At 72.8% G+C, this 55,227-nt stretch carries 57 protein-coding genes and 1 riboswitch (1 of these 58 cut by a window edge); of the genes, 23 read left to right on the top strand and 34 right to left on the bottom strand.

Annotation, left to right across the window (positions count from 1 at the left end):
- Positions 1–106 precede the first annotated feature (106 nt).
- Together AB0G20_RS31780 and AB0G20_RS31775 are read left to right on the top strand one after the other, a co-directional pair.
- On the top strand, positions 107–1,270 hold the full coding sequence (locus tag AB0G20_RS31780; protein WP_361308346.1) for an exonuclease SbcCD subunit D: 1,164 nt from the start codon (positions 107–109) through the stop codon (positions 1,268–1,270).
- Entirely contained in the window at positions 1,267–4,263 is a 2,997-nt protein-coding gene (locus tag AB0G20_RS31775) for an SMC family ATPase (RefSeq protein WP_361308344.1), read from the top strand. Before AB0G20_RS31780 ends, AB0G20_RS31775 begins: the two co-directional genes overlap by 4 nt.
- A gap of 2 nt (positions 4,264–4,265) precedes the next feature.
- Here the strand turns inward: AB0G20_RS31775 and AB0G20_RS31770 are convergent, their stop codons facing one another.
- Complete coding sequence (locus tag AB0G20_RS31770; protein ID WP_361308342.1) at positions 4,266–4,712, bottom strand: Lrp/AsnC family transcriptional regulator; 447 nt, start codon at positions 4,710–4,712, stop codon at positions 4,266–4,268.
- A gap of 93 nt (positions 4,713–4,805) precedes the next feature.
- Here AB0G20_RS31770 and AB0G20_RS31765 point away from each other — a divergent pair, with 93 nt between their 5' ends.
- Positions 4,806–5,279, top strand: coding sequence for a rhodanese-like domain-containing protein (locus tag AB0G20_RS31765; protein WP_361308340.1), 474 nt, complete (start codon positions 4,806–4,808; stop codon positions 5,277–5,279).
- A gap of 45 nt (positions 5,280–5,324) precedes the next feature.
- Positions 5,325–5,843: an immunity 21 family protein gene (locus AB0G20_RS31760; protein ID WP_361308338.1), complete on the top strand. Its 519-nt coding sequence runs from the start codon at positions 5,325–5,327 to the stop codon at positions 5,841–5,843.
- Between the two features lie 19 nt (positions 5,844–5,862).
- Here AB0G20_RS31760 and AB0G20_RS31755 read toward each other — a convergent pair whose 3' ends face one another.
- Together AB0G20_RS31755 and AB0G20_RS31750 are read right to left on the bottom strand one after the other, a co-directional pair.
- The gene (locus AB0G20_RS31755) at positions 5,863–7,554 is read right to left on the bottom strand and encodes a DUF885 domain-containing protein (RefSeq protein ID WP_361308336.1); all 1,692 of its coding nucleotides are present in this window, start codon (positions 7,552–7,554) and stop codon (positions 5,863–5,865) included.
- Positions 7,555–7,585: 31 nt separating this feature from the next.
- Positions 7,586–8,077, bottom strand: coding sequence for an Lrp/AsnC family transcriptional regulator (locus tag AB0G20_RS31750; RefSeq protein ID WP_358279760.1), 492 nt, complete (start codon positions 8,075–8,077; stop codon positions 7,586–7,588).
- A gap of 67 nt (positions 8,078–8,144) precedes the next feature.
- Here AB0G20_RS31750 and AB0G20_RS31745 point away from each other — a divergent pair, with 67 nt between their 5' ends.
- Entirely contained in the window at positions 8,145–9,362 is a 1,218-nt protein-coding gene (locus tag AB0G20_RS31745; RefSeq protein ID WP_361308334.1) for a PLP-dependent transferase, read from the top strand.
- Positions 9,363–9,371: 9 nt separating this feature from the next.
- Here the strand turns inward: AB0G20_RS31745 and AB0G20_RS31740 are convergent, their stop codons facing one another.
- From AB0G20_RS31740 to AB0G20_RS31720, 5 genes are all read right to left on the bottom strand, one after another.
- Positions 9,372–10,628, bottom strand: a complete 1,257-nt coding sequence (locus AB0G20_RS31740) for a GNAT family N-acetyltransferase (protein WP_361308332.1) — start codon at positions 10,626–10,628, stop codon at positions 9,372–9,374.
- A gap of 109 nt (positions 10,629–10,737) precedes the next feature.
- Complete coding sequence (locus AB0G20_RS31735; protein ID WP_361308330.1) at positions 10,738–12,300, bottom strand: alkaline phosphatase D family protein; 1,563 nt, start codon at positions 12,298–12,300, stop codon at positions 10,738–10,740.
- A 127-nt stretch (positions 12,301–12,427) separates the two neighbouring features.
- Positions 12,428–13,867, bottom strand: coding sequence for a PLP-dependent aminotransferase family protein (locus AB0G20_RS31730; RefSeq protein WP_361308328.1), 1,440 nt, complete (start codon positions 13,865–13,867; stop codon positions 12,428–12,430).
- A gap of 39 nt (positions 13,868–13,906) precedes the next feature.
- Positions 13,907–14,737 (bottom strand): alpha/beta fold hydrolase, encoded by an 831-nt coding sequence (locus AB0G20_RS31725; RefSeq protein WP_361308326.1) that lies wholly within the window; start codon positions 14,735–14,737, stop codon positions 13,907–13,909.
- A gap of 106 nt (positions 14,738–14,843) precedes the next feature.
- A complete protein-coding gene (locus AB0G20_RS31720) occupies positions 14,844–15,497 on the bottom strand; it encodes an NAD(P)-binding domain-containing protein (RefSeq protein WP_361308524.1) in 654 nt (217 codons plus the stop codon).
- 110 nt (positions 15,498–15,607) lie between these two features.
- Between AB0G20_RS31720 and AB0G20_RS31715 the strand changes: the two genes are divergently transcribed.
- On the top strand, positions 15,608–16,489 hold the full coding sequence (locus tag AB0G20_RS31715; RefSeq protein ID WP_361308324.1) for an RNA polymerase sigma-70 factor: 882 nt from the start codon (positions 15,608–15,610) through the stop codon (positions 16,487–16,489).
- 170 nt (positions 16,490–16,659) lie between these two features.
- Entirely contained in the window at positions 16,660–17,421 is a 762-nt protein-coding gene (locus tag AB0G20_RS31710; protein ID WP_361308322.1) for a GntR family transcriptional regulator, read from the top strand.
- A 93-nt stretch (positions 17,422–17,514) separates the two neighbouring features.
- Here AB0G20_RS31710 and AB0G20_RS31705 read toward each other — a convergent pair whose 3' ends face one another.
- The 3 genes from AB0G20_RS31705 to AB0G20_RS31695 form a co-directional block, all read right to left on the bottom strand.
- A complete protein-coding gene (locus AB0G20_RS31705; protein WP_361308320.1) occupies positions 17,515–18,657 on the bottom strand; it encodes an ROK family transcriptional regulator in 1,143 nt (380 codons plus the stop codon).
- An 89-nt stretch (positions 18,658–18,746) separates the two neighbouring features.
- A complete protein-coding gene (locus AB0G20_RS31700) occupies positions 18,747–19,409 on the bottom strand; it encodes a response regulator transcription factor (RefSeq protein WP_361308318.1) in 663 nt (220 codons plus the stop codon).
- 14 nt (positions 19,410–19,423) lie between these two features.
- Complete coding sequence (locus AB0G20_RS31695; RefSeq protein ID WP_361308316.1) at positions 19,424–20,596, bottom strand: histidine kinase; 1,173 nt, start codon at positions 20,594–20,596, stop codon at positions 19,424–19,426.
- 108 nt (positions 20,597–20,704) lie between these two features.
- On the opposite strand from AB0G20_RS31695, the gene AB0G20_RS31690 reads away from it, so the two are divergent.
- The 3 genes from AB0G20_RS31690 to AB0G20_RS31680 are packed head-to-tail and all read left to right on the top strand — an operon-like array spanning position 20,705 to position 22,840.
- Positions 20,705–21,625, top strand: coding sequence for an ABC transporter ATP-binding protein (locus tag AB0G20_RS31690; RefSeq protein WP_361308314.1), 921 nt, complete (start codon positions 20,705–20,707; stop codon positions 21,623–21,625).
- A 2-nt stretch (positions 21,626–21,627) separates the two neighbouring features.
- Positions 21,628–22,353: an ABC transporter permease gene (locus AB0G20_RS31685; RefSeq protein WP_361308312.1), complete on the top strand. Its 726-nt coding sequence runs from the start codon at positions 21,628–21,630 to the stop codon at positions 22,351–22,353.
- Between the two features lie 55 nt (positions 22,354–22,408).
- Positions 22,409–22,840 (top strand): hypothetical protein, encoded by a 432-nt coding sequence (locus AB0G20_RS31680; RefSeq protein WP_361308310.1) that lies wholly within the window; start codon positions 22,409–22,411, stop codon positions 22,838–22,840.
- Positions 22,841–22,844: 4 nt separating this feature from the next.
- Here the strand turns inward: AB0G20_RS31680 and mug are convergent, their stop codons facing one another.
- The 8 genes from mug to AB0G20_RS31640 form a co-directional block, all read right to left on the bottom strand.
- The gene (gene mug / locus AB0G20_RS31675) at positions 22,845–23,390 is read right to left on the bottom strand and encodes a G/U mismatch-specific DNA glycosylase (RefSeq protein WP_361308308.1); all 546 of its coding nucleotides are present in this window, start codon (positions 23,388–23,390) and stop codon (positions 22,845–22,847) included.
- A 22-nt stretch (positions 23,391–23,412) separates the two neighbouring features.
- A complete protein-coding gene (gene purB / locus AB0G20_RS31670) occupies positions 23,413–24,855 on the bottom strand; it encodes an adenylosuccinate lyase (protein WP_361308306.1) in 1,443 nt (480 codons plus the stop codon).
- A 92-nt stretch (positions 24,856–24,947) separates the two neighbouring features.
- The gene (locus tag AB0G20_RS31665) at positions 24,948–25,727 is read right to left on the bottom strand and encodes an SGNH/GDSL hydrolase family protein (RefSeq protein ID WP_361308304.1); all 780 of its coding nucleotides are present in this window, start codon (positions 25,725–25,727) and stop codon (positions 24,948–24,950) included.
- An 82-nt stretch (positions 25,728–25,809) separates the two neighbouring features.
- Positions 25,810–26,823: a hemolysin family protein gene (locus tag AB0G20_RS31660; protein WP_361308302.1), complete on the bottom strand. Its 1,014-nt coding sequence runs from the start codon at positions 26,821–26,823 to the stop codon at positions 25,810–25,812.
- Positions 26,820–28,160, bottom strand: coding sequence for a hemolysin family protein (locus tag AB0G20_RS31655; protein ID WP_361308300.1), 1,341 nt, complete (start codon positions 28,158–28,160; stop codon positions 26,820–26,822). The genes AB0G20_RS31660 and AB0G20_RS31655 overlap by 4 nt, the downstream gene beginning before the upstream one ends.
- Before the next feature lie 177 nt (positions 28,161–28,337).
- On the bottom strand, positions 28,338–28,763 hold the full coding sequence (locus AB0G20_RS31650) for a GNAT family N-acetyltransferase (protein WP_361308298.1): 426 nt from the start codon (positions 28,761–28,763) through the stop codon (positions 28,338–28,340).
- Positions 28,764–28,879: 116 nt separating this feature from the next.
- Positions 28,880–31,447 (bottom strand): ABC transporter permease, encoded by a 2,568-nt coding sequence (locus tag AB0G20_RS31645; RefSeq protein WP_361308296.1) that lies wholly within the window; start codon positions 31,445–31,447, stop codon positions 28,880–28,882.
- 4 nt (positions 31,448–31,451) lie between these two features.
- Positions 31,452–32,267 (bottom strand): ABC transporter ATP-binding protein, encoded by an 816-nt coding sequence (locus tag AB0G20_RS31640; RefSeq protein WP_361308294.1) that lies wholly within the window; start codon positions 32,265–32,267, stop codon positions 31,452–31,454.
- A gap of 135 nt (positions 32,268–32,402) precedes the next feature.
- Here AB0G20_RS31640 and AB0G20_RS31635 point away from each other — a divergent pair, with 135 nt between their 5' ends.
- A complete protein-coding gene (locus tag AB0G20_RS31635) occupies positions 32,403–32,642 on the top strand; it encodes a toxin-antitoxin system HicB family antitoxin (protein ID WP_161361704.1) in 240 nt (79 codons plus the stop codon).
- A gap of 4 nt (positions 32,643–32,646) precedes the next feature.
- Positions 32,647–33,021 carry a fic family toxin-antitoxin system, toxin component gene (locus AB0G20_RS31630; protein ID WP_361308522.1) on the top strand — a complete coding sequence of 125 codons (375 nt, stop codon included), beginning with the start codon at positions 32,647–32,649 and terminating at the stop codon, positions 33,019–33,021.
- 1 nt (position 33,022) lies between these two features.
- Here the strand turns inward: AB0G20_RS31630 and AB0G20_RS31625 are convergent, their stop codons facing one another.
- The 6 genes from AB0G20_RS31625 to bioB all read right to left on the bottom strand — a co-directional run bounded on the left by AB0G20_RS31625 (position 33,023) and on the right by bioB (position 38,886).
- Positions 33,023–33,697, bottom strand: coding sequence for a class I SAM-dependent methyltransferase (locus AB0G20_RS31625; RefSeq protein WP_361308291.1), 675 nt, complete (start codon positions 33,695–33,697; stop codon positions 33,023–33,025).
- Positions 33,698–33,766: 69 nt separating this feature from the next.
- A complete protein-coding gene (locus AB0G20_RS31620; RefSeq protein WP_361308289.1) occupies positions 33,767–34,663 on the bottom strand; it encodes an endonuclease/exonuclease/phosphatase family protein in 897 nt (298 codons plus the stop codon).
- A gap of 40 nt (positions 34,664–34,703) precedes the next feature.
- Complete coding sequence (gene bla, locus AB0G20_RS31615; protein WP_361308287.1) at positions 34,704–35,639, bottom strand: class A beta-lactamase; 936 nt, start codon at positions 35,637–35,639, stop codon at positions 34,704–34,706.
- A gap of 50 nt (positions 35,640–35,689) precedes the next feature.
- Positions 35,690–36,415, bottom strand: coding sequence for a dethiobiotin synthase (bioD, locus tag AB0G20_RS31610; RefSeq protein ID WP_361308285.1), 726 nt, complete (start codon positions 36,413–36,415; stop codon positions 35,690–35,692).
- 1 nt (position 36,416) lies between these two features.
- Positions 36,417–37,697, bottom strand: coding sequence for an adenosylmethionine--8-amino-7-oxononanoate transaminase (locus tag AB0G20_RS31605; RefSeq protein WP_361308283.1), 1,281 nt, complete (start codon positions 37,695–37,697; stop codon positions 36,417–36,419).
- On the bottom strand, positions 37,690–38,886 hold the full coding sequence (gene bioB / locus AB0G20_RS31600; RefSeq protein ID WP_361308281.1) for a biotin synthase BioB: 1,197 nt from the start codon (positions 38,884–38,886) through the stop codon (positions 37,690–37,692). The genes AB0G20_RS31605 and bioB overlap by 8 nt, the downstream gene beginning before the upstream one ends.
- Positions 38,887–39,036: 150 nt before the next feature.
- On the opposite strand from bioB, the gene AB0G20_RS31595 reads away from it, so the two are divergent.
- Complete coding sequence (locus AB0G20_RS31595) at positions 39,037–40,164, top strand: 8-amino-7-oxononanoate synthase (protein WP_361308279.1); 1,128 nt, start codon at positions 39,037–39,039, stop codon at positions 40,162–40,164.
- A 55-nt stretch (positions 40,165–40,219) separates the two neighbouring features.
- On the opposite strand, the gene AB0G20_RS31590 is transcribed toward AB0G20_RS31595, so the two are convergent.
- Both AB0G20_RS31590 and AB0G20_RS31585 read right to left on the bottom strand, forming a co-directional pair.
- Entirely contained in the window at positions 40,220–40,450 is a 231-nt protein-coding gene (locus AB0G20_RS31590; RefSeq protein ID WP_361308277.1) for a DUF397 domain-containing protein, read from the bottom strand.
- A 9-nt stretch (positions 40,451–40,459) separates the two neighbouring features.
- Positions 40,460–41,320: a helix-turn-helix transcriptional regulator gene (locus AB0G20_RS31585; RefSeq protein ID WP_361308275.1), complete on the bottom strand. Its 861-nt coding sequence runs from the start codon at positions 41,318–41,320 to the stop codon at positions 40,460–40,462.
- Between the two features lie 212 nt (positions 41,321–41,532).
- Between AB0G20_RS31585 and AB0G20_RS31580 the strand changes: the two genes are divergently transcribed.
- Entirely contained in the window at positions 41,533–41,991 is a 459-nt protein-coding gene (locus tag AB0G20_RS31580) for an ATP-binding protein (RefSeq protein ID WP_361308273.1), read from the top strand.
- Between the two features lie 197 nt (positions 41,992–42,188).
- Here the strand turns inward: AB0G20_RS31580 and AB0G20_RS31575 are convergent, their stop codons facing one another.
- From AB0G20_RS31575 to AB0G20_RS31560, 4 genes are all read right to left on the bottom strand, one after another.
- Positions 42,189–42,818 carry a DUF6328 family protein gene (locus AB0G20_RS31575; protein WP_361308271.1) on the bottom strand — a complete coding sequence of 210 codons (630 nt, stop codon included), beginning with the start codon at positions 42,816–42,818 and terminating at the stop codon, positions 42,189–42,191.
- A gap of 82 nt (positions 42,819–42,900) precedes the next feature.
- Complete coding sequence (locus AB0G20_RS31570; RefSeq protein WP_361308269.1) at positions 42,901–43,374, bottom strand: C40 family peptidase; 474 nt, start codon at positions 43,372–43,374, stop codon at positions 42,901–42,903.
- Between the two features lie 3 nt (positions 43,375–43,377).
- Positions 43,378–43,590: riboswitch (cyclic di-AMP (ydaO/yuaA leader) on the bottom strand.
- A 336-nt stretch (positions 43,591–43,926) separates the two neighbouring features.
- Positions 43,927–44,235, bottom strand: a complete 309-nt coding sequence (locus AB0G20_RS31565) for a hypothetical protein (protein WP_361308267.1) — start codon at positions 44,233–44,235, stop codon at positions 43,927–43,929.
- 7 nt (positions 44,236–44,242) lie between these two features.
- Positions 44,243–44,878 (bottom strand): ATP-dependent Clp protease proteolytic subunit, encoded by a 636-nt coding sequence (locus AB0G20_RS31560; RefSeq protein ID WP_361308265.1) that lies wholly within the window; start codon positions 44,876–44,878, stop codon positions 44,243–44,245.
- Positions 44,879–44,968: 90 nt separating this feature from the next.
- On the opposite strand from AB0G20_RS31560, the gene AB0G20_RS31555 reads away from it, so the two are divergent.
- Positions 44,969–45,256 carry a type II toxin-antitoxin system Phd/YefM family antitoxin gene (locus tag AB0G20_RS31555; protein ID WP_361308263.1) on the top strand — a complete coding sequence of 96 codons (288 nt, stop codon included), beginning with the start codon at positions 44,969–44,971 and terminating at the stop codon, positions 45,254–45,256.
- Positions 45,257–45,339: 83 nt separating this feature from the next.
- Here AB0G20_RS31555 and AB0G20_RS31550 read toward each other — a convergent pair whose 3' ends face one another.
- Positions 45,340–46,332, bottom strand: a complete 993-nt coding sequence (locus AB0G20_RS31550; protein ID WP_361308261.1) for an ABC transporter permease — start codon at positions 46,330–46,332, stop codon at positions 45,340–45,342.
- A 142-nt stretch (positions 46,333–46,474) separates the two neighbouring features.
- Between AB0G20_RS31550 and AB0G20_RS31545 the strand changes: the two genes are divergently transcribed.
- From AB0G20_RS31545 to AB0G20_RS31510, 8 genes are all read left to right on the top strand, one after another.
- Positions 46,475–47,122, top strand: coding sequence for a TetR/AcrR family transcriptional regulator (locus AB0G20_RS31545; protein WP_361308259.1), 648 nt, complete (start codon positions 46,475–46,477; stop codon positions 47,120–47,122).
- A 113-nt stretch (positions 47,123–47,235) separates the two neighbouring features.
- Entirely contained in the window at positions 47,236–47,538 is a 303-nt protein-coding gene (locus tag AB0G20_RS31540; protein WP_053674248.1) for an urease subunit gamma, read from the top strand.
- A 13-nt stretch (positions 47,539–47,551) separates the two neighbouring features.
- Positions 47,552–47,863 carry an urease subunit beta gene (locus AB0G20_RS31535; RefSeq protein WP_053674249.1) on the top strand — a complete coding sequence of 104 codons (312 nt, stop codon included), beginning with the start codon at positions 47,552–47,554 and terminating at the stop codon, positions 47,861–47,863.
- Positions 47,856–49,577, top strand: a complete 1,722-nt coding sequence (locus AB0G20_RS31530; RefSeq protein ID WP_361308257.1) for an urease subunit alpha — start codon at positions 47,856–47,858, stop codon at positions 49,575–49,577. The genes AB0G20_RS31535 and AB0G20_RS31530 overlap by 8 nt, the downstream gene beginning before the upstream one ends.
- Positions 49,578–49,586: 9 nt before the next feature.
- Positions 49,587–50,261, top strand: coding sequence for an urease accessory UreF family protein (locus AB0G20_RS31525; RefSeq protein WP_361308255.1), 675 nt, complete (start codon positions 49,587–49,589; stop codon positions 50,259–50,261).
- A 116-nt stretch (positions 50,262–50,377) separates the two neighbouring features.
- Positions 50,378–51,055 (top strand): urease accessory protein UreG, encoded by a 678-nt coding sequence (ureG, locus tag AB0G20_RS31520; RefSeq protein WP_361308253.1) that lies wholly within the window; start codon positions 50,378–50,380, stop codon positions 51,053–51,055.
- Positions 51,043–51,825, top strand: coding sequence for an urease accessory protein UreD (locus tag AB0G20_RS31515; RefSeq protein ID WP_361308251.1), 783 nt, complete (start codon positions 51,043–51,045; stop codon positions 51,823–51,825). The genes ureG and AB0G20_RS31515 overlap by 13 nt, the downstream gene beginning before the upstream one ends.
- A 130-nt stretch (positions 51,826–51,955) precedes the next feature.
- Complete coding sequence (locus tag AB0G20_RS31510; RefSeq protein WP_361308249.1) at positions 51,956–53,557, top strand: alpha/beta hydrolase; 1,602 nt, start codon at positions 51,956–51,958, stop codon at positions 53,555–53,557.
- Between the two features lie 44 nt (positions 53,558–53,601).
- Here AB0G20_RS31510 and AB0G20_RS31505 read toward each other — a convergent pair whose 3' ends face one another.
- Positions 53,602–54,633 carry an NAD-dependent epimerase/dehydratase family protein gene (locus AB0G20_RS31505; protein WP_361308247.1) on the bottom strand — a complete coding sequence of 344 codons (1,032 nt, stop codon included), beginning with the start codon at positions 54,631–54,633 and terminating at the stop codon, positions 53,602–53,604.
- A gap of 60 nt (positions 54,634–54,693) precedes the next feature.
- Positions 54,694–55,227, bottom strand: partial view of a lysophospholipid acyltransferase family protein gene (locus AB0G20_RS31500; RefSeq protein WP_361308245.1) — the 3' portion only. Its footprint extends 186 nt past the window's final position; the window shows 534 of its 720 coding nt (coding positions 187–720); the start codon falls outside the window, past its right edge — the gene reads right to left on this strand; its stop codon occupies positions 54,694–54,696.

The raw sequence follows: 55,227 nt of genomic DNA, 5'->3' as shown, positions 1-55,227 counted from the left end.
CAGGTGCCCACACGCGTTAGCGTGGTGGGTCTGACAGCGCGCCGGACCGGCTCGCGCCGGGCCGGAGAACGACAGTAGGGGGAGACATGCAGGCCGGAGCGGCGTCTTGAGGCTGCTGCACACCTCCGACTGGCACCTCGGCCGGGCCTTCCACCGGGTGAACATGCTCGGCGCCCAGGCCGAGTTCATCGGCCACCTCGTCACGACCGTGCGCGAGCGGGCCGTGGACGCGGTGGTCGTGTCGGGAGACGTCTACGACCGTGCGGTGCCGCCGCTCGCCGCGGTCGAGCTGTTCGACGACGCCCTGCACCGCCTCGCCGACCTCGGCGTGCCGACAGTGATGATCTCCGGGAACCACGACTCGGCCCGCCGGCTCGGCGTCGGCGCCGGGCTGATCGGGCGGGCCGGCATCCATCTGCGGACCGAACCGGCGGCGGCCGGCACCCCGGTGGTGCTGGCCGATGCCGCCGGCGAGGTCGCCTTCTACGGGCTGCCCTACCTCGAACCGGCCCTGGTCAAGGAAGAGTTCGCAGTGGAGAAGGCCGGGCACGAGGCCGTGCTCGCCGCCGCCATGGACCGGGTCCGCGCCGACCTCGCCACCCGCCCGCCCGGCACCCGCTCCGTCGTCCTCGCGCACGCCTTCGTCACCGGCGGCGAACCCAGCGACAGCGAGCGGGACATCACCGTCGGCGGCGTCGCCGCGGTACCGGCCGGGGTGTTCGACGGCGTCGACTACGTGGCGCTCGGGCATCTGCACGGCTGCCAGACCCTCACCGACCGCGTCCGCTACTCCGGCTCCCCGCTGCCCTACTCCTTCTCGGAGGCAGCCCACCGCAAGAGCATGTGGCTGGTCGACCTGGCCGCTGACGGCTCCGTCGACGCCGAGCGCGTCGACTGCCCGGTGCCCCGCGCCCTGGCCCGGATCCGGGGCACGTTGGAGGACCTGCTCGCCGACCCGGACCTGGCACGGCACGAGGAGGCGTGGGTCGAGGCGACCCTGACCGACCCCGTCCGCCCGGCCGACCCGATGGCCCGGCTCACCGAGCGCTTCCCGCACACGCTCAGCCTCGTCTTCGACCCCGACCGCGACGAGGACGAGTCCGAGGTGTCGTACGCCCGGCGCCTGGCCGGCCGCAGCGACCAGCAGATCGCCGAGGACTTCGTCGCCCATGTGCGCGGCGCCGGGCCCGACGCGCACGAACAGGGCGTGCTGCGGGACGCGTTCGACGTGGTGCGGGCCGACGAGACCGTACGGGAGGTGGCCCGGTGAGGCTCCACCGGCTCACGCTCACCGCCTTCGGACCCTTCGGAGGCACCCAGAGCGTCGACTTCGACGACCTGTCGACGGCCGGGCTGTTCCTGCTGCACGGACCCACCGGCGCGGGCAAGACCTCCGTCCTCGACGCCGTCTGCTACGCCCTCTACGGCTCGGTGCCGGGCGCCCGGCAGGGCGGCGGACAGGGCACGGCCCTGCGCAGCGACCACGCCGAGCCCGCGACCCGCACCGAGGTCACCCTCGACCTCACCGTCGCCGGACGCCGCCTGGAGGTCACCCGCCAGCCGCCCTGGGAGCGCCCCAAGAAGCGCGGCACCGGCACCACCCTGGACAAGGCCCAGACCTGGCTGCGCGAGTACGACGCGACGGCCGGTGCCTGGAAGGACCTCAGCCGCTCCCACCAGGAGATCGGCGAGGAGATCACCCAGCTGCTCGGCATGAGCCGGGAGCAGTTCTGCCAGGTCGTACTGCTGCCACAGGGCGACTTCGCCCGGTTCCTGCGCGCCGACGCCGAGGCCCGAGGCAAGCTGCTGGGCCGCCTGTTCGACACCCGCCGCTTCGCCGATGTCGAGAAGAGCCTCGCCGAGCGGCGCCGCGCCACCGAGGCGCAGGTGCGGGACGGGGACGCGGAGCTGCTGGCCGACGCCCACCGCATGCAGCAGGCCGCGGGCGAGGCCATGGAGCTGCCCGAACTGGCCCCCGGCGAACCGGGGCTCGCCGACGCCGTGCTCAGCGCGGCCGCTGTCGCCCGCAGCACCGCCCGCGAACAGCTCACCGTCGCCGCGGGCAGGCTCACCGCCGCCGAGTCCGCGCAGGCCGCCGCCGCCCGCGCCCTCGACAACGCACGCGAACTGGCCCGGCTCCAGCGGCGGTTCGCGGAGGCACGGGAACGGGCGGCGCGACTGGAGCAGGGGGCCGAGGCCTACCGCGAGGCACAGGCGCTCATGGAGCGGGCCCGCAAGGCCGAAGCGGTCGCGCCCGCCCTGGAGCTGCGGGAATCCTCCGAGGCCGAACACCGCCGGGCAGCCGCCGCCGAGGCACGCGCGCGTGCGCTGCTGCCGGACACCTTCGCCGACGCGGGCGCGGCCGGCCTCGCCGCCGCCGCACGCCGGGCCGCCGAGGAACTGGGCGGCCTCGACTCCGCCCGCCGCGCCGAGCGGCGACTGGCCGAACTCCTCGACGAACGCGCCGGCCTGGACCGCCAGGAGCGGGCCGACGCGGACCTCCTGCAAGAGGCGGAGGCCTGGCTCGACGGCTGGGAGGAGACACGCACCGCACTCCAGACCCGGGTCGACTCCGCTCAGCAGGCCGCTGCCCTCGCCGAGCAGCTCGCCGTACGGCGCGAGCCCGCACAGCAGCGGCTCCGGGCGGCCCGCATGCGCGACCAGCTCGCCCAGGACACGGACCGGGCGGTCGACCGGGTCCGCACCGCGCAGGACGAGACGCTCCGGGCCAAGCAGCACTGGCTCGACCTCAAGGAACAGCGCCTGAACGGCATCGCCGCCGAACTGGCCGCGAATCTCACCGACGGCGAACCTTGCACCGTCTGCGGCGCCACCGAACACCCCGCCCCCGCCCGCAAGGTCGCCGGTCACGTCGGCCGCGAGGCGGAGGAGCACGCCCTCACCGCCTACCAGCGCGCCGACGAGCAGCGCGCCGAGGACGAACGGCGCCTCGGCGTCGTACGAGAGGCACTGGCCGCCGCCACCGCGGAGGCCGGTGACACCCCCACCCGTCAACTCGCCCACGAAGTCGCCGAATTGGAGGAGCAGTACGCGCAGGCCCGCAGTGCCGCCGCCGAACTGCACGCCGCGCAGGAGCGGCTGCGCCAGGCCGGGCACGAGCACGAACAACGCCTCGCCGCCCGGCAGGAGACCGCCGTACGGGCCGCCTCCCGGGTCGGGCACCGGGAGCGGCTGGACCGTGAACGGGCCGCTCTGGAGGAGGAGTTGAACCGGGCGCGGGGATCCCTGGACAGTGTCGCCGCGCGGGCGGCACAGCTGGAGCGGCGGACCGCGCTGCTCACCGACGCCGCCGACACGGCCCGCGTCGCCGAGGACACCGCCAAGAGACTCAAGGACGCCGACGCCCGGCTCTCCGACGCCGCCTTCCGCGCCGGCTTCGAGACCCCGCAGGCCGCGGCCGCCGCCCTCCTCGACAACGCCGCCCACCGCGAACTGCAACGCCGCCTGGACGCCTGGCAGCACGAGGAGTCCGCCGTACGGGCCGTGCTCGCCGAGGCCGACACGGCCGCGGCGGCCCGCGAGCCGCAGGCCGACCTGGACGCGGCGCAGCAGACGGCCGACGAGGCGGCCCGGCGGCTGCGCGACGCCGCCTCCGCCCACGACGCGGCCGGCCGGCGCTGTACCGAACTCGACCGGCTGTCCGCCCGGGCGACCGCCTCCGTGCGGCGGCTGGCGCCGCTGCGCGAGGAGTACGACCGCGTCGCCCGGATGGCCGGCCTCGCCGCCGGCACCTCGGCGGACAACGAACGCCGGATGCGCCTGGAGTCGTACGTGCTGGCGGCCCGGCTGGAGCAGGTCGCCGCCGCCGCGACCGTCCGGCTGCGCCGCATGTCGTCCGGCCGCTACACCCTCGTCCACTCCGACGACCGCACCGGACGCGGCCGCAGCGGGCTCGGGCTGCACGTCGTCGACGCCTGGACCGGCCGTGAGCGGGACACGGCGACGCTGTCGGGCGGCGAGACGTTCTTCGCCTCGCTCGCGCTCGCCCTCGGCCTCGCCGACGTCGTCACGGACGAGGCGGGCGGGGTGCGGCTGGACACCCTGTTCATCGACGAAGGCTTCGGCAGCCTCGACGACCAGACGCTCGACGAGGTCCTCGACGTCCTCGACTCCCTGCGTGAACGCGACCGCAGCGTCGGCATCGTCAGCCATGTCGCCGACCTGCGGCGGCGGATCCACGCCCAGCTCGAAGTGGTCAAGGGCCGGACCGGGTCGGTCCTGCGACAGCGCGGCACCGGCTGAGGTCAGCGGCCCAGGGGACGCCGGGGGAGCGGGGAGGAGTACACCACGCTCGTGGTCACCGAGCCCAGCGCCCCGATCTTCCCCGACACCTCCTCCAGGTGCCGCATCGAGCGGGCCGTGACCTTGATGACGAAACAGTCGTCGCCCGTGACGTGGTGCGCCTCCAGGATCTCGGGCGTGACGGCGACCAGGTCGTGGAAGGGCTTGTAGTTGCCGTTCGGATACCGCAACCGGACGAACGCCAGGATCGGCAGGCCCAGCCGGTCCGGGTCCACCACCGCCGCGTAGCCCTGGATGACCCCGGCCTCCTCCATGCGGCGCACCCGGTCGGTCACCGCGCTCGCGGACATCGACACGGCACGGGCCAGCTCGGCGAAACTGGCCCGCCCCTCCCGCTGGAGGACGTCGAGGATGCGCCAGTCGGTGGCGTCCGGGGAATACTCGGTCATGCCCGAGGGATAGCAGGGGAATCCCCGGTGGATCAAGCGGAGTGCCGGGGATCGTCACTTCAGCGACGGGGTCGGCGACCGTAGTTTCTTCGCATGACCACCACCGTGAACCCCGTCCTGCGCGTCGCTCCCGCCGCTCCGGCCGAGGCCGCCGCCCACTTCCGCGCCGGTCTCGCCTTCCACACCGACGTGTCCGACGTCGCCGCCGCCCTCGACGCCGACGGTGACCCCGGCTTCGTCCTGGTCGACTCACGCTCCACCGAGGCGTGGGACCGGGGCCACATCCCCGGCGCGATCCACCTGCCGACCGCGCTCGTCCCCGAGCAGGCCGGGCAGCTCCTCGACCGGTCGGTGCCGGTCGTGACGTACTGCTGGGGCCCCGGCTGCAACGGTGCCGCCCGCGCCGCCCTGGCACTCGCCGAACTCGGCTACCGGGTCAAGGAGATGCTCGGCGGCTACGAGTACTGGGTGCGCGAGGGCCTCGCGTTCGAGGCCTGGCAGGGGCGCGAGCGCCGGGCCCCTGACCCCCTGACGGCGCCCGTGGACGCGGGCGGCTGCGGCTGCTGAACCCCTGATTCTTTGCCGCGAGTTGACCCTGTAGGTTCTTGCGCCATGGTGCGATACGCGGGGCCGGGCGCAGTGGAATGGGTGGAGTCGGGCGGCGGGCCGCTGATAGCGGTGCCGGAGACCGTCCTGCCGTTCTGGGCGGGTGCCGACGGCGAGGAGACGGCCTCGGACTACGACCGGGCCTGCGAGGTGGACGGCCACGTCGGCCTCCTCCCGGTCGGCGACTGCACCGCCCTGGTCCTGGGCGACGAGCCCGCCTCGACCGCCTATCTGCCCGGCCACGGCATGTTCGTCCGGTGGTGCGCCGGCAACTCCGAGGACGAACTGCTGGCGAGCGTCCCCCCGGCGGCCGCCGCGGCGGAGTGGGGGCCGGAGACGACCTGGAAGGTGCCCGGGCCCGTCCGTCTCTTCGACGCGGCCTGGCCCGGGACGGGCCTCGCGGACACCGACCAGGTCCGGGTGGCCCTGGAGCCCGGCAGATACGCGGTCCGCGCGGCGCGGGTCCAGCCGGGCCCGGAGACCTGGCTGGACCTGATCGAGCTGCGCCTCCTGGCGCCGCGCTAGCGACGCCCCGCAGGGGCGCCTACAACTGCGACAGTTCGTCCACCAGGTCGTCCAGACCGAGCGAGCCCTGGGACAGCGCGGCCATGTGCCAGGCCTTCGGGTCGAAGGCGTCACCGTGCCGCTTGCGGGCGTTCTCGCGGCCCAGCAGCCAGGCCCGCTCGCCGAGCTTGTAGCCGATGGCCTGGCCCGGCATGGACAGGTAGCGGGTCAGCTCGCTCTCCACGAAGTCCGCCGGCCGGCTGCTGTGCGAGCCGAAGAACTCCTGCGCCAGCTCGGCAGTCCAGCGCTCGCCGGGGTGGAAGGGCGAGTCGTCCGGGATCGTCAGCTCCAGGTGCATGCCGATGTCGATGATGACGCGCACGGCCCGCATCATCTGCGCGTCCAGGTAACCGAGCCGGCGCTCCGGGTGGGTCAGGAAGCCCAGTTCGTCCATCAGCCGCTCCGCGTAGAGCGCCCAGCCCTCGGCGTTGGCGCTCACCATGCCGACGCTCGCCTGGTAGCGGGAGAGGTTCTCCGCCACGTGCTTCCACTGCGCCAGCTGGAGGTGGTGGCCCGGCACGCCCTCGTGGTACCAGGTCGACACCAGGTCGTAGACCGGGAAGCGCGTCTCACCCATGGTGGGCAGCCAGGTGCAGCCCGGGCGGGAGAAGTCGTCCGACGGCGGCGTGTAGTAGGGGGCCGCGGCGCTGCCCGGAGGGGCGATGCGCGACTCCACCCGGCGTACCCGCTCGGCCAGGTCGAAGTGGGTGCCGTCGAGCGCGTCGATCGCCTCGTCCATGAGGCTCTGGAGCCAGTCGCGGACCTCGTCGACCCCCTCGATGTGCGTGCCCTGCTCGTCGAGGTGGGCCAGCGCCTCCCACGGCGTGCCGGCGCCCGGCAGGATCTTCTCGGCCTCGCTCTTCATCTCGCCGAGCAGACGGTGGTACTCGGACCAGCCGTAGGCGTACGCCTCGTCCAGGTCGAGGTCCGTGCCGTTGAAGTAGCGCACCCAGCGCGCGTACCGCTCGCGTCCCACCACGTCCGGCGCGCCCTCGATCGCCGGGGCGTACACGTCCCGCATCCAGTCGTGCAGCCGGACGACGGCCTCGGTGGCCGAGCGGGCGGCGGTGTCCAGCTCGGACCGCAGGGACTCGGGGCCCGCGGCCGCATACTGCTCGAACCAGCCGTGACCCTCGCCGTCCGAGTCGGCCCACTCGCCGAGCTGCTGCACGAAGGTGGCCGTGGCGCGGGGCCCGGCGTACAGCTTGCGCTCCAGGCCGAGCGCCAGGGACTCCCGGTAGCCCTCCAGTGCGGCCGGGACCGCGCGCAGCCGCTCGGCGATCGCTGCCCAGTCCTCCTCCGTCTGCGCCGGCGTCACGGTGAACACCTGCCGCACCGCATGGGCGATGGAGCTCAGGTTGCTGACGGACCGCAGGCTCTCGTCGGCCTCGTGCACCGCGAGTTCGGCGCCCAGCCGCTCGCGCAGCAGCCGCGCGCACCGGCGTTCGATGTCGCTGTCCGCGCCGGGCAGCCGCTCGGCCTCGTCCAGCCGGGCCAGCGTCCGGCGCGCCAGCTCCGCGAGTGCCTCCTGGCCCGCGGGCGAGGTGTCGGGCAGCCTGCTCGAACTCTCCTTGTCGCCGAGGAACGTGCCGGTGATCGGGTCGAGGGCGACGAGCTCGTCGACGTACGCGTCGGCGACTTCACGGGGCAGCGGGCTCTTGATCTCAGACATGCGGCCATCCTCGTACGACGGACCGCACACGTCACGCGGATTGAGCCGAGGGCGAAGGCGGCAGCAGCGGGCCGCACTCCCACTGCTGGAAGATCAGCCGGGTCTCCACCCGGGCCACCTCCCGGTGCGCGGTGAACTCGTCCAGCACGAGCCGCTGCAGATCGGCCATGTCGGCGACCGCGACATGGACCAGATAGTCGTCCGGCCCGGTCAGATGGAAGACCGTCCGTGACTCCGGCAGGGCCCGGATCCGCTCCACGAACGGCCCCACCAGCTCCCGCCGGTGCGGCCTGACCTGCACCGACAGCAGGGCCTCCAGTCCCCGCCCCAGCTTGGCCGGATCCAGCTCCAGCCGGTGCCCGAGGATCACGCCCGAGCGGCGCAGCCGCGTCACCCGGTCCAGACAGGTCGACGGCGCCACCCCGACCTGCGCGGCGAGATCCCGGTACGTCGCCCGGGCGTCGTTCTGCAACAGCCGCAACAGATGGAGATCCACCGGATCCAGTACGACAGATTCAGCCATCGGCCGAACGTAGCACGGGACTCTCACCCGGCAGTCCGTTCGATGTTCACTCTTTCCCACCATGGACATGGACACAACGAGCACGCGCGCCCACGACGACATACGCACCGCACCGCGGGCCCTCGCCACCGAGGCCGTGCACGCCGGGCGGGACGACCTCGCCCGGCAGGGGCTGCACGCCCCGCCGATCGACCTGTCCACCACCTACCCGTCGTACGACAGCCGCGGCGAGGCGGCCCGGATCGACGCGTTCGCCACCACCGGCGCCGAGCCGGACGGCCCGCCCGTCTACGGGCGGCTCGGCAACCCGACCGTCGCCCGCTTCGAGACCGCCCTGGCCCGCCTGGAGGGCACCGAGGCGGCGGTCGCCTTCGCCAGCGGCATGGCCGCCCTGAGTGCCGTCCTGCTCGTCCGCGGCTCGATGGGCCTGCGGCACGTCGTCGCCGTACGCCCCCTCTACGGCTGCAGCGACCACCTGCTGACCGCCGGGCTGCTGGGCTCGGAGGTGACCTGGACCGACCCGGCCGGCGTCGCCGACGCCCTGCGCCCGGACACCGGACTGGTCCTGGTCGAGTCCCCGGCCAACCCCACGCTCGCCGAGGTCGACCTGCGGGCCGTCGCGCACGCCTGCGGCTCGGTGCCGCTGCTCGTGGACAACACCTTCGCCACACCCGTCCTCCAGCGCCCCGCCGAACACGGCGCGCGGCTGGTCCTGCACAGCGCCACCAAGTACCTCGGGGGGCACGGCGACGTCCTCGCGGGTGTGGTCGCCTGCGACGAGGAGTTCGCGGGGCGGCTGCGCCAGGTGCGCTTCGCCACGGGCGGCGTCCTGCACCCGCTGGCCGGCTACCTGCTGCTGCGCGGCCTGTCCACCCTCCCCGTCCGGGTCCGGGCGGCCTCCGCCACGGCGGCCGAACTGGTCCACCGCCTCGCCGCCGACCCGCGGATCGCCCGCGTGCACTACCCGCGCATCGGCGGCGCGATGGTCGCCTTCGAGGTGTACGGCGACCCGCACGAGGTGATCGGCGCGGTACGCCTGATCACCCCGGCGGTGAGCCTCGGCAGCGTGGACACCCTCATCCAGCACCCGGCCTCCATCAGCCACCGCATCGTGGACGCGGACGACCGCAGGGGAGCCGGCGTGAGCGACCGGCTGCTGCGCATGTCGGTGGGCCTGGAGGACGTCGAGGACCTCTGGTCGGATCTCGACCAGGCGCTGCAGCGCTCCTTCAGGGGGGCGGGGAACTGCGCGACAAGCCACAACGAACCCGCACCCGCCCACTGACGAACGCCCCTACGGTGCGGAGGCGCTCCCGAGTCCCTCCGCACCTGTCACGACCGCTTCACCCAGCCGCGCAGTGATCACCAGCGTCCCCTCCTCGACCTGGTAGTCGAGAGGCAGCCCCAGCCCGCGCATGGCGGCCACCATGCCCGTGTTGGACGCCTGCGTCACGGCGTACACGCTGGAGCACCCCGCCTCCACGGCCAGGGCCACGAGCCGCGCCAGCAGCTCCGCCCCCACACCCCGCCGTTGCCAGGCGTCCTCGACGAGCAGGGCGACCTCCGTCTCGTCCCCGTCCCACAGGAGGTGACCGAGCCCGACGATCCGCCCGGAGGCCGTCTGCACGGCCAGGGTGCGGCCGTAGCGGGGACTGAGCAGGTGGTTGAGGTACCGGTCGGCGTCACCGACGGGCCCGTGATAGCGCAGCTTCAGCGTGCGCGCCGAGCACCGCTCGTGCATGTCCCTGGCAGCCTCCAGGTCACGCGTGTCGGCTCGCCGCACGGTGATGTCGCTGCCCTCGGCGAGCGTGAACACGTCCCGCCCGCGCGGGAGGCGCGGGCCGAGCCGGGCGTCCAGTTCCACGAGCGCCCTGGCCCGGGCGAACTCGGTGGGTGTGAACGGCAGATACGGCCGCTCCACGGTGATCACTCCGCCTTCCGGGGCGCGCAGCCGCATCACCGTGTCGTCGAGGGCCCCCTCCACCGCAAGGCCTCCCGGCGCCCGGCCGCCGCCGGCCGGAGCGGGCCGGGACCGGATCGTGCAGCGTCCCAGCAACTGCCGCAGGGCGAGCGGCAGTTCCGCCGAGTCCAGGGCGGTGCGGGCGGCGAGGCCGAGGACCCGGGTCGGCGCGTCCACCAGGTCGTGGGCGTCGGCCCGCTCGATCCAGGTGTCGGCGCCGCCGGCCGACTCGACGGCCGTGGTGACCGCGGACGCCGGCAGGCCGGCCGGGCCCCGCAGCAGGAACTCGTCGACCGTGCCCTCGGCCAGCGGGTGCGTCTGAAGGCTCAGGATGTCGACGTGCTGCCCGGCCAGGGCGATGCACAGCGCCGCCAGTGACCCCGGTTCGTCCTGAACCGTGGTCCGCATCCGCCACAGGGTGTTCGCCCCCGGCACCGGCTCCGGTGCCGGGGACTCGGTATCACCCGTCGGCGGTGCGTGTTCTTGGCGGCGTGTCCGCCAGGCGTGGAACGCCGCCGCGACCCGCTGCCACGAGATGGCGGGGCGGCAGTTGTCTGCGGTGTGCGTCACTTGAGTCACTTTTCGCGTCATGCACCCACTGTGACGGAACGGTGTTGCGTGATCGCGAACGCATTGTGACCGGCGGGTAAAGGGGGCAATTTGCCCCCTTTGTCAACGCTTCAAACGTTGCGCTCCGTGCCTACTGGCCGACCAGGCCCGGCTGGAGCGTCTTGGTGAACAGTACGGTGCCGTCCTGCTCCCGCAGACGTACCGTCAGCTCGCCGCTGTGGCCGTCGATGTCCACCTCGCCGAAGAACTGGTAGCCGCCGGCGGGGGAGACGTTGGCGGTCGTCGGTGCCTTCACGAACACGCGGTCCGGGCCGAACGTGCCGTCGAGCGCGTTCGCGGGGAAGGCACCGGCGTTGAGCGGGCCCGAGACGAACTCCCAGAACGGTTCGAAGTCGGTGAAGGCGGCCTTCGACGGCTGGTAGTGCTGCGCCGAGGTGTGGTGCACATCGGCCGTCAGCCACACCGTGCCCGTGATCCGACGGTGCTTGATGTGCCGCAGCAGTTCGGCGATCTGCAGCTCACGGCCGAGCGGCTTGCCGGGGTCGCCCTGGGCGACGGCCTCGATGTTCGGGGCGTCCGGGACGACCAGGCCGAGCGGCATGTCGGCGGCGATCACCTTCCACACCGCCCGGGAGCGGGACAGTTCGCGCTTGAGCCACTCCAGCTGCTCGCGGCCGAGGATGCCCTGCGGGTCGGTGGGCTGGTCGTCCGGCGAGTTCGCGTTGCGGTAGGTGCGCATGTCGAGGACGAACACGTCCAGCAGCGGGCCGTGGCGCTGCACGCGGTGGACCCGGCCGTCCGGGCGGCGCAGCGTGGAGATCGGGAAGTACTCGGAGAAGGCGCGGCGGGCACGGGCGGCGAGCACGTCGACGCGCTTCTCGGTGTACCTGCTGTCGGTGAGGATCTCGCCCGGGTACCAGTTGTTGGTGACCTCGTGGTCGTCCCACTGGACGATGGACGGGACCCGGGCGTTGAAGGCACGCAGGTTCTCGTCCAGCAGGTTGTAGCGGAAGTTGCCGCGGAACTCCGCCAGCGTCTCGGCGACCTTCGCCTTCTCCTCGGTCGTGATGTTCCGCCAGGTCCGGCCGTCGGGGAGGGTGACGGTCTCGGTGATCGGGCCGTCGGCGTAGATGTTGTCGCCGCTGCACAGGAAGAAGTCCGGGTCGAGGGCGCCCATGGCGTCGTAGATGCGGTAGCCGCCGAACTCCGGGTTGATGCCCCAGCCCTGCCCGGCCAGGTCGCCGGACCACACGAACCGCACGCCGTCGCGGCGCTTGTCGGACGCCGTCCGGAAGGTGCCGGTGACCGGTTCGCCGGTGCGGCGCGGGTCGTCAGGGTCGGCGAGCAGCACGCGGTAGTGGATCTGCTCGCCGGACGGCAGACCGCGCAGCCGGGTCGTGCCGGTGAAGTCGGTGCCCGGACCCAGCAGCGGGCCGTGCCATCTGTGCGGGTTGTGGAACGACTCGGTCGCCGACGTCTCGACGATCATCCGGGCCGGGCGGTCGGAGCGCACCCACACCAGCCCGGAGTCGCAGGTCACGTCTCCCGCCTGCACACCCCACCCCGCCGTCGGGCGCCCGGAGCGCGCGAACGCGGGCGCGGCGCCGAGAGCGGTGGGCAGGGACAGGGCCGCCGACGCGGCGAGGGAGCCACGCAGGACGCTACGGCGCCCGGGCAACGGACGGTGGGACATGGATACGCCTCCAGGGACGGGATCCGGCCAAGTGTGCAGAGCCACACCTACTGGCACACCGCAGCGCACACACGAACCCCAAGTGAACAACTGACCGCAGGGTGAGGGAACCTGCGAACCGGTCGGATCACCCGGTCGCGGCCTCCGCCATCAGGCGCACGCCCTCGGCGATCCGGGCGGGCGGCACATGGGCGTAACCCAGGACGAGCCGAATCTCCTTGGCGCCCTCCGGTTCGGTCCGGGTGTGGGCGTAGGCCGAGAGCGGGCGCACCGCCACTCCGGCCCCCGCCACGCGCGCGAGGAACCGCTCCTCTGGTCCGTACCGCTGCGGCAGTGTGGCGATCACGTGCAGGCCCGCGGCGATCCCGGACACCTCCGATCCGGGGAAGTGCGCGTCCAGGGCGGCGACCAGCGCGTCGCGCCGGTCGCGGTAGGCGCGCTGGCAGCGGCGCAGCTGGCGGTCGTAGTCGCCGCGCTCCAGGAAGCGGGCGAACAGGGCCTGGTCGAGGGCCGGATGGCCGAGATCCATCGTGCGCTTGCGTTCGACGATCTCCTCCGCCCAGGACTCCGGCACCAGCAGCCAGCCCAACCGCAGGCCCGGCGCGAGGGACTTGCTGACCGAACCCGTGTAGGCCACACGGTCCGGGTCGAGGCCTTGGAGCGCGCCCACGGGAGCACGGTCGTAGCGGAAGTCGCCGTCGTAGTCGTCCTCCAGGACGATGCCGTCCACCGACCGCGCCCAGTCCAGCAACTCGGCGCGACGCCGGGCCGAGTAGGCGATGCCGGTGGGGAACTGGTGGGCCGGAGTCGTCACCACGGCCCGCACGCCCGAGGCCCGCAGCGGCTCCAGGGCGACCCCCTCGTCGTCCAGCGGCAGCGGCACGGCGGTGACGCCGGCCGAGGCGTACAGCGCGTCGTGCTGGGGACTGCCCGGGTCCTCCACTCCGACGGTGCGCACCCCGCGCGCGTGCAGCGCGAAACCGAGCAGGGTCGTCGCCTGGGCCACCCCCGAGACGACCACGATCCGCTCCGGGTCCGCCACCACGCCCCGCCGCCGGACGAGCAGTTCGGCCAACGCGGTCCGCAGTCTCGGCAAGCCGCGCGGATCGGGGTAGCCGAGCTCCTGGTGCGGCAGCTCCGCCAGCACGCCGCGCTGCGCGGCGGCCCACGCCGCGCGCGGGAACAGCGCCAGGTCCGGCGTCCCGGGCACGAAGTCCGCGCGGGCACCGGGCGAGCGCGGAGCTAGGTCGTGCGCCCGCGGCTGTGCGGCCCGTACGGCCGCGCCCACCCAGGTCCCGGCGCCCCGGCCGCTGCGCAGATACCCCTCGGCCGTCAGCTGCTCGTACGCCTCCGTGACCAGACCGCGCGACACCCCCAGGTCCGCCGCGAGGTCCCGGCTCGACGGCAGCCGGGTGCCCGGCGCGAGCCGGCCCGAGCGGACCGCCTCACGCAGTGCCGCCTGCAGGGAACGGCCCCGCGTGCGGGCCGGTGCCGAGGCGGCGGGGAGCAGCAGTTCCCAGGCGGTGGACGCGGCCCCTTCGCCCGGGTCGCTCTGCGTTGGCCTCATGAGGGGAGACCTTAGAGGCTCCGCCGCCCCCCGGGCCGGTCAGCGGCTGCCGTCGAGGACCACCCGGGCCACCAGCGCCGGGTCGTCGTTCATCGGGACGTGGCCGCAGCCGGGCAGCCGCACCAGCCGGGCCCGGGGGATGACGGTCTTGGCGCGCACGCCCTGGCGGGGGATGAGCAGCCGGTCCCGGTTGCCCCACGCGACGGTGACCGGCGTGCCCACGATGTCGTCGGTGAACTGCACGGTCCGGCCGGAGCGCAGCGTCTCGGAGAACCCCTGGGCCCGGGCGAGCGCGAGCGTCTCGGCGACCACGGCCTCGGGGGAACGACGGCCCGGGCGGGCGTAGATGGTGCTCGTCAGCAGGGTGCGGCCGAGGGCCGGGCGGGCCAGCCGCTCGACCACGGGCAGCGGCATCCGCTGGGCGATCTGCCGCATCGTCATCAGCACGGTGAAGGCGTAGCGGCGCTCCGCCGCGTTCCAGAACCCGGCGGGGGACAGGGCGGTGACCGAGCGGACGAGTTGCGCCCGGGCCAGGTCCAGTGCCAGCAGGCCGCCCAGCGAGTTGCCGGCCACGTGCGGGCGTTCGATCTCCAGCGCCCCGAAGAGCGCCCTCAGGACCGCACTCATCGTGGGCAGGTCGTGCGCCATGCCGTCCGGGAGCGCCGGGGACTCACCGCAGCCGGGCAGGTCCACCGCGATCACGTCGCGTTCGGCCGCCAGCGCGGGGAGCACCGGGTCCCACACCTGCCGGTGGTGGCCGATGCCGTGCAGCAGGAGCAGCGGTTCGCCGCTGCCCCGGCGCGTGTAGGACAGGGTCACGCTCTGCTCGCCCTGCGCGGAGGCGACTTTGAAGGAGACGGTGGCGGACATGGGGTGCTCCTCGGCTGTACTCGCTGACGGACGCCGTAGACAGCTTGTCAGCAATTGCTACCCGCGGGTAGCCCCAAAGTGCCGCCACATCACTCCCGCCGGCCGCTCATCGGGCCCGGCGCACCTCCAGGTTGAACTCCCCGTGCCCGAACTTCTGGAGCAGGCCGACCCACAGGGGCAGCCACATCTCCACGGCGCGGGCCGCCCGGATGCCGCCGAGGTCGAGTACGCGGTCCGCCGGCCAGCCGAACTCCCCGAGCAGCGCCGTCACCTGTTCCTTGGCGCCCGGGTCGTCCCCGCAGACGAAGACGTTGTGCTCGCCCGGCACACTGGCCGGATCCACCATCACCCGGCAGTTGACCGTGTTGAGCGACTTCACCACGCGCGCGTGCGGAAACGCCCGCTGGATCTGCTCGCCCACGCTGTCCGACTCGACCGGGGACAGCCGCAGCTCACCGTCCTCGTACGCCAGCGGGTTGGACACGTCCACGAGGACCTTCCCGTCGACGTTCTCCGCCCCGGCCGCCTCCAGGGCGGCGAGGGCAACCCGCCCGCCGACGGCGTTCACCACGACCTCACCGAACGCCGCCGCCTCCGCGAACGTCCCCACGCTCGCCCCGGGACCCGCGGCGGCGGACCACTGCACGGCGGCCGCGTTGTCCCTCGTGCGCGAGCCGAGCCGCACCTCGTGCCCCAGCTCCACCAGCCGTCCGCCGAGCGTGCGACCGACCTGTCCCGTGCCCAGCACCGCGTACCGCATCGCCACCTCCGGGAACCGTGCCGCCGATCACCGGCGTCCTGTCGGCCATTCTGTCCGGGAAGGAGTGATTCCGCCTGGACAGGGCCGCACCGGTGGGCTGGGATGGAGCCGTGACCACCGAGACCGCGACCGACGTCTTCGAAGCACACCGTCCCGTCCTGCTGGGAGTCGCCTACCGCATGCTGGGACGCGTGGCCGACGCGGAGGACGTGGTCCAGGAGGCCTGGCTGCGCTGGACCGGCAGCGACCGCGGCGACGTGCGCGAACCGCGCGGCTACCTCGTCCGGATCACCACCCGCCTCGCCATCGACCGGCTGCGCCAGATCAAGGCCCGCGGCGAGACGTACGTCGGCCCCTGGTTGCCCGAGCCGTACGTCACCGACTTCGGCGACATCGTGCCGGACACCGCCGAGCGGGCCGTGCTCGCCGACTCCGTCTCCCTCGCCGTCCTCGTCGTGCTGGAGTCGCTGTCACCGCTGGAGCGGGCCGTTTTCGTGCTGCGGGAGGCCTTCGGCTTCCCCTACGCCGACATCGCCACCATGCTCGACCGCGGCGAACCGGCGGTGCGCCAGCTGGCCGGGCGGGCCCGCAAGCACGTCGAGGAGCGGCGCCCGCGCTATGAGGTCGATCCCTCCCAGCGCCGCGACCTCACCGAGCGGTTCCTCGCCGCCGCGACCGAGGGCGACCTCGAAGGCCTGATGGCGCTGCTCGCCCCGGAGGTCCGGCTCGTCGGCGACAGCGGCGGCAAGTCGAGGGCGCCGCTGCGGGTCCTGCAGACCGCCGACAAGGTGGGCCGCTTCCTCGTCGGCGCCGCGCAGAAGAGCCTCCCGGGCCTGTCCGCGCGGTTCCTGGAGCTCAACGGCGGCCCGGCCGTGCTGATCCTGTCCGGCGACAAGCCCGACTCCGTCTTCCAGCTCGACGTGGCCGACGGCCGCGTGCAGTCGGTCTACATCATCCGCAACCCCGACAAGCTGCGGTCCCTGGCCGCCTAGAGGCGCTGCCGTGGCCGGTCCGCGGCCCCCGCATGAACGCCCCGTGAACGTTCCCGGCCATTGGTCTTGACCAAGGATCAGGGCCGCCCTATGGTCGCAGAGAAGTGAAACAACCTTTAATAAACAAGGGCGCTAAAACGCCGCCGACCACGGCGATTGCGGAGGACAGGGTGGGGACCACGCAGCTGGAATCGGTGCAGGAACCGAAGTACTGGCATCTCAAGACGGTGCTCAGTGAAGCGCTCGACTCCGAGTTCTCGGTGGGGGAGATCCTGCCCAACGAGCGCGATCTCGCGGCCCGCTTCGGCGTGGCCCGCGCCACGCTCCGCCAGGCCCTGGAGCAGCTCGAACTCGAAGGCAGGCTGCAGCGCCGCCGCGGAGTCGGGACGACCGTCGCGCCGCCCCGCATGGGAGTCTCCCTCGGCACCGGCCCGCACACCTGGCCGGGCGGCCCCGAGGACGCCTGGCAGCCCGCCGACTGCACGGCGGCCGTGCCGCCGCCGGCCGTCGCCGACGCGCTGGAGACCGGCCGCGAGGAGTCCGTGCACGTCGTGCGGCGCTCCCGCGTCTCGCACGGCCGACCGGTCGCCGCGGAGCTGCTCTACATCCCGCATCCCTCGGTGCCCGAGCTCTCCGGCATCGACGCGCCGTCCGGAGCGGCACGCGCGCGTGCGGTGCTGCGCGAGCTGCAGCGGCTGGAGCTGGAGCGGCAGGAGAACGCGGTGGAGCTCGGCTCCGCCGGGGCCGACGAGGCGAAGGAGCTGGACCGGCTGCCCGGGGCGCCCGTGCTGGTGGTGACCACGCGGTTCGTCTCCGGGGGCCGTACGGCTGCGCTGTCGGTGGCGACGTATCGCGCTGACACGTGCCGGTTGACCTTCGGCGACTCGGGGGGTGTGGAGATCCACGCCGGGATTCAGCGGCAGGCTTCCTGACCTGGGCGCCGCGGGGGGTGCGGTGAGTGGGACCGTACGGATTCGTTGTGGCCGGTCGCGCAGTTCCCCGCGCCCCTTGGAGGGCGTTGTCGCCTAGGGGCGTTCCACCGCGAAGAGCTGTTCCTCCACGTGGTCCAGGGCCAGGCGCAAGGCGCCGGTCGCCACTGCCGCGTCTCCGAGGCCCGAGAGGGTCACCTCCGGGGGGCGCAGGCAGTAGCGGGCGAGTTCCTGACGGAGGGGGTCCAGGACGCCGTCCAGGCCTGCTGCCCAGCCGCCGATGACGACCAGCTCCGGGTCCAGGGCGAGGACGAGGGCCGCCACGTCGTGGACCAGGCGCTGGATGAAGCGGTCGACGGCCGCGCGGGCCCGCTGGTCGCCCCTGCGGGCCTGCGCGAAGACCTCGGCGACGGCCTGCTCGTCGAGGGGGTGGAGCGGTTCGTCCGTGGTCGACAGGAGCGTCTCGGGCGTCACCCCCCGGCCCAGCAGATGCAGCGCGCCGATCTCACCGGCCGCTCCGCCGTAGCCCCGGTGCAGCCGGCCCCCGATCAGCGCACCGGCGCCCGGGCTGAGCCCCGCCAGCACGAACACCACGTCGTCCGACTCGGTGGCCGCGCCCTTCCAGTGCTCGGCGACGGCCGCGGCATTGGCGTCGTTCTCGACCAGCACCGGGCACTTGAACGACCGGCTCAGGCGCTCGCCCAGCCGCAGCCCCGTCCACCCCGGCAGCGCCGTGCCCAGCCGCACCGTGCCGTCGGCCTCGACGATCCCGGGCGTCGCCACGCCCACGGCCCGCAGCGAACCCCGGGCGACCCCGGCCCGCCGCAGCAGTTCGGCGACCGCCCCGCGCAGCCGCTCCAGCCGCTCGTCGGCCTCCGCCGTCTCGGGCACCTCCTTGGCCTGGGCGCCGATCACCCGGCCGTCCAGGTCGGACAGCAGCGCGGCCACCCGGTGCGCCCCGATCTCCAGCCCCAGCAGGTGGCCGGCCTCCGCCCGGAACCGGAACCGCCGTGCCGGACGCCCCTGCCGTCGGGCAGCGCCCTCCTCGGCCGCCTTCTCGACGACGAGCCCGGCCTCGATGAGCCCCTCGACGACGCCCTCGACGGTCGGCCGGGACAGCCCCGTCACCCGGGTGATCTCGGTCAGCGTCGCGCAGTCCGTGGCACGCAGCGCGTGCAGCACCACCGCGGAGTTGATCCTTCGCAGCAGCGAGGGATCCCCGCCGGTCAGCCGCCCCACCGTCCGTCCTCCCAGGTCGTGCGCGTGTTGGCCGGATCGTACTTCGACGCGGCACACCCCGGCGAGGGGCAGGCACCGGCCCTCGGTGATCAGCCCGGTGCCACGAACCCCGACTCGTACGCCGCGATCACCGCCTGGGTGCGGTCCCGTGCCCCCAACTTGGCCAGCACCGCGCTGACATGCGACTTCACGGTCTCGGTCCCCACGACCAGCCGGGTGGCGATCTCCGCGTTCGACAGGCCCCGCGCCATCAGCCGCAGCACCTCGGCCTCACGCTCGGTCAGCCGGGCCCGCTCCAGCACGGCCCGTGCCGCGCGGTTCCCGCCGGTGTCGCCGTACTCGGCGGCGAGCTGCCGTACCGAGGCCGGGAACAGCAGCGACTCGCCCTCCGCGATCAGCCGCACCGCGTGCACGATCTCGGCGGGCCGCGCCCGCTTGAGCAGGAACCCGTCGGCTCCCGCCCGCAGCGCCTCGTACACGTACTCGTCGTTCTCGAACGTCGTCACCACGAGGATCCGCGGCGGATCGTCGACCGTCCGCAGCAGCGCCCGAGTGGCCTCGATCCCGTCCAGCAGCGGCATCCGTACGTCCATCGCGACCACGTCCGGCCGCAGTTGCCGCACGAGCGGGATCACCGCCGCCCCGTCCGCGGCCTCCCCGACGACCTCGATGTCGGGCTGCGCCTCCAGCACGGCCCGCAGACCGGCACGCACGAGGGGTTCGTCGTCGACGAGGAGAACGGTGACCGGCATCGGACCAGCGTAGATCAGGCCAACGGCAGTTCTGCATGGACCTGCCAGTCGCCTGCGTCGGGTCCGGTCCGGGCCCGCCCGCCGAGCAGGGCCGCGCGCTCGCGTATCCCGCGCAGGCCGCTGCCGCGTCCGGGGCCGGGCGGTATGCCGGCCGGCAGGGGATTGCGTATCGCGAGGACGAGGGTGTCGTCGGCGACGTGCACGCGGACGCGCACCGGGACCGCCCCCGCGTGCCGCAGCACGTTGGTCAGTGACTCCTGGAGGATCCGGTAGCCCTCCCGGGACACCGGTCCGGGCACGCCCTCCACCGGGCCGGTCACCTCGGCGTCGACCTTCGCCCCGGAGGCACGCGCCGACTCCAGCAGGCGGTCGGCGTCCGCGAGGGTCGGCCTGCCGCTCACCGGCTTCCCCGACTCGCGCAGGACGCCGAGCACCCGCTCCAGGTCCTCCAGGGCGGCCCGGCCGGTCTCCTCGATGGCGCCCAGGGCGCGGTCGGTGAAGGCGGGATCGCCCGCCGCCCGGGCGGCCCCCGCCTGCACGACGGCGACCGTGAGCGCGTGACCGATGGAGTCGTGCAACTCGCGGGCGATCCTGGTGCGTTCCAGGAGTTGTTCCGTGCGTTCCTCCAGTGCGGCGAGCCGCTCGGCGGGGGAAGGGCCCAGCAGGCGCAGGGCGATGCGGGTGATGAGGTGCCCCGAACCGACCACGACCGCGGCCCCCAGGACCAGCGGCAGGGGCGCGAGCAGGGCGTGCCACCAGTGAGGGCCCTCGACGCGAAGCCAGGCGCCGCCCGCGCGCTCGCCGCCGAAGGCCGTCGACACCAGGTCCATCGCGAGGAGGAGGAGCTGGACGAAGAGGTGCGACACCAGCGCGCCGAGGAACAGCCGCGCCTGGAGCCACACCACCATCCGCCCGCGGTCGTCCCACGTGGCCGAGGGGGCGACGACGATCTCCGAGCTCTCGCTGCCGTCCCGGTGACCGGTCAGCAGCAGCCGCGCCTGGAACCCCTCCACGACCCGCATGGCGGGGACGAGGCCCGCGAGCCCGAGCAGCACGGTCGCCGTGCCCACGGTCCACCACGCCTGGTCGATGAACAGCCACAGGGCCGGCCACACGATGGCCATGCAGAGATGCAGCCATCGGGTGTACGTCACCGCCCGTGTGAACGGGCGCAGCATGCGGACCATGGCGTCATCGTGCCAGCCGGCACTGACAGCGAACCTCCCCCGCACGGGGGAGACGATCTCCACCGCCGGGGGAGGACCGCACCCCGCACCGGCCGCGACGCTGGTGCCATGACCAGCATCGACGTCCAGGACCTCACCAAGGAGTTCGGCGACCGGCGAGCCGTGGACCAGCTCACCTTCCGCGTGCTGCCCGGCCGCGTCACCGGCTTCCTCGGCCCGAACGGCGCCGGGAAGTCCACCACCATGCGGCTGGTGCTCGGCCTCGACCGGCCGACCGCCGGTTCCGCCACGATCGGCGGCCGGCCCTACCCGACGCTCCGCGAACCCCTGCGCCACGTGGGCGCCCTGCTCGACGCGCAGGCCGCGCACGGCTCCCGCACCGCCCGCGACCACCTCCGTGTCCTGGCGGCGAGCAACCGCATCCCGGACCGGCGGGTCGACGAGGTCCTGGAGGAGACGGGCCTGGAGTCGGTGGCCCGGCGCCGCGTGCGGACGTACTCCCTGGGCATGCGCCAGCGGCTGGGCATCGCCGCCGCCCTGCTGGGCGACCCCGAGGTGGTGATGCTGGACGAGCCGTCCAACGGCCTCGACCCCGAAGGCATCGTGTGGATCCGGACGTTGCTGCGCCGGCTCGCGGCACAGGGCCGCACGGTCCTGGTCTCCAGCCACCTGATGAACGAGACCGCGTCCTTCGCCGACCACCTCGTCGTCCTCGGCCGGGGCCGGCTCCTCGCCGACACCCCCATGCGGGACTTCATCCACGCGCGGGTGCAGCCCCGCGTCCGCATCCGCACGACCGACCCCGTCGCCCTCGAGTCGGCCCTCGCCTGGCACGGCCACGACGCCGAGGAACACGCGGACGGGCACTGGACCGTGCACGACGCACGGGTGGACGACATCGGCCGCATCGCCTCGGCCGCGGGCGTCCCCGTCCTGGAACTGGCCGCGGAGGAAGGCACGTTGGAGCAGGCCTACTTCGACCTCACCGGGGCCGAGACCGAGTTCACCGCACAGCCCCAGGGGGCCTGACCATGGAATTCACGCCCGTACTGCGCTCCGAGTGGCTGAAGATCCGCACCCTGCGCTCGCTCCCGGGAGCCCTGCTGGCCCTGTTCGCGGCGACCACGGCGTTCTCCGCGATCGCCGGAGTCTCCGATGCCTCGGACCCGGGGTTCGATCCGCTGTTCACGGCCCTGTCCGGCGTCATGCCGGGCCAGATCGCGGCCATCTCCTTCGGGGCCATGGCCGTGTCGTCGGAGTTCCACGGGGGTGCGCTCCGGCTCTCACTGGCCGCGGTGCCGCAGCGCGGCCGGTGGTTCGCGGCCAAGGCGGCCGTCATCGCCGTACCGGCACTCCTCGTGGGGCTGGTCACGGCCCTCGCCGCCCTCCTCGTGGCGCGGGCGGGGCTCGGCCCGGCGGCCGAGGGGCTCAGCACCGTCGAGCAGGTGCGCGGTGTCCTGGGCTGCGGCGTCTACCTCATGCTGATGGCCCTGTTCGCCGCGGGCGTCGCCGCCCTGCTCCGCAGCGGCGTGGCCACCCTCTCCCTGCTGGTGCCGTTCATCCTGGTGGTGTCGTTCGTGATCGGCGACGCGACCGGCACCGTCGCCGACTTCCTGCCCGACAAGGCCGGGCAACTGGTCCTGCGGGAGACGTACGACGGCACCCTCGGGCCGTGGTCGGGGCTCGCGGTGACCGCGCTGTGGACGGCCGCCGCCCTGCTGGCGGGAGCCTGGAGCGTGCGTCGCAGGGACGCCTGACGGCGGGCCGGTTGATGCCCCGCCAAGTGTCAGTGGGGCCGGGTTTACTGGACCCATGAACATCGCACAGCACATCGCCCTCATCGACGAGCTGTGCTACCGCCCCTTTCCGGCGGAGCACGGCCCGTCGGACGTCGGCGTCTCGGGACCCGGTCACCACATCGCGGTGTTAGAGGCCGCGACCGACGGCGACCCGGCGGCCCGGGCGGTGACGATCGACCAGTACGAGAAGGACCGGGACGCCGTCTACGAGCTCCTCGCCTCCCGCTGGGGCGACACGGATCCGTACAACCTGCAGACCGTCCTGCTGCGCACCGAGCGGGAGGAGATGCCCCGGCCGTGGGCCGAGTTGAGCGCGCGGGCGAGCGTCGCCCACCTGTGGGAGGTGGAGGGCACGGGCCGCTGGGTCGCCGTGGCGGTCGGGGACCGGGACGCGTCGCGGGAAGTCCAACTGCTGGCGCTGGTCACGGAGACGGACCCGCCGTAGGAGCTCAGCTCCCGGCGGCCTCCCGCAGCCGCCCGAACTCCTCCGCCATCGTCTCGACCGTCCAGTGCGCGTTCAGCCCGCTCGGATTGGGCAGCACCCACACACGCGTGTCCCCGATCGTCCGAGCCTGCGGGCCCACCCGCGCCTTGCGGTCGTCGAACGCGGCGCGGTACGCGGTCACGCCCACCACGGCCAGCCAGCGCGGCCGCAGCCGCTCCACCTTCGCCGCGAGCAGCCGCCCGCCCTCCCGGTACTCCTCGGCGCTCAGCTCGTCGGCCCGCGCGGAGGGCCGCTCCACGACGTTGGTGATGCCGAGCCCGTACGAAAGCAACTCCCGCTGCTCGGACGGATCGAGCAGACGCGGAGTGAACCCGGACCGGTGCAGCACCGGCCAGAAGCGGTTGCCCGGGCGGGCGAAGTGATGGCCCGTCGCGGCCGTCATCAGGCCGGGATTGATGCCGCAGAACAGGACGTGCAGCCCCTCCGCGACCACGTCGGGCACGACGCGGTCGCGGGCGGCCTGAAGCTCCTCGGGCGTGAAACGCGGCACCGTCGGCTACCCGGCCGGCGCGTCAGAGGATCGCCCCGGGCGTGTAGCCCGCGGCCTGGGGGTGCTGCTTCACGATCTCCTCGACCCGGGCGACGACGGTGGCGACCTGGTCGCCCGCGGCACCGGTGAAGGACAGCTTGTCGGCCATCAGCGCGTCCAGCTGCTCCCGGTCCAGCGGAATGCGCGCGTCGGCGGCCAGCTTGTCGAGCAGCTCGTTGCGCTCGGCGCCCTGCTCGCGCATGGCGAGCGCGGAGGCGACGGCGTTCTCCTTGATCGCCTCGTGCGCGAGCTCGCGGCCGACGCCCGCGCGCACGGCGCCCATCAGCACCTTGGTGGTGGCGAGGAACGGCAGGTAGCGGTCCAGCTCACGGGCGACGACCGCCGGGAACGCGCCGAACTCGTCGAGCACCGTCAGGAACGTCTCCAGCAGGCCGTCCAGCGCGAAGAACGCGTCCGGCAGCGCGACCCGGCGCACCACCGAGCAGGACACGTCGCCCTCGTTCCACTGGTCGCCCGCCAGCTCGCCGGTCATCGAGGCGTAGCCGCGCAGGATCACCATCAGGCCGTTGACGCGCTCGCAGGAGCGGGTGTTCATCTTGTGCGGCATCGCCGAGGAGCCGACCTGGCCGGGCTTGAAGCCCTCGGTGACCAGCTCGTGCCCGGCCATCAGCCGGATCGTCTTCGCCAGCGACGACGGCGCCGCCGCGAGCTGCACCAGCGCCGTGACGACCTCGTAGTCCAGCGAGCGCGGGTAGACCTGGCCGACCGAGGTGAACGCCTGCGAGAAGCCCAGGTGCGTGGCGATCCGCTGCTCCAGGTCCGCGAGCTTCGCGGCGTCCCCGCCCAGCAGGTCCAGCATGTCCTGCGCGGTGCCGACCGGGCCCTTGATGCCGCGCAGCGGGTAGCGGCCCAGCAGCTCCTCGATCCGGCCGTAGGCGACGAGCAGCTCGTCGGCGGCGGTGGCGAAGCGCTTGCCGAGGGTGGTGGCCTGCGCGGCGACGTTGTGCGAGCGGCCGGCCATGACCAGCTCGCCGTACTCGCCGGCGAGCTTGCCGAGCCGGGCCAGGACGGCGACCGTGCGGTCGCGCATCAGCTCCAGCGAGAGGCGGATCTGCAGCTGCTCGACGTTCTCGGTGAGGTCGCGGGAGGTCATGCCCTTGTGCACGTGCTCGTGCCCGGCGAGGTCGTTGAACTCCTCGATCCGCGCCTTGACGTCGTGCCGCGTGACCTTCTCGCGCTCGGCGATGGAGGCCAGGTCGACGGTGTCGAGGACGCGCTCGTAGTCGGCGAGCGCGGCGTCGGGCACCTCGATCCCGAGGTCCTTCTGGGCCCGCAGCACGGCGAGCCAGAGCTGCCGCTCCAGCTTCACCTTCTGCTCGGGCGACCAGAGCGTGGCGAGCTCGGCGGAGGCGTAGCGTCCGGCGAGGACGTTCGGGATGCGGGGCTTGGCGGGCGCAGAAGTCACGTGGACGGATTCTACTGGCGATTCGTGCAGGCCAGCGCCGCGGGTGTCCTTGTCGGAACCTACGAAAGCCTCCCGGTCGCCGCCACCTGCGGCTACGCCAGGTCCTCGTACGGCAGCAACTCCGGGCGCTTGGGCGGGAGGCCGTCGCCCGAGGAGCGGCCCGTCAGGCGGCGGCCTATCCACGGCAGCAGGTACTGCCGGGCGAACCGCGCGTCCGCCACGCGCCGCATCGCCCACCCCGGCGGCAGCGTCGCCGGCATCGGCGTGCGCCACTCGGCGTCCTCGGGGTCGTGGCCCAGCGCCTGCCACACCGCCTCCGCGACCCGGCGGTGGCCCTCGGCCGTCAGGTGCAGCCGGTCCACGTCCCACAGCCGCGGGTCGCTCAGGGACGGCGCGCCGTACAGGTCGACGACGACCGCGCCGTGCCGGGCGGCCAGCTCGTCGACGCAGGCGAACAGCTCCTCCATGCGCGGCCGGAACCGTTCCAGGACGGGGCCCTGCCGTCCCGGGCTGCGCATCAGTACGAGCTGCCGGCACGCGGGGGCCAGCTTCTCCACGGCCTCCTCCAGGAGCCCGCGCACCCGGCCCATGTCGCACTTGGGCCGCAGCGTGTCGTTGAGCCCGCCGACGAGGGTGATCACATCGGCCCCCATGGCCGCCGCGACATCGACCTGCTCGTCGACGATCTGCCGGATCAGCTTGCCGCGCACCGCGAGGTTGGCGTACCGGAAGCCGGGCGTACGGGCCGCCATCCGCGCGGCGAGCAGGTCGGCCCAGCCCCGGTAGGTGCCGTCGGGCATCAGGTCCGACATGCCCTCGGTGAAGGAGTCGCCGACCGCGACCAGGCTGCTGTAGGTGGGGTTCGTCTGCATGGCGACGGAAATGGTATCCCGTGCACATACCCATCAGTCGGTCGGCCTCCGGGCCCGGCCCGCACAGGAGCCGGGCGCCCCCTCAGGCGCGCTGGCCGAACAGCTCCCGCAGCACGTCCTCCATGGTCACCAGCCCTGCCAGCCGCCCGTCCGCCCCGAGGATGGCCGCGACGTGCGTACGGCTGCCCCGCATCGCCGTCAGGACGTCGTCCAGTGGCGTGTGCTCCCGCACGCGGGCGATGGACCGCATGTCGCGCAGCCGGAACGGCACGTCGCGCCCGGCGGCGTCCAGGGCGTCCTTCACATGCAGATAGCCGACGATCCGCCGCCCCTCGTCCACCACCGGGAAGCGGGAGAACCCGGACTCCGCCGACAGCCGCTCCAGCTCCTCCGGTGTGATGCCGACGCTCGCGTACACCACGCGTTCCAGCGGCAGCACCACGTCCCGCACCGGACGGCGGCCCAGTTCCAGCGCGTCGCGCAGCCGCTCCTGGGCACGTTGGTCGATCAGACCGGCCTCGCTGGAGTCCTTCACGATCCGCGCTATCTCCGCGTCCGAGTAGGAGGCGGCGACCTCCTCCCGGGCCTCCACGCGCAGCAGTTTCAGCAGAACGTTGGCGAACGCGTTCACCGTGAAGATCACCGGGCGCAGCGCCCGGGACAGCGCCACCAGGGGCGGTCCGAGCGCCAGCGCGCTGCGCACCGGCTCGGCGAGCGCGATGTTCTTCGGCACCATCTCGCCGAGCAGCATGTGCAGATAGGTCGCGAGGGACAGCGCGATCACGAAGGACACCGCGTGCCCCGCGCCCTCGGGCATGCCCACCGCGTGGAACACCGGTTCCAGCAGATGCGCGATCGCCGGCTCGGCCACCACGCCCAGCACCAGCGTGCACAGCGTGATCCCGAGCTGCGCGGCCGCCATCAGGGCGGACACGTGCTCCAGGCCCCACAGCACGCTCTTCGCGCGCCGGTCGCCCCGGTCGGCGTGGGGCTCGATCTGGCTGCGGCGCACCGAGATCAGCGCGAACTCCGCGCCGACGAAGAAGGCGTTGACGACGAGGGTCGCCAGTCCGATCAGCAGCTGGACGGCGGTCACAGCTCCACCCCCTTCTCGTCGGGCTTCTGGTCGTCGAGGGGCGCGCGCAGCCGGACGCGGGCCGCCCGGCGCCCCGTCGCGTCCAGGACCTCCAGGTGCCAGCCGGCGACCTCGAGGGTGTCACCGGCGGCCGGTATCCGGCCGAGCACCGTGGCCACCAGCCCGGCGAGCGTCTCGTAGGGCCCCTCCGGCGCGCGCAGCCCGACGCGCTCCAGGTGGTCCACGCGCGCGGAGCCGTCGGCCGAGTACAGCGGGTGCCCGGCCTCGTCCGTGCCGGCCGCGTCCAGGTCAGGGGTCTCGTGCGGGTCGTGTTCGTCGCGCACCTCGCCGACGACCTCCTCGACGATGTCCTCCAGCGTGGCCACGCCCGCCGTGCCGCCGTACTCGTCGATCACCACGGCCATCGTGCGCTTGCCGGAGAGCCGGTCCAGGAGCCGGTCGACGGTGAGGCTCTCGGGGACCAGCAGCGGCTCGCGCATCAGCTCGGAGACGTAGATCCGGGTCCGGCGCTCGGCCGGCACCGCCAGCACGTCCTTGACGTGCGCCGTTCCGACGACCGAGTCGAGGGTTCCGCGGTAGACGGGGAACCGGGACAGGCCGGTCGCCCGGGTCGCGTTCGCGACGTCCTCCAGGGTCGCCTGCACCTCCAGCGCGACGACCTGTACCCGGGGCGTCATCACGTTCTCCGCGGTCAGGTCGGCGAGGTTCAGCGTGCGCACGAACAGCTCGGCGGTGTCCGGCTCCAGCAGGCCTTCCTTGGCGGAGTGCCGGGCGAGGGCCGCCAGCTCCTGCGGTCCGCGCGCCGAGGCGAGCTCCTCGGCGGGCTCGACACCGATCCGGCGCACGACCCGGTTCGCCGTGTTGTTGAGATGCGTGATGAAGGGCCGGAACGCGGCGCTGAACCAGCGCTGGGCGTTGCCCACGGTCTTCGCGACGGCCAGCGGCGAGGAGATCGCCCAGTTCTTGGGCACGAGTTCGCCGACGACCATCAGGAACACCGTCGACAGCGCGGTGCCGAGCACCAGCGCGATGCTGTGCGACGCCGAGCGCGAGACGCCGAGGTCCTCCAGCGGCCCGGCCATCAGGGCGGCGATCGACGGCTCGGCGAGCATGCCGACCACCAGGTTCGTGACGGTGATGCCGAGCTGCGCACCGGAGAGCTGGAACGTCAGACTCCGTACGGCCTTCAGGGCACCCTGCGCGCCCCGCTCCCCGCGCTCCACAGCCTGCTCCAGCTCGGCGCGCTCGACCGTGGTGAGGGAGAACTCGGCCGCCACGAAGGCGCCGCAGGCGAGCGAGAGCAGGATCGCCGCCAGGAGGAGGAGCACTTCGGTCATCGGTTCACCCCCGTCCCATGGTTCTCCAGGACGGGGCGGAACGCGCGGTGTCGCGCACGGGGACGCTCGCCCATGGGCGGACGCTCACAACCTTTCATGCAGGACCGAGTGGCCATTCAAGAGTAAAGGATGGGCAAAGTCCTCCATCGGGTCGCGATCGCGAGGGTGTGGCGGTGCCTAGTCGGTGAGCGGCTTCACCCAGCGCCGCCACTGCTCCTCGGGCCCGTATCCGGCGGCGTCCCACGCCCGGTGCGCGGTCGCGTTGCGCGTGAGCACCATCGCGTCCGCGCGGCGCCCGCCGAGCCGTACGAACCGCTCCTCCGCGGCGGCGAGCAGTGCGGAGGCGATGCCCTGGCGGCGGTGGTCCGGGTGCACGGCCAGGCGGTACAGATGGCAGCGCCAGCCGTCGAACCCGGCGATCACCGTACCGGCCAGTTCGCCGCCGCGTTCGGCCAGGATCAGCGCCTCGGGGTCACGCGCGACCAGCCGCTCGACACCCCCGCGGTCGTCGCTGATGCTCGTGCCCTCGGCGGCCACCTTCCAGAAGGCCAGCACGGCGTCGAGGTCCTCGGGCGTCGCGGCCCGGATGCGCAAGTCGGTCATCTCATGATCACATCACGCGCGCCGACCCGCGTCAGACCGTTTCAGGATGCGGACGTCGGACCCCGCGCCCCGCACCGTGACCGGCGCGAGGGCCTCCACGGCCCGCGGCGACCGCCTCACTCGTGCGCGATGGCCGCCAGGACGTTCATGCGGGAGGCGCGCAGCGCCGGAAGCAGTGCCGCCACGATCCCGACCACCACCGAGCCGACCACCACCAGCACGATCGTCAGCCACGGGATCGCCAGGGCCGTCATGCCCTGGAGCGCCAGCACCTGCTGCGTGCACACCCCCCACACCAGCCCCAGCACGAGCCCGAGGACCGCGCCGAACACGGCGATCACCACCGACTCCAGCCGGATCATCCGCCGCAGCTGGCGCCGGGCCAGCCCGATCGCCCGCAACAGCCCGATCTCCCGGGTGCGTTCGACGACCGACAACGCGAGGGTGTTGACCACGCCCAGCACCGCGATGACGATCGCCAGCCCCAGCAGCGCGTACACGAGGTACAGCAGGACGGCGATCTGGTCGCGGACCAGCTGCTTGTAGTCGGCCAGGTCCCGCACCTGCACCTGCGGGTACGGATCCAGGGTCTCCTCCAGGTTCGCGCGCAGGTCGTCGTCGCTCGTGCCGGCACCGGCGTTGACGTACAGGGCGGAGTCCTGCCCGCCCGGCGCGTACCGCACCAGGGTCTCCAGCCCGAAGAACAGCCCGCCCTGAGTGCCGAACCCCTCGGCGGAGTCCTGGTCGGTGAGCGCACCGACCGAGAGCTCGGCCGAGCGGCCGCCCGGGAACTCCACCGGGAGGGTGCTGCCCACCCGCACACCGTGGTCGCGTGCGAAGTCCCGGTCCATGGCCAGGTGCCCGCTCGCGAGCGCGGCCGCGGAGTCCCCGTGCGCGTAGGTGATGTTGGCGACCTCGTCGAGCCGCGGATCGTAGCCCGCCGCGGTCGTCTCCACGCGGTCGCCGTCCGGGAGGCGCACCGCGACCGGTGTGAACCGCCCGCGCACGACCAGGCCCACTCCGTCGGTGCCGCGCACCTTGTCGGTGACCTCCTGCGGGAACGGCCGGAAGTTGGTGTTCTGGATCACGAAGTCGGCGCCCAGCGTCTTGTCGATCTGCCGGTCGAACGACGCGGTCATCGACTCGCTCGCCACCGACATCCCGCCCACCAGCGCGATCCCCACCATCAGGGCCGCCGCGGTGGCCCCGGTGCGGCGGGGATTGCGCAGGGCGTTGCGCTGGCTCATCCGGCCGATCGACCCGAACAGCGCGGGAAAGGCCGCGCCGAGCACCCGGATCACCGGACGCACCAGCAGCGGCCCGGCGATCACGGTCGCGATCAGGGTGAGCACCACACCGAGCCCCAGCAGGGACGCCGCCGACGACGTCTGCCGCGACACCGCGCAGCCCGCGAGGGCCGCCGCACCGGCCGCCCCGACGATCCCGCCCGCCACCGCGCGCACCCGCAGCGGCCGGCCCACCCCGGCGACCTCGGCGTCCGAGAGCGCGGCCATCGGCGACACACCCGCGGCCCGCCGCGCCGGGAGGTACGCGGCGACGAAAGTGACACCGAGCCCGACGACGTACGCCGCCACCGGGGTCACCCAGCCGATCTCCATCTCGTCGGCGTCGATGTTCATGCCGAGCAGGCCCATCAGCGCGATCAGCCCGGCCGCGAGCCCGATGCCCACGGCGAGCCCCAGCGTGGAGCCGACCAGCCCGAGCAGCAGGGCCTCGGTGAGTACCGAACGCCGGACCTGGCGCCGGTCGGCACCCAGCGCGCGCAGCAGGCCCAGTTCGCGGGTGCGCTGGGCGATGAGCATGGAGAAGGTGTTGACGATCAGGAACACGCCGACCAGTACGGCGATCCCGGCGAAGCCGAGCATCACGTACTTGATGACGTCGAGGAACCCGCCCAGTTGCTCGACGTCCGACTCGGCCTGCTCGTCGGCCGTCCTGAAGTCGTAGGTGTGCGCGCCGAGCGCGCCGGCCACGCGCTGTTTGAGCTGCTCGTCGCTGACGCCCTGCGCCGCGTCGACCGAGATGCCGGTGGCCGTCCCCGCCCGGCCCAGCAGCTTCGTCTGCGCCGTGGGGGTGTCGAAATAGAGCAGCGCGGAGCCGGGGTTCGTGGTCGTGAACGTGACGATGCCGACCACCCGGACCTGGAACGACCCGGGGGGCGCGATGACGGTGAGGGTGTCGCCGATGCGCACGTTCTTGCGGCCGGCGGTCTCGGAGTCGAGCAGTGCCTGAGCGGGACCGCGCGGGGCATGGCCCGAGGTCAGCTTCACGGGGCTGCGCTCGTTCGGGCTCCAGGCGTTGCCGAGCGTCGGCGCCCCGGTGGTCGGGCCCACCGGTTCGTTCTCCTCGTCGACGACCGTGAGGCCGTCGACGTCCACGTCGGCGCGGGCCGCCGCGACCCCGTCGATCTGCCGGACGCGTTCGGCGAGCGCGGCCGGCAGGGTGGCCGTCCGGCCGGAGGGCACCGCCTCGTCGAGGTCCTCCTTCGGGCTGACCGTGACATCGGCCGCGGTGGAGGCGAACAGCCGGTCGAACGTGCGGCTGACGGTGTCCGAGAAGATCAGGCTCCCCGTGACGAACGCGACGGACAGCATGACGGCGAGCGCGGAGAGCAGCAGCCGCCCCTTGTGCGCCAGGAAGCTCCGCAGGGTCGCCTTGAGCACGGGCTCAGTTCTCCTCGGGCGACGCCGGGGCGTCCTCGTACCGGGTGCGGATCACGTCGAACCGCTTCATCCGCTCCAGGACCGCCTCCGCCGTGGGGCGCCGCATCTCGTCGACGATCCGGCCGTCCCCGAGGAAGAGCACCAGGTCCGAGTGGGCGGCGGCGCCCGGGTCGTGGGTGACCATGACGACGGTCTGCCCGAGCTGGTCCACCGCCTCGCGCAGGAAGCCGAGCACCTCCAGGCCGGCGCGCGAGTCGAGGTTGCCGGTCGGCTCGTCCGCGAAGATCAGCTCGGGCCGGGAGGCCAGCGCCCGCGCGCAGGCCACGCGCTGCTGCTGCCCGCCGGAGAGCTGCGACGGCCGGTGCCCGAGCCGGTCCCGCAGGCCCAGGGTGTCGATCACCTGGTCCAGCCACTTCCCGTCGGGCTTCCGGCCCGCGATGTCCATGGGCAGGGTGATGTTCTCCAGCGCGTTCAGGGTCGGGATGAGGTTGAACGACTGGAACATGAACCCGATCCGGTCGCGGCGCAGCCGTGTCAGCTCGCGCTCCCTCAGCCCCGTGATCTCCGTGTCGCCCAGCCACACCTGACCGGCCGAGACGGTGTCGAGCCCCGCCAGACAGTGCATCAGCGTGGACTTCCCGGAGCCCGACGGACCCATCACCGCGGTGAACCGGCCCCGGACGACGTCCACGTCCACCGAGTCGAGCGCGAGCACGGTCGTCTCGCCCGATCCGTACGCCTTGGTCAGACCGCGGGCGCGGGCCGCGATCCCGTCGGCCGGCGCGAGGCCGGGAGCGTGCTCCGCAGCAGGTGTGGACAAGGCCGCCTCCTCTGGGTGGACATCGGGACCTCCTGGCCCTGCCCGAGGGTAATGTGACCCGGCCCACACTCGGTATCCTCCGCGGGTCGGACTCCGCCCTTGCCGGTGCTAGCGTCTGCGCGCTAGCTTCGAGGTATGGCGAAGACCCAGCTGAACGTGCGAGTCGACGAGGGCACCGCCCGCGCCGCCCGTGAACGCGCCCTGGCCCGCGGGATGAGCGTCAACCGCTACATCGAGGAGCTGGTCCGACAGGACACCGGCGAGGTGGGCCACACCTTCGTGGAGGCCGCCGCCGACTTCATGAAGCAGTACGAGTCCGTCTTCGCCGAGGAGTTCGGCGCAGAGCGTGAAGGCACGCGCGAAGGTCGCCGCTGAACCGTTGAACAACCTCGAGATCGACCTCGCCTGGCTGCTGATGCTCGCCGAGCAGAAGACCCCCGGAGACCCCCAGGTCACCGACTGGGGAGCCCTCGTCGCCGCCGTCGCCCGGCACCAGGCCGCCATATTCGACGTCCCCGTCTACGACAGCCCGCACGCCCGCGCCGCCGCCCTGCTCCAGCTCCTCCTGCACGTCCCCGCGCTGGAGCGCTCCAACGCCCTGTTCGCCTCCGCCGTCGCCTACGCGTATCTGGTCGCCAGCGGTGTCAAGGTCGTCACCTCGCCCGAGCAGGTCCGCGACCTCGCCCGGCTGGTCAAGAGCGGTGAGGCGTCCGTGCGGGACATCGAGCAGGAGCTGCGCCAGTGGAGCCTGTGACTCACCCGCCGGCAGGGCGCCACGCCGTGCCGAGCACGCAGTACGAGCTGGGCAGCCTCGGTCCCTCCGCGGGCATCAGCACCTGCCGGTAGGGCCCGAGTTCGAATCCGGCGTCCCGCAGCGCCCGCACCGGCTCCCGCGCCACATGGCAGTTCCCGCTCAGCACCGGCCACACCGTCCGGTCCAGCGCGTGCTGCGTGAAGGTCATCGCCCGGCCGCCGCCCCGGCCGTGCTCGAAGAACCGCACCTCGCCGCCCGGCCGCAGCACCCGCCGCAGTTCCCCGAGCGCCCGGGGCACGTCCCGCACACTGCACAGCACCAGCGACACCACGGCCGCGTCGAAGCCCTCGCTCTTGACCGGCAGGGCCTCGGCCGCACCCGGCACCACGTCCACCGGCACCTCGGCACGCAGCGCGGCCTCCACGGCCAGGTGCCGCAGCCGCCGCTCCGGTTCGATCGCCACGACCTCCGCGACGGTGCCCGGGTAGTGCGCGAAGTTCAGCCCGTTGCCGGCGCCGATCTCGATCACCCGCCCGGACAGCCCGCCGAGCAGTCTCTCGCGTATCCGGCCCATGCCCATCCGGGTCTCGGCGGCCACACTGACCCGGGCGTAGCAGCGTGCGAACAGCGGATGGTGCACGGCGTCCCGCGGCACCTTGCCGGAGCGGAGCGGCATGGAAGACCTCCCTGCGAGGCTGGCCCTACCCCGATTCTCCCCGCGACGGGCCCGGCGCACCCCTGCCGTCTACCGCAGGAGTACACGGCCCAGGACCGGAAGGTGGTCGCTCCCGGTCGCCTCCAGCGCCGTCACCTCCGTCACCTCGACCCCTCGCCCCAGCACCTGGTCGATCCTCGCCACCGGCAGCGCGGCCGGCCAGCTGAACGCGAACCCCTTGGGAGGGGCGTGCAGTTGGGAAGTGAGCGGGGCGAGGCCGCGGTCCTGCACCGTGCCGTTGAGGTCGCCCACCACCAGCAGCCGTTCGGCCGGGTCGTCGGCGATCCGGGCCCCGAGCAGGGCCGCGCTCTCGTCACGGGCCGCGGAGGCGAGCCCCGTCGGGCCCAGGCGCACGGACGGCAGATGAACCACGTACACCGCGAGTTCGCCGCCGGGCGCGGACACCGTGGCCCGCAGACCGCGCCGCCAGCTCTCCGGGAAGCCCTCGGGCCGGATGTCCACGGGCCGCACGTCCGACAGCGGATACGCCGACCAGAGCCCGACCGTGCCGTGGACGGCCCGGTGCGGGTGGGAGGCGCCCAGGACGCCCTGGTAAGCGGGCCGCGCGACGGGCGTCAGCTCCTCCACGGCGATCAGGCCGGAGCGCGTGGCGAGCAGGGCCCGGGCGGTACCGGCGGGGTCGGCGTTGTCGTCGGCCACGTTGTGCTGGACGACGGTCAGGTCGTACGAGTCCGGAGGCGAGGAGAACCACAGCCCGCCGAACAGCCAGAGCCACACGGCCCCGGGCGCCAGGCAGGCGAGCAGCCCCACCCACGACCGCTTGAGCAGGGCGAGGCAGCCGAGCAGGGGCACGGCGACCCCCAGCCACGGCAGGAACGTCTCCAGCAGGCTCCCCAGCCGCCCGGCCCCGTTGGGCACGGCGGAGTGCAGGGCGAGCAGACCGGCGGCACCGCAAGCACCGCTCACCAGCCACGTGTCCCACGACGACCTGCCGCCGACGGCCACGCTAGGCGAGTTCCGCCGCCAGCAGGGCCGCGGCGCCGGCCACCAGCGGGTTGTCGGCCGCAGCGTCCTCCTCCGGCTGCGTGGTCAGCACCGACATCACGATCGGCGGGCCGTCCGGAGGCCAGGTGATGCCCACGTCGTTGTTGCTGCCGTACTGCCCGCCACCCGTCTTGTCGGCGAGCAGCCAGTCGGCCGGCAGACCCTTGCGGAACCTCTCCAGGCTCGTGGTGTTGCGCAGCAGCCAGTCCGTGAGCCGGGCCCTGTCCCGGGGTTCAAGCACGTCGCCGAGCACCAGCCGGGCGTAGGTCAGGCCGATGGCGCGCGGGGAGGTCGTGTCGGTGACGCGCCACGGCTCCGCGGAGTTGAGCTCGGGCTCCCAGCGGTCGAGCCGCGTGACCCGGTCACCGGTCGAGCGGCAGAACCGCGTGACGGCGGTCGGGCCGCCCAGCTCCTCCAGCAGCAGGTTGCCCGCGGTGTTGTCGCTGAAGCGGATGGTGGCGTCGCACAGTTCGCCGACGGTCATGCCCGTCGCGACATAGTCCTCGGTGATGGGGGAGTAGCCCGACTTCGTGACGTACTCCTGGGTGTAGTGGACGCGCCGGGCCAGGAACTCGCCGTCGCGGTCGAGGTCGCGCAGGACGGCCGCTGCGGCGAGTGTCTTGAAGACCGAGGCCATCGGGAAGCGTTCGTCGGCCCGATAGGCCACCGTCCGGCCGGTGCGCATGTTGCGGGCGTACACGCCCAGCCGGGCGGTGTGCTCCCGCTCCAGTTCCCGCAGCCGCGCGGTGACACCAGCCGTGCCGGGTAACGCGTGGGCCGTGCCGCCGCCCAGCGAGAGAGCGGCGGCCGTGCCCAGCGCGAGGGCCGTACGGCGGGACAGGCGTGATCCGTTCGTGTGCAAGGTGCGGTCCCTTCGGAGGTGATCACGTACATACATCAACACGCGATCACGTCCGCACCGGTTTCACCGCGTGCCCGCCCCGACTCTCAGAACGCCCCGGGCGCCTCCCGGACCCGGAACGCCTCCGCGTCCCACGAGCCGTCCAGCTGCGGCGCCAGCCAGTGCGGCGCGGCCGCCCGGAAGCCGGCGAGGGAGAGGCTGCCCGACCCGGCCGGAACCGAGCCCAGCAGCGGGGCCCCGGCCACGTCCGGCAGGTCCGCGAGATTGCAGCGGGCGGCGAGATCCGGGGCCGCGGGCCAGCTCCCGATCACGATCCCGGCCAGGTGCAGCCCCCGGGCACGCAGTTCACGCGCCGTCAGCTCCGTCATGTTGAGGGTGCCGAGCCCCGCGGGGGCCACGACCAGCACCGGCGCCGACAGCAGCCGGGCCGCGTCCGCCAGGGTGCCGCCGGCCGCGTCGAACCGGACGAGCAGTCCGCCGGCCCCTTCGACCAGCACCAGGTCGTGCTCGGTGGCCAGCTTGGCGGCGGCCTCCGCGACCTCGTGCGGATGCACCGGGGCCCGGCCGGCCCGGCGTGCGGCCGTGGCCGGGGCCAACGGTTCGGGATACCGGGCGAGTTCGGCCGTCGTCACCGGGCCCGCGAGGCGCGCCACCTCGGCGGCGTCCCCCGGCTCGTCCGGCCGCACGCCCGTCTGCGCGGCCTTCAGCACGGCCACCGAACGGCCGGCCGCCAGGGCCGTCGCGGCGACGGCGGCGGTCACGACCGTCTTGCCGACCTCCGTGCCCGTGCCCGTGATCACCAGTACCGGCATGTCATCCCTCCCGCGCCGCCGCGCACACGGCCCGCGCGATCCGTGCCAGGTCCGCGTCGCCCGTGACGTACGGCGGCATGGTGTAGATCAGATCGCGGAACGGCCGCAGCCACACTCCCTCGCGCACGGCCGCCTCCGTCGCAGCCTTCATGTCCGCGGCGTGATCCAGCTGTACGACGCCGATGGCGCCGAGCACCCGCACGTCCTTCACTCCCGGCAGGTCCGAGGCCGCCGAGAGCCCGTCCCGCAGCCCCGCCTCGATCCGCTTGACCTCCGCGAGCCAGTCCTGACCGGTCAGCAGCTCGATCGACGCGCAGGCCACCGCCGACGCCAGCGGATTACCCATGAACGTCGGGCCGTGCGCGAGCACCGGCACCTCGCCCCGCGAGATGCCGTCGGCCACCCGCGCGGTGCACAGGGTCGCCGCCATCGTCAGGTAGCCGCCGGTCAGCGCCTTGCCCACGCACATCACGTCCGGCGTCACGGCCGCGTGCTCCGCCGCGAACATCGCGCCCGTACGGCCGAACCCGGTCGCGATCTCGTCGAACACCAGCAGCACGTCATGCGCGTCGCACGCCTCGCGCAGCACCCGCAGATACGCGGGGGAGTGGAACCGCATCCCGCCCGCGCCCTGCACCACCGGCTCGACGATCACCGCGGCCAGCTCACCGGCGTGCCGTTCGATCAGCGACCGCAGCTGCTCGGCGTACGCCTCGTCGTACTCCGCCGGGGGCGGGTCGGCGAACACCTGGCGTTGCAGCACGCCGGTCCACAGATCGTGCATCCCGCCCTCGGGATCGCACACCGACATCGGCTGCCAGGTGTCGCCGTGGTAGCCACCGCGCCAGGTCAGCAGCCGCTGCTTGCCGGGGCGGCCGAGCGAACGCCAGTACTGCAGGCACATCTTGACCGCGACCTCGACCGACACCGACCCGGAGTCGGCGAGGAAGACATGCTCCAGCCCCTCGGGCGACATGTCGACAAGGAGCTTCGCCAGCCGTACGGCGGGCTCGTGGGTGAGCCCGCCGAACATCACGTGGCTCATCCGCCCGAGCTGCTCGCGTGCGGCCTCGTTGAGCACCGGGTGGTTGTAGCCGTGGATCGCCGACCACCAGGACGACATCCCGTCGACCAGCTCTCCCGAGCCGTCGGCGAGCCGCAGCCGCACCCCGCTCGCCGACTCCACGACGAGCGGTTCCTGCCGCCCCGGCATCGGGCCGTACGGATGCCACACGTGCCGCCGGTCGAGCTCCAGCAGCTCGGAGACGGTCGGCTCAGGCATTGGGCGCGAGGTCCGTCCCGGCGCCCCGGCGGCGCACGGCGACCAGGTCGGTCCGGGGCTCGGCCCCGGTACGAGGTTCGGTGACCTGCCCCTCGGCGACCTGCCCCTCGGCCTGCTCTTGGGCCTCCGACCCACACGCCCCGCCGCCGGAACCGCAGACCCCGCCGCCGTCGTGGCAGCCTCCGGCCCGGTGCTCGGGCAGCGTCACCTGGTCGGTGCCCTCCACGTCGAACCCGGCGTCCGCGATCATCTCCAGGTCGGCCTTGCCGGCCTGGCCCTCGCTGGTGAGGTAGTCGCCGAGGAAGATCGAGTTGGCCAGGTGCAGCGCGAGCGGCTGCATCGTGCGCAGATGGACCTCGCGCCCGCCCGCGATCCGCACCTCGACGTCCGGGCAGACGAACCGCGTCATCGCCAGGATCCTGAGGCACCGCTGCGGGGTCAGGTTCCACTCCTTGCCGAGCGGGGTGCCCTCGAACGGGATCAGGAAGTTGACCGGAACCGAGTCCGGGTCCAGCTCACGCAGCGAGAAGACGACGTCCACCAGGTCCTCGTCCGTCTCGCCCATGCCGGCGATCAGCCCGGAGCAGGCGGACAGACCGGCCGCGTGCGCCTTCTGCACGGTGTCGACGCGGTCCTCGTAGGTGTGCGTGGTGGTGATCTCCCCGTACGTCGCCTCGGACGTGTTGAGGTTGTGGTTGTAGGCGTCGGCGCCGGCCTCGCGCAGCCGCTCCGCCTGGCCGTCGGAGAGCAGTCCGAGGCAGGCGCACACCTCGACGCCCTCGTTGTTGTCCTTGATCGTCCGAATCGTCTCGGAGACCCGGTCCACGTCCCGGTCGGTCGGGCCGCGCCCGCTCGCCACCAGGCACACCCGCTTGGCCCCTCCGGCCACACCGGCCGCCGCCGCGTCGGACGCCTGGTCGGGCTTCAGCCAGGTGTACTTCAGGATCCCGGCCGTCGAGCCGAGCCGCTGCGAACAGTACGAGCAGTCCTCGGGGCACAGGCCGGACTTGAGGTTGACGAGATAGTTCAGTTTCACCCGTCGGCCGAACCAGTGCCGACGCACCTTTCCGGCCGCGGCCACCACATCGAGCAGGTCGTCGTCGGACGTCGCGAGGACGGCCAGTGCCTCGTCGCGGGTCGGCAGCTCGCGCCGAAGCCCCTTGTCCACCAGCGTGTTCAGCAGGTCCATGGAAGCCGATCCTGTCCTAAGGAGGCGCCCCGGGCCAAGGAGAGTTCGTACAACAGAGTCGCTTCGAGGTGTGGGTATTGCCACACAGTGACCTGCTGGTGATCCCGCTAGTGTCTGTGCACTGCCTACAAATTCCCCGGAGGACCACCCATGGCGTTCGGCTGGATCGACGAGCAGGCGCAGCTGCGTGCCCGCGCCGGACTCGTACGGACTCTGCGCCCCCGTCCGGCCGATTCGCCGCTCCTCGACCTGGCGAGCAACGACTACCTCGGGCTGGCCCGCCATCCCGAGGTCACCGAGGGCGCGGCCCGGGCCGCGCGGACCTGGGGCGGCGGCTCGACGGGCTCCCGGCTCGTCACCGGCACCACCGAACTGCACGCCGAACTCGAGCGCGAACTGGCCGATTTCTGCGGTTTCGAGGCAGCCCTCGTCTTCTCCTCCGGCTACGCCGCCAACCTCGCCGCGGTCACCGCGCTGGCCCCGCACGGCTCCCTGATCGTCTCCGACGCGGGCAACCACGCCTCGCTCATCGACGGCTGCCGGCTGGCCCGCGGCACCACCCAGGTCGTGGCGCACGCCGAGCCGGACGCCGTGCGCAAGGCGCTGGCCACCCACGAGGGCACGGCGATCACCGTGTCCGACACGGTCTTCTCGGTCGACGGCGACGCGGCCCCGCTCACCGCGCTGGCCGAGGCCTGCCGGGAGCACGGCGCCGGACTGGTCGTCGACGACGCCCACGGGCTGGGCGTCCTCGGCGACGGCGGCCGCGGCGCCCCGCACGCCGTGGGGCTCGCGGGTGCCGACGACGTCGTCGCGACGGTCACGCTCTCCAAGTCGCTCGGCAGCCAGGGCGGAGCCGTCCTCGGCCCCGCCCGGGTCGTCGACCACCTGGTCAACGCGGCCCGCACCTTCATCTTCGACACCGGACTCGCCCCCGCCGCGGCGGGGGCGGCCCTGTCGGCCCTGCGGCTGCTGCGCCGCGAGCCGGAACGGGCGGCACGGGCCCGTGCGGTGGCGGGCGAACTGTACGCACGCCTGACCGCCGCGGGTCTGGAAGCGGTACGTCCGGACGCCGCGGTGGTCTCGGTGCGGGCGCCCTCACCCGAGGACGCGGTGCGCTGGGCGGCGGAGTGCCGCGCGGCGGGCCTGGCCGTGGGCTGCTTGCGGCCCCCTTCCGTGCCGGACGGCATCTCACGGCTCAGGCTGACCGCCCGCGCGGACCTGACCGGTCAGCAGATCGAACGCGCTGTACGGCTGATCGGCGAGACGCGGCCGTGAGTCGGCGTGACACGGCCGTGCGTCGCACGATGACGGTCTGTCTGATCAAACTCGGTCACATACGGACCACCCCGGCCGCGAACGCAGCCCAGCTCCCCGGAGAGAAGAGCAGCGCGGGTCCGGCCGGGTCCTTGGAGTCGCGCACGGCGAGCAGTCCGGCCCAGGGCGGGGCTTCCGGACACGCGGTCTCGACGCAGTTGTTCGCGCCGGTGCTGTAGCTGCTGCGCAACCACCGCACACCGTGCAGTTCGATGCTTGAGGGGACGTGACGAGGCAGTGCACGCATGGTGCCTCCTTACGCGCCGGCGGCTGTCCCGGCGATGAAATCCAACGAGTCCTCGGGCGAAAGGGCGTGGATCTGAAGGGCGTTGAAGGCCTCCGTGTAGGCCTGGAGGTCTTCTTTCCGTTCGAGGTAGAGGCTACTCGTCAAGTGGTCGAGAACAACCACATCCAGATCAGAAGTGCTCGAAAATGAGAAGATAACGAAAGGGCCGGTGACACCGATGTGCGCCCCGGCGGCGAACGGCAGCACCTGAAGGCGCACTTGGGGCAGCCGGGCCGCCTCGACCAGCCGTTCCAGCTGGCGGGCCATCACCCCGGGCCCGCCCACCTCCCGGCGCAGCACCGCCTCGTCCAGGACGGCACTGAGTTCCAGCGGGGGATCCGCGCGCAGCACGTCCTGCCGGGCCAGCCGCACCTCGACCAGCGTGTCGAGACGGTCTTCCGGGAGTCCCTCCACCGCGGCCCTCGTCACCGCACGCGCGTACTCGGGCGTCTGGAGCAGCCCCGGGACGACGGTGGTCTCCAGCGTGCGCATCGCGCCGGCCTGCGACTCCAGGCTGATGAAGTCCCGGTAGGTAGGCGGCAGTACCCCGCGGTAGGCGTGCCACCAGTGGTGCCGGCCGCCGCTGTCGTCGGATCCGGCCAACATCATGAGGAGGTCGCGAAGTTCGGAGTCTGCTACACCGTAGCCGTCGAGAAGTAACCGCACATCGGCGGGTTTCACCCCGCTCGTGCCCGTCTCGATCCGGCTGACCTTGGACTGGTGCCAGCCCACCAGCCGGGCCGCCTCACCGCTCGTGAGCCCCGCCGAGGTGCGCAGCGCACGCAGTTCGGCGCCCAGTTTCCGCCGGCGCACCGCGGGACCGTGCTGCATGGCTCCTCCTTACTCCTTCCGAGCCACCCAAATACGGTCTCGCGTCGCAGAGTTCACCGCTTTGAGCGACAGATATATGCATATCTTGGTGGATCGCCGTCCTTCAGGGGTGTTCTGGTGGCAGTCTGGCGACGAAGCACCAGTCCGGGACCGTACTCGAACCCTCCGCTCCGTGTCGGGCTGCGGCCCCGTGGGAAAGGGACGACGTCGCCATGGCAGACCATCTGGAAGCATCCGTCACTCTGCCGAGCGATCCCGCCTCGGTCTCCGCAGCGCGTGCCTACGTGGTGGGCACGCTGGCGGAGTGGGGCCTGCCGGCGGACACGGAAGTGTCCGACACCGTCCGGCTCATCATCTCCGAACTCGCCACCAACGCCGTCCAGCACACCTTCGGCCAGTCGCCCACGTTCACCGTGGACGTCGAGCTCGACCGCGACGAGCACCTGCGCATCGGTGTCACGGACAGCCACCCGCGTTTCCCCAGACGCCTGCCCGCCGCCGTCCAGCAGGACAACGGCCGAGGGCTGGTCATCATCCGCTGGCTGACCGCGGAATGCGGCGGCAGACTCCGCATCCGCCCCACCCGCGAGGGCGGCAAGACCATCTCGATCGAACTCCCGTGGGTCGTTCCGGTCCAGCCGGTGACGACGGTGGTCCAGCAGGAGCCGTAGAGCTCACCCACGTCCGCCGCTCCACCCCGTCTGCCGCGGCACAGGGCCACGCCCTCGCAGCAGGGCCCGAGAGACCTCCCCAACCCCTCCGCCGGACGGGCCGTCTCGCCCGCCCCGGCCCGCGCGACCGACATCCGGGCCGCCCGCACGGCTACGACGCCCCTCCGAGCCTCGCGACCCGCCGGAGCCCGCGGCCGTCACCGCTGCCGTGCCGACGCCTCCCGGTGCGCTGCCGTCCCTCGAAGCCCCGACGGCTGCTTGACGGTACGCCGCAGCGGTGCGGGGATCCTGACGTCGCTCCGGGCCGGCTCCTCCTCGGTGGTCCCCCCGGTGCCGTCCGCCTCCCCACGCAGCCCCGCCCGCCGCACCAGCCGCGGGAGCAGCCCCCACAGGCCGACGCAGACCAGGAAGGTCGCGGCGCCCGCGGCGATACCACCGGTCCGGCCCGTGGTCACGTCGACCACCAGCAACACGGAACCGCTGAACGCGAACACCAGCACGCTCAGGCCGGTGGTGGCCAGTCGCGAGGAAACCTGGACGATGCGGGGCTTGGCGCCCTGCTGGAAGAGGGAGCGGTGCAGCGCGGCCGGTGCGGTGAAGAGCGCGGCGGCGAGGACGGCCAGCAGCAGCGTGATGACGTAGGTGACGCGCTGGACCGTGTCGAGGTCCTCGAAACGCGACGTGAAGGCCAGCGACAGCAGGAAGGCGAAGAGGATCTGCACACCCGTTTGGGTGACGCGGAGTTCCTGGAGCAGCTCGACGAAGTTGCGGTCGGCGCGTTGCAGCGGAGTCTCGTTGCGCGCGGTGCAGGGACGGTGCTCGGCCATGGGGTCACGGGTATCCACGTGAGCCCATGTCACGCTCCGGCGCGCGGCGGCGTGTCAGGGACGCCGCCGCACGCCGGGCGGGTCACTTCACGCGCCCGTACCAGACGCTCTTGGTCCAGATCTTCTGCAGTCGCACCACGTCTCCGCTCTTCGGGGAGTGCCAGAGCTTGTTCTTACCCGCGTAGATACCGACGTGGTACACGTTGCTGCCCGAGTGGAAGAACACCAGGTCTCCCGCCTTGCGGTTCTTGGCGGAGATGTGGCGCGTCTTGTTGTACTGCTGGGCAGCCGTGCGGGGGAGCTTCTTGCCGGCCTTCTTGAACGAGTAGAGCGTGAGCCCGGAGCAGTCGAACCGGTGCGGACCGGTGGCCCCGTACTTGTAGGGTGAACCCTTCTTGGAGGCCGCGATCTGGAGTGCCTTGGTCGCCGGTGTGGCTGCCGCGGCCTCGGAGGCGAAGCCGGGCGCCACGATCGAGCCGCCCACGGCGGCGATGGTGAGCGCCGAGGCCGTGCCGGCCCGGGCCATGAGCGACGGGACACGATTGAGCGCAGTCATGCGCAACCCTTCGTCAGCCGCCTGTGAAGGATGACCTGTCGGATTCGGGCTGACAAAGTTGCCCGGCCGCTGACGCGGCTTCACCCCAAGGGCTGCTCGTGTCCGGTCATGGCGTGACCGTCCCGGCGACCCGTCGTGCTTGGGTCCTCCACTCCTGCCGATCCACTCCTGTCGACCGGTCATCCGGGCGGCGGCAGGACTCGGCGTCCGCCCGGATCGCCCCGCCACAGCGGCGGGGGCTTGTCGTCAGACAGGGATCTTGGCTCATGGCTGTCCGGATTTCCCAACGGAACCGGGGATTTGTGTTGTTACTCACCACTCACCCGTTCGGGTGGACACGTGTGCGTTCGAGCCACTGTCCACGGGTTCGCGGAGCGCCGGACCAGCGACGGAATGCCCCATTCCGTCCGCGGGCTACGCGCGTTGCGCAACTGAAACGGTCCCAAAATTGGTCTCCCCCCTACTCCGAACAGGGGTACGTCTTTTGGTCCGTTTCAACTCAGGTCCGGACGCTCCGCCGACGGGGCGGGAGTCCGGACCGACGGTTGCGCGTCAACTGACGGACTCCGGGGGCAGGGTGAGCCGGGCCGTGCGCCGCTCGCCGTCCAGCACCCGCAGCGCCCGGGTCAGCGTGCCGGCGTGCAGTTCCGTCTCGCCCCGCTGGTGCATCAGGGTCAGCGCGTCACGCAGCGCGGTCGCCTTGCCGACCAGGGCCTGGGCGGCACGCAGTCCGCGGTAGGTGTCGCCGTCCTGGGCCGGGTTGATACGGCCGAGCAGGTCGACGACCTCGAGGTAACGGTCGATCAGTTCCGCCTCGGCGCGTGTCAGGGCGGGCAGCGGCGGCAGTTCGGGCGGGAGCACCTGGGCCTCACTGTCCGGTCGGCGGGGCCAGGGTGGCCTTGCGGCTGGGGATGATCCCGTCCACCAGGCCGTACTCCACCGCCTCCTGGGCGGTGAGGATCTTGTCCCGCTCGATGTCCGCGCTCACCTGCTCGCGGGTGCGGCCCGTGTGCAGCGCGAGGATCTCCTCCATCCGGCTCCGGATGCGCGTCAACTCGTCGGCCTGGATCGCCAGATCGCGGGCCTGCCCCCGGATCGGCTCGGGCAGGGCGGGCTGATGGATCACCAGGCGGGCGTCGGGCAGCGCGAATCGCTTGCCGGGCGTGCCCGCCGCCAGCAGTACCGAGGAGGCGGCACCGGCCTGGCCCAGGCAGATCGTCTCCACGTCGCAGGAGAGGTACCGCATCGTGTCGTAGATCGCCGTCATGGCGTGGAAGGTGCCGCCGGGGGAGTTGATGTAGAGCGAGATGTCGCGCTCCGGGGCCTGGTGCTCCAGGTGCATGAACTGGGCCATCACGTCGTTCGCCGAGGTCTCGTCCACGGGAGCCCCGAGGAAGACGATCCGCTCCTCCAGAAGCTTGGAGTACGGGTCCATCGTCCGTTGCCCGGACCCCGTGCGTTCGGTGAACTCGGGCAGCACGTAGCGGGCGGACGGTCGGGTCATGGCGAACCCCTCCTCGCGGGCAGAGCTGTCTCCGGCGACAGCCGTCTCTGTAAAAAATGTACAGGACGTACGTCACGTTATGATGGGGACATGGCCTACGAGATTCCGGTGACGCAAGCCAGGGCTGAGCTCGCCGACCTGATCAACCGCGTGGTGTACGCCGGTGAACGCGTCGTCGTCACCCGGCACGGCAAGCCCCTCGTCGCCCTCGTCTCGGCCGATGACCTGCGACGGCTCGAAGAGAGCCAGGACCTCGCGGAGGTCACGGAGGAGCAGGTGATCAGCGCGGTCTCCACGGTCCGGGAGGTTGCGTCCGCTCCTGGCGAACCACGGCGATTCGGCATCGCGGCGGAGCACCGGAGGGCCGGCCCGGCCTGACGAAAGACCGTGCATCCCCTTCCGCTGCAGCGGGGACGCACGGTCGCTTTCTGTGAGGCCGCCCGGGTGCGGCGGGGCGGCGGTCAGCCGACGGCCGACATCTCCCGCCGGTCGGGCGCGGGCTCACTGCCCGTCTTCCGTGCCCGGAGCCAGCTGCCGAGCAGTACGGCACCCAGGCCCAGCGTCGCCCACCAGGTCAGGGTCAGCACCGGGCCGGTCGCCGCCGCGCCGTCGAAGTACGCCACCGAGCGCAGCAGTGACGTGCCCGCGCCGGGCGGCAGCCACTGGCCGATCGCGCCGGCCGGCTCCGGCAGCATCTGCGGGGCCGAGGTGGCGCCGGAGAAGGGGTTGCCAAGAAGCATCACCACCGCGGCGCCGATGCCCGTGCCGGCGGGGCCGACCAGGGCGGCGAGGCCGGCGACGGCACCGCCGACGGCCACCGTGGACAGGCCGAGCACCGCCGCCTCCGCCCACCAGTCCCCGCCGAGCGCCCCGAGCCAGCTGTGCGCGATCCCGGCCGCGACCGCGCCCACCAGGGCGGATGCGCCGAGCAGCGCGAGCACGGCCCGGATGCCGCGCAGCCCCAGCAGCGTCACCACCGCGCCCGCCGCGATGCCGGCCAGGGCGAGGGGCAGTACGGCGGCGTTCAGCACCGCGCCGCGCGGATCACTGGCGGGGGTGGGTACGACGTCGACCGTCTCGACCTGCGCGCCGCCGGCGGCGGCCTGCCGCGCCACGGCCTGCTGGAGGAACTGTGCGACGGCAGGTCCGGCCGCGGACGCGGTGAGCAGTTCGGGCCCCTTCGGCGTGACCACGACGGCGCCGTAGACGCTCCGGTCCTCGATGGCGTCCCGGGCGGCGGCCTCGTCGGCGTAGCGGTGGATCTCGAAGGCGCCCTCGTGCCGCTCCAGTTGCCGCTCGACCTGGGCCGCCGCGGCGGGCGGTCCGGCCACGCCCAGCGGCAGGTCGCGGGGTGCGATACGGGAGGCCGGCCAGGCGAAGGCCCACAGGGCGAGGGCCGCCAGGACGGGCACGAGGACGACGACCGCGATCAGATGGCGGTTACGAGAAGGCATGAGGGTCTCCTGAAGCGAGCGGAACCGGAGGGAGCCGGAGCGGGAGCGCTAAAAAGAAGGATCGTTCGTTTTTGCTCTGCCCTTACCGTGCTCCGCTCGCGGCGGCTTGTCAAGAATGAATATTCGTTTTACGTTGGGGATCATGGCTCGCGTGTCCCAGGAACATCTCGACGCCCGCCGCCGCCAGATCCTCGACGGCGCCGCGCTCTGCTTCGCCCGCAACGGCTTCCACGCCACGTCCATGCAGGACGTGCTGAAGGAGGTCGACCTCTCGGCGGGTGCGGTGTACCGCTACTTCAGCGGCAAGGAGGAACTGATCGGCGCGATCGTCGCCGAGGTGCTCGGTTCGGTCCGCGGCGCCTTCGAGGAAGCGGCCCGGCAGAGTCCGCCCCCGCCGCCGGACGAACTCGTCGCCTCCGTCCTCGGCAAGACGCTCGCCGCCCGTGAGTCCCTGGTCGTCGACGGCCGGCCCGCTTTTCCGCGGCTCGTCGTCCAGGTGTGGACGGAGACGCTGCGCAACGAGGAGCTGGCGAACATCCTGCTGGAGGGCTACGGCTCGGTCCGCGCGGCCTGGGGGAGGATCGTCGAGGGCTACCAGGAGGCCGGGATGATGCGGGCGGACGTGGCTCCGGACCACGTGGCCCGCACGATGATCGCCGCCGTGCTCGGGTTCATCGCACAGCAGTCCCTCTTCGGGCCGGCGCCGGTCGAGATCCTCCAGGACGGTCTGCGGGCACTGACGAGCATGCGGGACGAGAACACCGCAACCGGTGGATCACAGCTCGGTTAACGTGCCCGAAACGCGGTCCAATTAGCCTGCCGATCCACGCCACCTGGCACTTTGCCCCGTGGCCGCGGCAGCCGGGCCCCGCACGGCCCGGAGCGAGGACTGTGAGGTGGGACGTGCAACTGACCCCGCACGAGCAAGAACGACTGCTGATCCACGTGGCGGCCGACGTGGCCGAGAAGCGCCGGGCCCGCGGACTGAAGCTCAACCACCCCGAGGCGGTCGCGCTCATCACCTCGCACATCCTGGAGGGCGCGCGGGACGGCCGGACCGTCGCGGAACTCATGTCCTCCGGACGAAAGATCCTGACCAGGGACGACGTCATGGAGGGCATCCCGGAGATGATCCACGACGTGCAGGTCGAGGCCACCTTCCCGGACGGCACCAAGCTCGTCACCGTCCACGAGCCGATCGTCTGACGGGGAGGCCGCCGTGATTCCCGGAGAGATCCTGTTCGCCGAGGACCCGATTGCCTACAACGAGGGCCGCGAGGTCACCCGGCTCACCGTCCTCAATGCCGCCGACCGGCCCGTGCAGGTCGGCTCCCACTACCACTTCGCCGAGGCCAACCCCGGTCTGGAGTTCGACCGCGCCGCCGCGCGCGGCAAGCGGCTGAACGTCGCCGCCGGCACGGCCGTGCGCTTCGAGCCCGGGATCCCCGTCGACGTCGAACTCGTTCCGCTGGCCGGCGCCCGTGTGGTGCCCGGTCTGCGCGGGGAGACCGGAGGTGCCCTCGATGCCTGAGATCTCTCGTGCCGCGTACGCCGACCTGTTCGGCCCGACGGCCGGCGACCGGATCCGCCTCGCCGACACCGACCTGCTGGTCGAGATCGAGGAGGACCGCTCCGGCGGCCCCGGACTCGCCGGTGACGAGGCCGTGTTCGGCGGCGGCAAGGTCATCCGCGAGTCGATGGGCCAGGCGCGTGCCACGCGTGCGGAGGGCACCCCGGACACCGTGATCACCGGAGCGGTGATCATCGACCACTGGGGCATCGTCAAGGCCGACGTCGGCATCCGCGACGGCCGGATCACCGGCATCGGCAAGGCCGGCAACCCCGACACCATGGACGGCGTCCACCCGGACCTGGTCATCGGCCCGGAGACCGAGATCATCGCCGGCAACGGGCGGATCCTCACGGCCGGTGCGATCGACGCGCACGTCCACTTCATCTGCCCGCAGATCGCCGACGAGGCGCTGTCCTCCGGCATCACGACTCTCGTGGGCGGCGGTACGGGCCCGGCCGAGGGCTCCAAGGCCACCACCGTGACACCCGGCCCCTGGCATCTCGCCCGGATGCTGGAGGCGATGGAGGCCCACCCGCTCAACATCGGGCTGCTCGGCAAGGGCAACACCGTCTCCCACGAGGCGATGCTGTCGCAGATCCGGGGCGGCGCGCTCGGCCTGAAGCTGCACGAGGACTGGGGCTCCACCCCGGCCGTCATCGACGCCTCGCTGACCGTCGCCGAGCGGACGGGCATCCAGGTCGCGATCCACACGGACACGCTCAACGAGGCCGGGTTCGTGGGCGACACCCTCGCCGCGATCGCCGGGCGGGGCATCCACGCGTACCACACCGAGGGCGCGGGCGGCGGGCACGCGCCGGACATCATGACCGTGGTCTCCGAGTCGTACGTGCTGCCCAGCTCCACGAACCCGACCCGGCCGTTCACCGTCAACACCGCCGAGGAACACCTCGACATGCTGATGGTGTGCCACCACCTCAACCCGGCGGTGCCGGAGGACCTGGCCTTCGCCGAGTCCCGGATCCGGCCGTCCACGATCGGAGCGGAGGACGTGCTGCACGACCTGGGCGCGATCTCGATCATCTCCTCCGACTCCCAGGCGATGGGGCGCGTCGGCGAGGTCGTGATGCGCACCTGGCAGACCGCGCACGTGATGAAGCGACGGCGGGGCGCGCTGCCCGGGGACGGACGGGCTGACAACCGTCGCGTACGTCGATATGTCGCCAAGTACACGATCAACCCCGCGCTCGCCCAGGGCCTGGCCCGTGAGATCGGGTCGGTGGAGAGCGGCAAGCTGGCCGACCTGGTGCTGTGGGAACCGGCGTTCTTCGGCGTGAAGCCGCAGCTCGTCATCAAGGGCGGGCAGATCGCGTATGCGCAGATGGGCGACGCGAACGCCTCGATCCCCACGCCGCAGCCGATCCTGCCGCGGCCGATGTACGGGGCGATCGGGCGGGCACCGGCCTCCAACTCCGTCAACTTCGTCGCGCCCCTGGCGGTCGAGGCCGGGCTGCCGGAGCGGCTGGGGCTCGGGAAGCGGTTCGTGGCGATCGAGTCGACGCGCGGGGTCACCAAGGCCGACATGCGCGAGAACGACGCGCGGCCCGAGGTGCGGGTCGATCCCGACAGCTTTGCCGTGCACATCGACGGGGAGCTGGTCGAGGCGGCTCCCGCGGCCGAACTGCCCATGGCTCAGCGGTACTTCCTGTTCTGAGGTGGTCTGATGTCGCGTGCAGCGCTTCTCGTCCTGGCCGACGGGCGATTTCCCGCCGGTGGGCATGCGCACTCGGGTGGCGCCGAGCCGGCGGTCAAGGCCGGGCGGATCAGTGGAGCGACGAGCCTGGGGGAGTTCTGCCGGGGGCGGTTGCACACGGCGGGGCTGGTGGCGGCGGGGCTGTCCGCGGCGGCGGCGCTCGGGATCGATCCCGTCGCGCTGGACCGTGCCGCGGACGCGCGCACGCCGTCGCCGGCGCTGCGGGTCGCCGCCCGGAAGCTGGGGCGGCAACTGCTGCGGGCCGCGCGGGCGACCTGGCCCTCCGCCGAACTGGACGCCCTCGGCAGGGAGTTCCCCAAGGGCGCGCATCAGCCGGTGGTGCTGGGGCTGGCGGCCCGGGCGGCGGGGCTGGGGCCGTTGGACGCGGCGTACTGCGCGGCGTACGAGAGTGTGAGCGGGCCGGCGTCGGCGACGGTGCGGCTGCTGAGTCTGGATCCGTTCGACGCGACGGGGGTGCTGGCCCGGCTGGCGCCCGAGATGGACCGGGTCGCGGACCGGGCGGTGGAGGCGGCCCGGAAGGTGGTCGACGAGGGGGTCGACGCCTTGCCGGCGAGGTCGGCGCCGTTGCTGGAGATCGGGGCGGAGGTGCATGCGGCGTGGCCGGTACGCCTGTTCGCATCATAAGGACGCTCAGGTAACCCACTCAGGAGCGCGGGGCTGTGTTCGACATGAGGCTCCGCCGCGTGAGCGCGACCAGTCCTCACACACCCGCACTCGACCACGAGCCTCAGGAGCCGCACATGCATCTCGAACACCACCACGACACCCCGGCCGCCCTCAGTGCGGACGCCCGCCGCCCCGACGGCACCCGCAGAGCGCTCCGCATCGGACTCGGCGGCCCCGTGGGGTCCGGGAAGACCGCCACCGTCGCCGCGCTCTGCCGGGCGCTCAGGGACGAGCTGGCGCTCGCCGTCGTCACCAACGACATCTACACGCGCGAGGACGCCGAGTTCCTGCTCCGCGAGGCCGTGCTGCCACCCGAGCGGATCACCGCCGTGGAGACGGGCGCCTGCCCGCACACCGCGATCCGGGACGACATCTCCGCGAACCTGGAGGCGGTGGAGGATCTGGAGGACGCGATCGGGCCGCTGGACCTGGTGCTCGTGGAGTCCGGCGGGGACAACCTCACCGCGACCTTCTCCAAGGGGCTCGTCGACGCGCAGATCTTCGTGATCGACGTGGCCGGGGGCGACGACATCCCGCGCAAGGGCGGGCCGGGCGTGACCACCGCCGACCTGCTCGTCGTCAACAAGACCGACCTCGCTCCGTACGTCGGCTCCGACCTCGCCCGGATGGCCGCCGACGCCAAGGCGCAGCGCGCCGAACTGCCCGTCGTCTTCCAGTCGTTGCGGAGCGAGGCCGGGGTGACGGACGTCGCCGCGTGGGTGCGTGCGCAGCTCGCCGCGTGGACGGCATGAGCACGAGCGCCGGTGCGGGGGTACGGTCCGTCGCGCGGATCGTCGCCCGTGACGACGGGCGCGGCGGGACCTCGCTGCCCGTGCTGGAGAGCGACGGGCCCCTGGCGCTGCGGCGTACCCGGGCCACCGGCTCCGAGGCGCGGGTCATGCTGGTCGGCGCGATGAGCGGGCCGCTCGGCGGTGACCACTTCACGGTGGAGGGCCGGGTGGAGGAGGGAGCGCGGCTGTCCCTCGGCTCGGCCGCCGCCACCATCGCGCTGCCCGGTCAGGCCAAGGGCGACGCCCGTTACGACGTCCGGCTCAGTGTGGCCGATCATGGCGAACTGCACTGGCTGCCCGAGCAGTTGATCTCCGCCCACGGCAGTGACCTGTATGTCACCACCCGAGTCGAACTCGCCGCCACCGCCCGGCTCGTGCTGCGCGAGGAGCAGGTGCTCGGACGCGTCGGTGAGGAACCCGGACGGCTCACGAGCCGTCTGACCGTGCGGGTCGCCGGGCAGGTCGTGCTCGACCAGGAACTGGCCTGCGGACCCGGCGCGCCGGGCGGCTGGGACGGGCCCGCCGTGCTGGCGGGGCATCGGGCGGTCGGGCAACTGGTCGTCGTACGGCCGGAGTTCGCCGCCGATCCGGTGACGGCCCGGGTGCTGGGGGAGGGGGCCTCGGTGGTGCCGCTCGCCGGGCCCGCCGCGCTGGTGACGGCGGTGGCGCCGGACGCCCTCCGGCTGCGGCGGCTGCTCGACGAGGCACTCGCGTCGCTCCCGCGGACGTAGGCGTCCGCAGAGCAGAACGAACTCTCCGTTTATCGGATTGGCAAAGAAGGGCGCCCGACTCTGTTGTCAGGAACCCAACAACAGGGAGGATCCTCCGTACTGATCGCAACGAGGTACGGGGAGGTCCCCCTTGAGGGGTTCGAGACCGAAGAGGCGGGTGGCGGCGCTCGGTTCGGCCGGCGCGCTCGTCACGGCCACGCTGATAGCCGGCGCCGTCGCGGCGCCCACCGCGAGCGCGAGCGCGGGCAGCGGCCACGGCCAGGACCGGGAGGCCCGCGGCACCGCGGTCGCCGCCGCCCGGGCCGCGAAGGCCGGCATCGACTGGCAGGACTGCCCCGCCGACTGGAACCTGGCCAAGCCGATCCAGTGCGGGTACGTCACCGTGCCGCTCGACTACGCCAAGCCCCACGGCAAGCAGATCAAGCTCGCCGTCGACCGCATCGGCAACACGGGCACGAAGGCCGAGCGGCAGGGCGCGCTGATCTACAACCCCGGCGGCCCCGGCGGCTCCGGACTGCGCTTCCCGGCCCGGGTCACCAACAAGAACGCCGTGTGGGCCAACGCGGCCAAGGCCTATGACTTCGTGGGCTTCGACCCGCGCGGTGTCGGCAAGTCCACGCCCATCTCCTGCGTCGACCCGCAGGAGTTCGTCAAGGCACCCAAGGCGGACCCGGTGCCCGACTCCGAGGCCGACAAGCTCGCCCAGCGCAAGCTGGCCCGCGAGTACGCCGAGGGCTGCCAGGAGCGCAGCGGCTGGATGCTGCCGCACATGACCACGCCGAACACCGCGCGCGACCTCGACGTCATCCGCGCCGCCCTCGGCGAGAAGAAGCTCAATTTCCTCGGCGTCTCCTACGGCACCTACCTGGGCGCCGTCTACGGCACCCTCTTCCCGGGCCACGTGCGCCGCATGGTCGTCGACAGCGTGGTCAACCCGTCCCGCGAGAAGATCTGGTACCAGGCCAACCTGGACCAGGACGTCGCGTTCGAGGGCCGCTGGAAGGACTGGCAGGACTGGGTCGCCCAGAACGACGCGACCTACCACCTCGGCACCACCCGTGCCGCCGTCCAGGCGAAGTGGCTTGAGCTGCGCGCCACCGCGAAGAAGAACCCCATCGGCGGGGTCGTCGGCCCGGCCGAGCTCATCTCCTTCTTCCAGAGCGCCCCGTACTACGACTCCGCCTGGGCGTCGACCGCCTCGGTCTTCAGCAAGTACGTCGCCGGCGACACCCAGGCGCTCGTCGACGCCGCCGCCCCCGACCTGTCCGACACGGCGGGCAACGCGTCCTCGGAGAACGGCAACGCCGTCTACACGGCCGTGGAGTGCGCCGACGCCAAGTGGCCCACCAGCTGGCGCAAGTGGGACCGCGACAACACGCGGCTCCACAAGGACCACCCCTTCATGACCTGGGCCAACGCCTGGATGAACCTGCCGTGCGCCACCTGGCCGGCCAAGCAGCAGACGCCGGTGAACGTCAAGACCGGCAAGGGCCTGCCCGGCGTGCTCATCGTCCAGTCCGAGCGGGACGCGGCCACCCCGTACGAGGGCGCCGTGGAGCTGCACAAGCGGTTCAAGGGCTCCCGCCTGATCACGGAGAAGGACGCCGGCTCCCACGGCGTCACCAGCCTGGTCAACCCGTGCATCAACCCCCGGGTGGACAGCTACCTGCTCACCGGCAAGCTGGACGGCGCCGACGTGACGTGCGCACCGCACGCCACGCCCAAGCCGTAGTCCGGCGGTGGTGAGGGGCGGCCGGGAGACTGGCCGCCCCTTCCTCATGCCTGCCGGGCCGCGAACCAGGCGTCCTCCGCCGCGTAGTCGAAGAGGTCCGGGTAGGCACGGGCCAGGGTGGGGAACGCCGCCCGCCAGTCCTGCCCGGACAGCCGGCGGGTGAGCCGGTCGACCGTCTCCGGCAGGCTGTCCGGGTAGGACACGACCGGCCGGTACCCCAGTTCCCGTTCCGCGGCGGACATGTCGCACACCACCGGCAGCTCCACCGACCAGGGCGAGCTGCCCACGGACGCCTGCGCCGGTCCGTCCAGCAGGACGGTCTCCGTCCGCACTCCCATGACCGCGTCCACGGCGGCCCCGATCTCCTTCGCGGTCGGCGGCTGCGGATCGCAGGCGTTGAGCACCCGCGAGCCCGGCCGGGCCGCCGCCAGCCGGATCAGTTCGGCGATGTTGCGCGCGGCCGAGGTGTGGAAGAGGGTCTCGCCCCGGAAGGCGAGCACCCGGACGCGCCGGCCGTCGAGGTTCCGTTTGACGAAGTACAGCTCGCGGGGGAGCGGGCTGTACGGTCCGTGGATCGCGCCCGGGCGCAGCACGGTCGTGGGCAACCGGTCGCCCGCCGAGAGGAGTTCACGCTCCAGGGCCACCTTGCGGGTGCTGTACGTGGCGTCCCCCGGCGGGACCGTCGCCTGGTCCTCGGCGATCGGTACCGGGTACCGCGGGAGGCCGTCCGGCTCGCCCATGGTGTCGAAGCCGCGGCCCTCGCCGTCCTCGTACACCGCCGCGGTCGACACCACCACGGCCGAGCCGATCCGGTCGGCCAGGTCCGTCAACTGCCGTGCGTGCCGGGCTCCGTAGGCGACCATGTCGACCACGAGGTCGCAGCCGTCACCGATCAGCGCGCCGAGGGCCGCGTCGTCCTCGCGGTCCAGCCGCCGCGTCCGCACCTCGCCGGGCCAGTTCTCGGCCCGCCCGCCGCCGCGCGAGGCGGCCGTCACCTCCCAGCCGTCCCGCGCCAGCGCCTCCACCGCCGGCCTTCCGATCTGCCCGCCCGCCCCGATCACCACAGCACGTCTCATGCGGCGACCGTAGGTCGCCGGAAGCCGGCCGGGGAACCGGCTTCTGCCGACAGCAGAGAATCAACTGAGGGGCATGCGCCGGAACTTGCGCTCCTTCGCGGCGGCGGCCTCCTCGGCCTTCACCACAGCCGCGTACCGGTCGACGTACTCCTGCTCGGACAGGGAGAGGATCGCGTACATGATCTCGTCGGTGATGGCGCGCAGGATGGCCTTCTCGTTCTCCATGCCCTCGTAGCGGGAGAAGTCGAGGGGCTTGCCGAAGCGGATCACGACGGGGTGGATGTTGGGGACGACCTTGCCGGGCGGCTGGGCCTCGAAGGTGCCGATCATCGCGCAGGGGATCACCGGGACGCCCGCCTTGAGGGCCATCACCGCCACGCCGACCTTGCCCTTGTAGAGCCGGCCGTCGTGCGAGCGGGTGCCCTCGGGGTAGATGCCGAGCAGCTCGTCCTTGCTCAGCACGCCGAGGCCCTCGCGGATCGCGGCCTGGCCCGCGTCCTTGCCGGAGCGGTCGACCGGGATCTGCCCCGCGCTGCGGAAGAAGAAGGCCGTCAGGCGGCCCTTGATGCCAGGGCCCGTGAAGTACTCGGCCTT

The sequence above is a fragment of the Streptomyces sp. NPDC024017 genome, from assembly GCF_040638895.1.
Classification (GTDB): Bacteria; Actinomycetota; Actinomycetes; order Streptomycetales; family Streptomycetaceae; genus Streptomyces.
Note: the sequence above shows the minus strand (reverse complement) of the source record. Positions and strands in the feature narration are given on the sequence as shown.

Coding starts and splice junctions, on each gene's coding strand:
- AB0G20_RS31770 (WP_361308342.1), bottom strand. CDS start 4,712: ATGACCGAGTATTCCCCGGACGCCACCGACTGGCGCATCCTCGACGTC.
- AB0G20_RS31765 (WP_361308340.1), top strand. CDS start 4,806: ATGACCACCACCGTGAACCCCGTCCTGCGCGTCGCTCCCGCCGCTCCG.
- AB0G20_RS31760 (WP_361308338.1), top strand. CDS start 5,325: ATGGTGCGATACGCGGGGCCGGGCGCAGTGGAATGGGTGGAGTCGGGC.
- AB0G20_RS31755 (WP_361308336.1), bottom strand. CDS start 7,554: ATGTCTGAGATCAAGAGCCCGCTGCCCCGTGAAGTCGCCGACGCGTAC.
- AB0G20_RS31750 (WP_358279760.1), bottom strand. CDS start 8,077: ATGGCTGAATCTGTCGTACTGGATCCGGTGGATCTCCATCTGTTGCGG.
- AB0G20_RS31745 (WP_361308334.1), top strand. CDS start 8,145: ATGGACACAACGAGCACGCGCGCCCACGACGACATACGCACCGCACCG.
- AB0G20_RS31740 (WP_361308332.1), bottom strand. CDS start 10,628: ATGACGCGAAAAGTGACTCAAGTGACGCACACCGCAGACAACTGCCGC.
- AB0G20_RS31735 (WP_361308330.1), bottom strand. CDS start 12,300: ATGTCCCACCGTCCGTTGCCCGGGCGCCGTAGCGTCCTGCGTGGCTCC.
- AB0G20_RS31730 (WP_361308328.1), bottom strand. CDS start 13,867: ATGAGGCCAACGCAGAGCGACCCGGGCGAAGGGGCCGCGTCCACCGCC.
- AB0G20_RS31725 (WP_361308326.1), bottom strand. CDS start 14,737: ATGTCCGCCACCGTCTCCTTCAAAGTCGCCTCCGCGCAGGGCGAGCAG.
- AB0G20_RS31720 (WP_361308524.1), bottom strand. CDS start 15,497: ATGCGGTACGCGGTGCTGGGCACGGGACAGGTCGGTCGCACGCTCGGC.
- AB0G20_RS31700 (WP_361308318.1), bottom strand. CDS start 19,409: ATGCCGGTCACCGTTCTCCTCGTCGACGACGAACCCCTCGTGCGTGCC.
- AB0G20_RS31695 (WP_361308316.1), bottom strand. CDS start 20,596: ATGGTCCGCATGCTGCGCCCGTTCACACGGGCGGTGACGTACACCCGA.
- AB0G20_RS31690 (WP_361308314.1), top strand. CDS start 20,705: ATGACCAGCATCGACGTCCAGGACCTCACCAAGGAGTTCGGCGACCGG.
- AB0G20_RS31685 (WP_361308312.1), top strand. CDS start 21,628: ATGGAATTCACGCCCGTACTGCGCTCCGAGTGGCTGAAGATCCGCACC.
- AB0G20_RS31680 (WP_361308310.1), top strand. CDS start 22,409: ATGAACATCGCACAGCACATCGCCCTCATCGACGAGCTGTGCTACCGC.
- AB0G20_RS31665 (WP_361308304.1), bottom strand. CDS start 25,727: ATGCAGACGAACCCCACCTACAGCAGCCTGGTCGCGGTCGGCGACTCC.
- AB0G20_RS31655 (WP_361308300.1), bottom strand. CDS start 28,160: ATGACCGAAGTGCTCCTCCTCCTGGCGGCGATCCTGCTCTCGCTCGCC.
- AB0G20_RS31650 (WP_361308298.1), bottom strand. CDS start 28,763: ATGACCGACTTGCGCATCCGGGCCGCGACGCCCGAGGACCTCGACGCC.
- AB0G20_RS31635 (WP_161361704.1), top strand. CDS start 32,403: ATGGCGAAGACCCAGCTGAACGTGCGAGTCGACGAGGGCACCGCCCGC.
- AB0G20_RS31625 (WP_361308291.1), bottom strand. CDS start 33,697: ATGCCGCTCCGCTCCGGCAAGGTGCCGCGGGACGCCGTGCACCATCCG.
- bla (WP_361308287.1), bottom strand. CDS start 35,639: ATGTATGTACGTGATCACCTCCGAAGGGACCGCACCTTGCACACGAAC.
- bioD (WP_361308285.1), bottom strand. CDS start 36,415: ATGCCGGTACTGGTGATCACGGGCACGGGCACGGAGGTCGGCAAGACG.
- AB0G20_RS31605 (WP_361308283.1), bottom strand. CDS start 37,697: ATGCCTGAGCCGACCGTCTCCGAGCTGCTGGAGCTCGACCGGCGGCAC.
- bioB (WP_361308281.1), bottom strand. CDS start 38,886: ATGGACCTGCTGAACACGCTGGTGGACAAGGGGCTTCGGCGCGAGCTG.
- AB0G20_RS31595 (WP_361308279.1), top strand. CDS start 39,037: ATGGCGTTCGGCTGGATCGACGAGCAGGCGCAGCTGCGTGCCCGCGCC.
- AB0G20_RS31590 (WP_361308277.1), bottom strand. CDS start 40,450: ATGCGTGCACTGCCTCGTCACGTCCCCTCAAGCATCGAACTGCACGGT.
- AB0G20_RS31585 (WP_361308275.1), bottom strand. CDS start 41,320: ATGCAGCACGGTCCCGCGGTGCGCCGGCGGAAACTGGGCGCCGAACTG.
- AB0G20_RS31580 (WP_361308273.1), top strand. CDS start 41,533: ATGGCAGACCATCTGGAAGCATCCGTCACTCTGCCGAGCGATCCCGCC.
- AB0G20_RS31575 (WP_361308271.1), bottom strand. CDS start 42,818: ATGGCCGAGCACCGTCCCTGCACCGCGCGCAACGAGACTCCGCTGCAA.
- AB0G20_RS31570 (WP_361308269.1), bottom strand. CDS start 43,374: ATGACTGCGCTCAATCGTGTCCCGTCGCTCATGGCCCGGGCCGGCACG.
- AB0G20_RS31560 (WP_361308265.1), bottom strand. CDS start 44,878: ATGACCCGACCGTCCGCCCGCTACGTGCTGCCCGAGTTCACCGAACGC.
- AB0G20_RS31555 (WP_361308263.1), top strand. CDS start 44,969: ATGGCCTACGAGATTCCGGTGACGCAAGCCAGGGCTGAGCTCGCCGAC.
- AB0G20_RS31550 (WP_361308261.1), bottom strand. CDS start 46,332: ATGCCTTCTCGTAACCGCCATCTGATCGCGGTCGTCGTCCTCGTGCCC.
- AB0G20_RS31545 (WP_361308259.1), top strand. CDS start 46,475: ATGGCTCGCGTGTCCCAGGAACATCTCGACGCCCGCCGCCGCCAGATC.
- AB0G20_RS31530 (WP_361308257.1), top strand. CDS start 47,856: ATGCCTGAGATCTCTCGTGCCGCGTACGCCGACCTGTTCGGCCCGACG.
- AB0G20_RS31525 (WP_361308255.1), top strand. CDS start 49,587: ATGTCGCGTGCAGCGCTTCTCGTCCTGGCCGACGGGCGATTTCCCGCC.
- ureG (WP_361308253.1), top strand. CDS start 50,378: ATGCATCTCGAACACCACCACGACACCCCGGCCGCCCTCAGTGCGGAC.
- AB0G20_RS31505 (WP_361308247.1), bottom strand. CDS start 54,633: ATGAGACGTGCTGTGGTGATCGGGGCGGGCGGGCAGATCGGAAGGCCG.